This window comes from Bradyrhizobium sp. KZN70725 (assembly GCF_055264925.1).
Genome location: NZ_JBUYWT010000009.1, coordinates 1 through 54,345 on the forward strand (window position 1 = coordinate 1; position 54,345 = coordinate 54,345).

The 54,345-nt window shown below is 65.5% G+C and carries 58 protein-coding genes; 23 read left to right on the forward strand and 35 right to left on the reverse strand.

What is annotated here, in order from left to right; all coding sequences use genetic code 11:
• The first annotated feature begins 197 nt into the window (after positions 1–197).
• Positions 198–650 (forward strand): DUF992 domain-containing protein, encoded by a 453-nt coding sequence (locus tag ACZBJS_RS10770; RefSeq protein WP_463438702.1) that lies wholly within the window; start codon positions 198–200, stop codon positions 648–650.
• 664 nt (positions 651–1,314) lie between these two features.
• Here the strand turns inward: ACZBJS_RS10770 and ACZBJS_RS10775 are convergent.
• Positions 1,315–1,554 (reverse strand): YdeI/OmpD-associated family protein, encoded by a 240-nt coding sequence (locus tag ACZBJS_RS10775; RefSeq protein ID WP_316394257.1) that lies wholly within the window; start codon positions 1,552–1,554, stop codon positions 1,315–1,317.
• 20 nt (positions 1,555–1,574) lie between these two features.
• Positions 1,575–1,988: an SRPBCC family protein gene (locus ACZBJS_RS10780; protein ID WP_076825494.1), complete on the reverse strand. Its 414-nt coding sequence runs from the start codon at positions 1,986–1,988 to the stop codon at positions 1,575–1,577.
• A gap of 232 nt (positions 1,989–2,220) precedes the next feature.
• Between ACZBJS_RS10780 and ACZBJS_RS10785 the strand changes: the two genes are divergently transcribed.
• Positions 2,221–2,526, forward strand: a complete 306-nt coding sequence (locus ACZBJS_RS10785; RefSeq protein ID WP_057016599.1) for a hypothetical protein — start codon at positions 2,221–2,223, stop codon at positions 2,524–2,526.
• A gap of 16 nt (positions 2,527–2,542) precedes the next feature.
• Here the strand turns inward: ACZBJS_RS10785 and ACZBJS_RS10790 are convergent, their stop codons facing one another.
• The 3 genes from ACZBJS_RS10790 to ACZBJS_RS10800 form a co-directional block, all read right to left on the reverse strand.
• Complete coding sequence (locus tag ACZBJS_RS10790; RefSeq protein WP_316394255.1) at positions 2,543–3,178, reverse strand: 2-dehydro-3-deoxy-6-phosphogalactonate aldolase; 636 nt, start codon at positions 3,176–3,178, stop codon at positions 2,543–2,545.
• Between the two features lie 11 nt (positions 3,179–3,189).
• Positions 3,190–4,104: a 2-dehydro-3-deoxygalactonokinase gene (locus tag ACZBJS_RS10795; RefSeq protein ID WP_463438722.1), complete on the reverse strand. Its 915-nt coding sequence runs from the start codon at positions 4,102–4,104 to the stop codon at positions 3,190–3,192.
• A gap of 140 nt (positions 4,105–4,244) precedes the next feature.
• Positions 4,245–4,460: a hypothetical protein gene (locus tag ACZBJS_RS10800; RefSeq protein ID WP_026192800.1), complete on the reverse strand. Its 216-nt coding sequence runs from the start codon at positions 4,458–4,460 to the stop codon at positions 4,245–4,247.
• A gap of 208 nt (positions 4,461–4,668) precedes the next feature.
• On the opposite strand from ACZBJS_RS10800, the gene ACZBJS_RS10805 reads away from it, so the two are divergent.
• A complete protein-coding gene (locus ACZBJS_RS10805) occupies positions 4,669–4,845 on the forward strand; it encodes a hypothetical protein (protein WP_166205288.1) in 177 nt (58 codons plus the stop codon).
• Positions 4,846–4,860: 15 nt separating this feature from the next.
• Here ACZBJS_RS10805 and ACZBJS_RS10810 read toward each other — a convergent pair whose 3' ends face one another.
• Both ACZBJS_RS10810 and ACZBJS_RS10815 read right to left on the reverse strand, forming a co-directional pair.
• Positions 4,861–5,136, reverse strand: coding sequence for a hypothetical protein (locus tag ACZBJS_RS10810; RefSeq protein ID WP_050384538.1), 276 nt, complete (start codon positions 5,134–5,136; stop codon positions 4,861–4,863).
• A gap of 140 nt (positions 5,137–5,276) precedes the next feature.
• Entirely contained in the window at positions 5,277–5,453 is a 177-nt protein-coding gene (locus ACZBJS_RS10815; RefSeq protein WP_162832424.1) for a hypothetical protein, read from the reverse strand.
• A gap of 188 nt (positions 5,454–5,641) precedes the next feature.
• On the opposite strand from ACZBJS_RS10815, the gene ACZBJS_RS10820 reads away from it, so the two are divergent.
• Complete coding sequence (locus ACZBJS_RS10820) at positions 5,642–5,866, forward strand: hypothetical protein (protein WP_057016542.1); 225 nt, start codon at positions 5,642–5,644, stop codon at positions 5,864–5,866.
• Between the two features lie 208 nt (positions 5,867–6,074).
• Positions 6,075–6,431 carry a DUF6481 family protein gene (locus ACZBJS_RS10825; protein ID WP_057016541.1) on the forward strand — a complete coding sequence of 119 codons (357 nt, stop codon included), beginning with the start codon at positions 6,075–6,077 and terminating at the stop codon, positions 6,429–6,431.
• A 56-nt stretch (positions 6,432–6,487) separates the two neighbouring features.
• Here the strand turns inward: ACZBJS_RS10825 and ACZBJS_RS10830 are convergent, their stop codons facing one another.
• Entirely contained in the window at positions 6,488–6,721 is a 234-nt protein-coding gene (locus ACZBJS_RS10830) for a pentapeptide MXKDX repeat protein (protein ID WP_092083897.1), read from the reverse strand.
• Between the two features lie 361 nt (positions 6,722–7,082).
• Between ACZBJS_RS10830 and dctP the strand changes: the two genes are divergently transcribed.
• The 3 genes from dctP to ACZBJS_RS10845 are packed head-to-tail and all read left to right on the forward strand — an operon-like array spanning position 7,083 to position 10,011.
• Positions 7,083–8,105, forward strand: coding sequence for a TRAP transporter substrate-binding protein DctP (gene dctP, locus ACZBJS_RS10835; RefSeq protein ID WP_316394250.1), 1,023 nt, complete (start codon positions 7,083–7,085; stop codon positions 8,103–8,105).
• Positions 8,102–8,656 (forward strand): TRAP transporter small permease, encoded by a 555-nt coding sequence (locus tag ACZBJS_RS10840; protein WP_194295317.1) that lies wholly within the window; start codon positions 8,102–8,104, stop codon positions 8,654–8,656. Before dctP ends, ACZBJS_RS10840 begins: the two co-directional genes overlap by 4 nt.
• Entirely contained in the window at positions 8,653–10,011 is a 1,359-nt protein-coding gene (locus ACZBJS_RS10845; protein WP_168858563.1) for a TRAP transporter large permease, read from the forward strand. Before ACZBJS_RS10840 ends, ACZBJS_RS10845 begins: the two co-directional genes overlap by 4 nt.
• Positions 10,012–10,049: 38 nt before the next feature.
• On the opposite strand, the gene ACZBJS_RS10850 is transcribed toward ACZBJS_RS10845, so the two are convergent.
• The gene (locus tag ACZBJS_RS10850) at positions 10,050–10,187 is read right to left on the reverse strand and encodes a hypothetical protein (RefSeq protein ID WP_156436145.1); all 138 of its coding nucleotides are present in this window, start codon (positions 10,185–10,187) and stop codon (positions 10,050–10,052) included.
• A gap of 306 nt (positions 10,188–10,493) precedes the next feature.
• Entirely contained in the window at positions 10,494–11,342 is an 849-nt protein-coding gene (locus ACZBJS_RS10855) for an SMP-30/gluconolactonase/LRE family protein (RefSeq protein ID WP_316394244.1), read from the reverse strand.
• A gap of 299 nt (positions 11,343–11,641) precedes the next feature.
• Here ACZBJS_RS10855 and ACZBJS_RS10860 point away from each other — a divergent pair, with 299 nt between their 5' ends.
• Positions 11,642–13,861 (forward strand): lytic transglycosylase domain-containing protein, encoded by a 2,220-nt coding sequence (locus ACZBJS_RS10860; protein ID WP_076825481.1) that lies wholly within the window; start codon positions 11,642–11,644, stop codon positions 13,859–13,861.
• A 48-nt stretch (positions 13,862–13,909) separates the two neighbouring features.
• On the opposite strand, the gene ACZBJS_RS10865 is transcribed toward ACZBJS_RS10860, so the two are convergent.
• The 13 genes from ACZBJS_RS10865 to eno form a co-directional block, all read right to left on the reverse strand.
• Positions 13,910–14,878, reverse strand: a complete 969-nt coding sequence (locus ACZBJS_RS10865) for a tripartite tricarboxylate transporter substrate binding protein BugD (protein ID WP_456856009.1) — start codon at positions 14,876–14,878, stop codon at positions 13,910–13,912.
• 79 nt (positions 14,879–14,957) lie between these two features.
• On the reverse strand, positions 14,958–16,199 hold the full coding sequence (locus ACZBJS_RS10870; protein ID WP_463438703.1) for a threonine synthase: 1,242 nt from the start codon (positions 16,197–16,199) through the stop codon (positions 14,958–14,960).
• 179 nt (positions 16,200–16,378) lie between these two features.
• Entirely contained in the window at positions 16,379–17,800 is a 1,422-nt protein-coding gene (lpdA, locus tag ACZBJS_RS10875; protein ID WP_456856007.1) for a dihydrolipoyl dehydrogenase, read from the reverse strand.
• A gap of 17 nt (positions 17,801–17,817) precedes the next feature.
• Positions 17,818–18,060, reverse strand: a complete 243-nt coding sequence (locus ACZBJS_RS10880; protein WP_057016535.1) for a hypothetical protein — start codon at positions 18,058–18,060, stop codon at positions 17,818–17,820.
• Positions 18,061–18,237, reverse strand: coding sequence for a hypothetical protein (locus ACZBJS_RS10885; protein WP_456856005.1), 177 nt, complete (start codon positions 18,235–18,237; stop codon positions 18,061–18,063). It abuts the gene before it with no gap.
• 12 nt (positions 18,238–18,249) lie between these two features.
• On the reverse strand, positions 18,250–19,620 hold the full coding sequence (locus tag ACZBJS_RS10890) for a pyruvate dehydrogenase complex dihydrolipoamide acetyltransferase (RefSeq protein ID WP_463438704.1): 1,371 nt from the start codon (positions 19,618–19,620) through the stop codon (positions 18,250–18,252).
• Positions 19,621–19,622: 2 nt separating this feature from the next.
• A complete protein-coding gene (locus tag ACZBJS_RS10895; RefSeq protein WP_018271806.1) occupies positions 19,623–19,928 on the reverse strand; it encodes a DUF5076 domain-containing protein in 306 nt (101 codons plus the stop codon).
• A gap of 5 nt (positions 19,929–19,933) precedes the next feature.
• Positions 19,934–21,328 (reverse strand): pyruvate dehydrogenase complex E1 component subunit beta, encoded by a 1,395-nt coding sequence (locus ACZBJS_RS10900; RefSeq protein ID WP_076825471.1) that lies wholly within the window; start codon positions 21,326–21,328, stop codon positions 19,934–19,936.
• A gap of 45 nt (positions 21,329–21,373) precedes the next feature.
• The gene (gene pdhA, locus ACZBJS_RS10905) at positions 21,374–22,393 is read right to left on the reverse strand and encodes a pyruvate dehydrogenase (acetyl-transferring) E1 component subunit alpha (RefSeq protein WP_229159414.1); all 1,020 of its coding nucleotides are present in this window, start codon (positions 22,391–22,393) and stop codon (positions 21,374–21,376) included.
• Positions 22,394–22,559: 166 nt separating this feature from the next.
• Positions 22,560–22,871, reverse strand: a complete 312-nt coding sequence (locus ACZBJS_RS10910) for an FtsB family cell division protein (RefSeq protein ID WP_028334062.1) — start codon at positions 22,869–22,871, stop codon at positions 22,560–22,562.
• A 139-nt stretch (positions 22,872–23,010) separates the two neighbouring features.
• Complete coding sequence (locus ACZBJS_RS10915; protein ID WP_463438705.1) at positions 23,011–23,562, reverse strand: NADPH-dependent FMN reductase; 552 nt, start codon at positions 23,560–23,562, stop codon at positions 23,011–23,013.
• 168 nt (positions 23,563–23,730) lie between these two features.
• Positions 23,731–24,867, reverse strand: a complete 1,137-nt coding sequence (locus ACZBJS_RS10920) for a zinc-binding dehydrogenase (protein ID WP_463438706.1) — start codon at positions 24,865–24,867, stop codon at positions 23,731–23,733.
• 47 nt (positions 24,868–24,914) lie between these two features.
• Positions 24,915–26,198 carry a phosphopyruvate hydratase gene (gene eno / locus ACZBJS_RS10925; RefSeq protein ID WP_076825508.1) on the reverse strand — a complete coding sequence of 428 codons (1,284 nt, stop codon included), beginning with the start codon at positions 26,196–26,198 and terminating at the stop codon, positions 24,915–24,917.
• A gap of 174 nt (positions 26,199–26,372) precedes the next feature.
• Here eno and ACZBJS_RS10930 point away from each other — a divergent pair, with 174 nt between their 5' ends.
• Together ACZBJS_RS10930 and queF are read left to right on the forward strand one after the other, a co-directional pair.
• Positions 26,373–27,356 carry a Vgb family protein gene (locus tag ACZBJS_RS10930; RefSeq protein WP_463438707.1) on the forward strand — a complete coding sequence of 328 codons (984 nt, stop codon included), beginning with the start codon at positions 26,373–26,375 and terminating at the stop codon, positions 27,354–27,356.
• Between the two features lie 69 nt (positions 27,357–27,425).
• The gene (queF, locus tag ACZBJS_RS10935) at positions 27,426–27,887 is read left to right on the forward strand and encodes a preQ(1) synthase (RefSeq protein ID WP_141342685.1); all 462 of its coding nucleotides are present in this window, start codon (positions 27,426–27,428) and stop codon (positions 27,885–27,887) included.
• Positions 27,888–27,896: 9 nt separating this feature from the next.
• Here queF and glsA read toward each other — a convergent pair whose 3' ends face one another.
• The 3 genes from glsA to kdsA form a co-directional block, all read right to left on the reverse strand.
• Positions 27,897–29,744, reverse strand: coding sequence for a glutaminase A (glsA, locus tag ACZBJS_RS10940; protein WP_463438723.1), 1,848 nt, complete (start codon positions 29,742–29,744; stop codon positions 27,897–27,899).
• Between the two features lie 165 nt (positions 29,745–29,909).
• Entirely contained in the window at positions 29,910–31,103 is a 1,194-nt protein-coding gene (locus tag ACZBJS_RS10945; protein ID WP_463438708.1) for an MFS transporter, read from the reverse strand.
• Positions 31,104–31,118: 15 nt separating this feature from the next.
• The gene (gene kdsA / locus ACZBJS_RS10950; protein ID WP_076825457.1) at positions 31,119–31,976 is read right to left on the reverse strand and encodes a 3-deoxy-8-phosphooctulonate synthase; all 858 of its coding nucleotides are present in this window, start codon (positions 31,974–31,976) and stop codon (positions 31,119–31,121) included.
• A gap of 165 nt (positions 31,977–32,141) precedes the next feature.
• Here kdsA and ACZBJS_RS10955 point away from each other — a divergent pair, with 165 nt between their 5' ends.
• The gene (locus ACZBJS_RS10955) at positions 32,142–32,477 is read left to right on the forward strand and encodes a PAAR domain-containing protein (RefSeq protein WP_057016529.1); all 336 of its coding nucleotides are present in this window, start codon (positions 32,142–32,144) and stop codon (positions 32,475–32,477) included.
• 182 nt (positions 32,478–32,659) lie between these two features.
• On the opposite strand, the gene ACZBJS_RS10960 is transcribed toward ACZBJS_RS10955, so the two are convergent.
• Positions 32,660–32,986: an NIPSNAP family protein gene (locus tag ACZBJS_RS10960; RefSeq protein ID WP_018271819.1), complete on the reverse strand. Its 327-nt coding sequence runs from the start codon at positions 32,984–32,986 to the stop codon at positions 32,660–32,662.
• A 168-nt stretch (positions 32,987–33,154) separates the two neighbouring features.
• Between ACZBJS_RS10960 and ACZBJS_RS10965 the strand changes: the two genes are divergently transcribed.
• The 3 genes from ACZBJS_RS10965 to ACZBJS_RS10975 all read left to right on the forward strand — a co-directional run bounded on the left by ACZBJS_RS10965 (position 33,155) and on the right by ACZBJS_RS10975 (position 36,085).
• A complete protein-coding gene (locus ACZBJS_RS10965) occupies positions 33,155–33,829 on the forward strand; it encodes a response regulator (protein ID WP_316394226.1) in 675 nt (224 codons plus the stop codon).
• Entirely contained in the window at positions 33,826–35,205 is a 1,380-nt protein-coding gene (locus tag ACZBJS_RS10970) for a sensor histidine kinase (RefSeq protein ID WP_076825451.1), read from the forward strand. Before ACZBJS_RS10965 ends, ACZBJS_RS10970 begins: the two co-directional genes overlap by 4 nt.
• 217 nt (positions 35,206–35,422) lie before the next feature.
• The gene (locus ACZBJS_RS10975; protein ID WP_057016525.1) at positions 35,423–36,085 is read left to right on the forward strand and encodes a class I SAM-dependent methyltransferase; all 663 of its coding nucleotides are present in this window, start codon (positions 35,423–35,425) and stop codon (positions 36,083–36,085) included.
• 23 nt (positions 36,086–36,108) lie between these two features.
• On the opposite strand, the gene ACZBJS_RS10980 is transcribed toward ACZBJS_RS10975, so the two are convergent.
• Positions 36,109–37,740: a CTP synthase gene (locus ACZBJS_RS10980; RefSeq protein WP_057016524.1), complete on the reverse strand. Its 1,632-nt coding sequence runs from the start codon at positions 37,738–37,740 to the stop codon at positions 36,109–36,111.
• Positions 37,741–37,906: 166 nt separating this feature from the next.
• Complete coding sequence (gene secG / locus ACZBJS_RS10985) at positions 37,907–38,296, reverse strand: preprotein translocase subunit SecG (RefSeq protein ID WP_028334048.1); 390 nt, start codon at positions 38,294–38,296, stop codon at positions 37,907–37,909.
• Positions 38,297–38,499: 203 nt separating this feature from the next.
• Between secG and ACZBJS_RS10990 the strand changes: the two genes are divergently transcribed.
• Both ACZBJS_RS10990 and ACZBJS_RS10995 read left to right on the forward strand, forming a co-directional pair.
• Positions 38,500–39,066 (forward strand): helix-turn-helix domain-containing protein, encoded by a 567-nt coding sequence (locus tag ACZBJS_RS10990; RefSeq protein ID WP_076825450.1) that lies wholly within the window; start codon positions 38,500–38,502, stop codon positions 39,064–39,066.
• A 3-nt stretch (positions 39,067–39,069) separates the two neighbouring features.
• Positions 39,070–39,600, forward strand: a complete 531-nt coding sequence (locus tag ACZBJS_RS10995; protein ID WP_076825448.1) for a GNAT family N-acetyltransferase — start codon at positions 39,070–39,072, stop codon at positions 39,598–39,600.
• Between the two features lie 224 nt (positions 39,601–39,824).
• On the opposite strand, the gene tpiA is transcribed toward ACZBJS_RS10995, so the two are convergent.
• Positions 39,825–40,577: a triose-phosphate isomerase gene (tpiA, locus tag ACZBJS_RS11000; protein WP_076825446.1), complete on the reverse strand. Its 753-nt coding sequence runs from the start codon at positions 40,575–40,577 to the stop codon at positions 39,825–39,827.
• A 241-nt stretch (positions 40,578–40,818) separates the two neighbouring features.
• Between tpiA and ACZBJS_RS11005 the strand changes: the two genes are divergently transcribed.
• The 5 genes from ACZBJS_RS11005 to ACZBJS_RS11025 all read left to right on the forward strand — a co-directional run bounded on the left by ACZBJS_RS11005 (position 40,819) and on the right by ACZBJS_RS11025 (position 48,054).
• Entirely contained in the window at positions 40,819–42,720 is a 1,902-nt protein-coding gene (locus ACZBJS_RS11005; protein WP_463438709.1) for a peptidylprolyl isomerase, read from the forward strand.
• Between the two features lie 70 nt (positions 42,721–42,790).
• A complete protein-coding gene (trpD, locus tag ACZBJS_RS11010; protein WP_076825443.1) occupies positions 42,791–43,804 on the forward strand; it encodes an anthranilate phosphoribosyltransferase in 1,014 nt (337 codons plus the stop codon).
• A gap of 15 nt (positions 43,805–43,819) precedes the next feature.
• Entirely contained in the window at positions 43,820–44,641 is an 822-nt protein-coding gene (gene trpC / locus ACZBJS_RS11015; RefSeq protein ID WP_076825441.1) for an indole-3-glycerol phosphate synthase TrpC, read from the forward strand.
• A gap of 4 nt (positions 44,642–44,645) precedes the next feature.
• Entirely contained in the window at positions 44,646–45,173 is a 528-nt protein-coding gene (gene moaC, locus ACZBJS_RS11020) for a cyclic pyranopterin monophosphate synthase MoaC (protein WP_050384518.1), read from the forward strand.
• A 148-nt stretch (positions 45,174–45,321) separates the two neighbouring features.
• Positions 45,322–48,054: a bifunctional diguanylate cyclase/phosphodiesterase gene (locus ACZBJS_RS11025; RefSeq protein ID WP_076825439.1), complete on the forward strand. Its 2,733-nt coding sequence runs from the start codon at positions 45,322–45,324 to the stop codon at positions 48,052–48,054.
• A gap of 189 nt (positions 48,055–48,243) precedes the next feature.
• Here the strand turns inward: ACZBJS_RS11025 and ACZBJS_RS11030 are convergent, their stop codons facing one another.
• Together ACZBJS_RS11030 and ACZBJS_RS11035 are read right to left on the reverse strand one after the other, a co-directional pair.
• Entirely contained in the window at positions 48,244–49,602 is a 1,359-nt protein-coding gene (locus tag ACZBJS_RS11030) for a S41 family peptidase (protein ID WP_076825437.1), read from the reverse strand.
• Between the two features lie 153 nt (positions 49,603–49,755).
• Entirely contained in the window at positions 49,756–50,949 is a 1,194-nt protein-coding gene (locus ACZBJS_RS11035) for an NADH:flavin oxidoreductase/NADH oxidase (RefSeq protein WP_463438710.1), read from the reverse strand.
• Between the two features lie 234 nt (positions 50,950–51,183).
• Here ACZBJS_RS11035 and ACZBJS_RS11040 point away from each other — a divergent pair, with 234 nt between their 5' ends.
• Positions 51,184–51,588, forward strand: coding sequence for a hypothetical protein (locus ACZBJS_RS11040; RefSeq protein ID WP_076825434.1), 405 nt, complete (start codon positions 51,184–51,186; stop codon positions 51,586–51,588).
• A gap of 54 nt (positions 51,589–51,642) precedes the next feature.
• On the opposite strand, the gene ACZBJS_RS11045 is transcribed toward ACZBJS_RS11040, so the two are convergent.
• The 3 genes from ACZBJS_RS11045 to ACZBJS_RS11055 all read right to left on the reverse strand — a co-directional run bounded on the left by ACZBJS_RS11045 (position 51,643) and on the right by ACZBJS_RS11055 (position 54,192).
• Positions 51,643–51,792: a hypothetical protein gene (locus ACZBJS_RS11045; RefSeq protein ID WP_018271828.1), complete on the reverse strand. Its 150-nt coding sequence runs from the start codon at positions 51,790–51,792 to the stop codon at positions 51,643–51,645.
• A gap of 415 nt (positions 51,793–52,207) precedes the next feature.
• Positions 52,208–53,119 (reverse strand): amino acid ABC transporter substrate-binding protein, encoded by a 912-nt coding sequence (locus tag ACZBJS_RS11050; protein ID WP_076825432.1) that lies wholly within the window; start codon positions 53,117–53,119, stop codon positions 52,208–52,210.
• 137 nt (positions 53,120–53,256) lie between these two features.
• Complete coding sequence (locus tag ACZBJS_RS11055) at positions 53,257–54,192, reverse strand: DUF3280 domain-containing protein (protein ID WP_463438711.1); 936 nt, start codon at positions 54,190–54,192, stop codon at positions 53,257–53,259.
• Positions 54,193–54,345 lie beyond the last annotated feature (153 nt).

Here is a 54,345-nt window from a genome sequence, read left to right on the forward strand (position 1 = left end):
CTCGCTGGTTCCTCTCCCTCGGCGATCCATCTCGGCCTCCTCGACCACGTTGAATCTCCCTTAATATGCGATTCTCAACCCTCCAGATCGCGGCTTTCTGACTCAGTAAGACTAAGGCTCTCTTAACCACAAGCGAAGGCCGCACGCGGGGTCATGGGCCGATTGCGCGCCGATCCGCGTTATCCAGCACCATGCGTGTGACAAGCCGTCCGATCGCCTCTGCTCTGTGTGGTGCGGCGGTTCTCGCTGCGCCGCTCGCAGCCGCCAATGCGCAGCAGGTGCAGGCCGGAACGCTTGAGTGTCGTGGCGGACCCGATACCGGGTTCGTGGTGGGTCCGGTGACCAACCTCAATTGCGTGCTGCACGTCGATAGCACGCCGGACAGTCGTTATGTCGCGGCCATCCGCAACCTCGGCGTTTTGATCGGAGATCAAGAAGTCGCCATGACCTGGAAGGTGATGGCGCCCGTGCCGTGGCTTGGAAGCGACGATCTCGCCGGCGGCTACGCCCATGCCGACGGCGCCGGCGTCAACGTTCTCGCCGGCGGCACGAATACGCCGATCACGCTGCATCCGTTGAACGAGCGGAACGTCCCCTCAACGCCGCCCCTGAAAATCGAGAACCTCGAGATTCGGCCGGTGGACCGCTGACCCTGAGCGCAGCCAGGCGATGGCCGGCGCGGCCGCCGGAATGCACAACGCCGTCCGCTTGAAATAGATGCGGACGGCGCTGGCCCTAGCCCCAGGAAGGTGATGCAAAATCCTGACAGCTCCAAGTCTGCACACTTTGTGCCAGCGGCGCATGTCCCAAATTGGCTATCACGCGGCATGGCCCAAATGGGCCATTTGGAAACACAGAAACAAAGATAGGTTAGGCATCGAGGCGCCGGCGACGGTGCCTCACGACCAAAGTGTTTACTTGGCCTCAGCGTGGCCCACGCGCTGAGGCCTTTCTTTTTTGATGTTCGCCGTGTGCCGTGAAATCACTCGCCGTTTTTATCATTCAGCGCACGAAACGATTCCGTAGTTCTCCGTGCGTGAACAAAGTTCCGGCGGCGATTGAGGGACTGATCGCTTTCCGTTCGTGCGATTGCAGGTTCCACTTGCCGTGAGCGCCGGCAGCGCGCTTCGCAATTTCTTAATCCAAGAATGTTTTGCTAGAGGATTGTGAGTGCGCGCATCGGTCGTCGATATTTTTCAGGACCGCGATGGACGATTCCCAGATCGTCCTTTTTGTTCGATGAGGATTCGCACGACCAAAACATCACGCGAGCGATGCGAACGCACCGCGCGCAGCGGTCACGCCGCGAGAGTCTCACTTTGGTTTGCTCGGCCGATGCGCCATTCCCATATACACCCCACCGGCCTTCAATTCCGCCAGCATCTGGTCGATCCGCTTGCGCTGTGTTGCAGTTCGCACGCTGCGGCCGATCCAGTGCAGATAGTCGTTGCGCTGATACGGCGGGCGCGTCTTGAACGCCTGCATCAGTCCGGCAGCATCGAGCTTGCGGCGGATGCTCGCCGGCATCGCCGCGCGCGGTCGCTTCAACGTCACGCCGCTCTCAAGTCGCCGGATCAGGACCGCCGCTTGGCTTCGACGTAACGCTTGAAGTTATCCAGGATCGCCTGCCAACCGCCGCGCTGCTGCTCGACCGAATGGGTATCCTCGCTGTCGAAGCTGACCTGCACCTTGACGCCGCCGCTCTCCGGCGTGAATGCGACCTGCGCGCTGCGATCGCCGAACGAATATTCGAGCAGACGGGGCTCCTCGACCCTGGTGTAGGTGCCGGCGAAATCGAACCCCATGCTGCCGTCCTTGGCTTCCATTCGCGACGAGAAGGCGCCGCCGGTGCGCAGGTCGACGGTCGCGGCGGTCGTGTGCCAATCGTCGGAAGCCGCGTTCCACTGCTTGATGTCGTCAGGCGTCGTATAGGCGCGCCAGACATCCGCGATCGGCGCGGCAACGGTCGTTTCGACGGCAATCCTCATATCAATTCCCTCGTTGCGATGGGGTGAAGCTGACGCGCCTCCCGGGCGGCGCCGGACCGCAGCCATTCTATTAGGGCCATTGATGCCTTCGTCAAATGGCAATGCCCGGGCCACCGGGAGCATGAGAATATCCGAGATGCCATTCGACCAACCAAATGGTGCGCGGTCGTCACAAGAATTTCGTCAGGAATGACCGTGTATGGAAGACGGTCCAATGCCCGGAGAGCGCATCATGCGGAACCTGAACACCGTCCTGAGCAAGCTGAACGACCGCCTGCTGCGGCTGGAGGGCGAATTGTTCGTGCTGCGATCGATCGCGCGCGCCGCCCTCACCGCCGGCGACGAGTCCGCCGTCCGCACCCGCAAGCTGCTCGAAGGCGCAAGGCTCGCGCTGTCAGACGAAGCCGAACGGCCGCTGGACGCCGCGACCGGGAAATACGTCGCGGCCGCGATCGCCATGGTCGAAGAGCTGCTTGAGAATCCCCGCGAGGCGGCCCCGCTGTTCAGGGTGATCGACGGCGGCAGGCGGGACGATTAGCGCGCTTGCGCCGAGCCTAGCCGGTACCCTGCACGGCCTTGTCATAGGCCTCGATCGTCAGCCTTGCCCTGACCGCAATATCCGCGGCCGTCATGCCCGGCTTGTAAAGGCTGCTGCCGAGACCGAAGGCGCGAATGCCTGCCTTCACATACTCGGCGAAATTCTGGTCCGAGACGCCGCCGACCGCGGCGATCATCACGTCCGGCGGCAGCACGGCGCGGATCGCGGTGATGCCGGCGGCGCCGAGCACGCTGGCCGGAAAGAATTTCAGGCTAGATGCCCCCGCGCGCGCGGCGAGCAGCGCTTCCGTCGGCGAGAACACGCCGGGCATCGTGATCATCGCGTGGTCCCTTGCACGCGCCAGCACCTCGACATCGACATTCGGCGACACCATGAGGCGGCCGCCGACGTCGTGCAGGCGATCGACGTCGGCTGCAGTCAGCACCGTGCCCGCGCCGATCAGAACATCGGCCGGAGCGCGCTTCGCCGCGATCTCGATCGAGCGGAACGGCTCTGGCGAGTTCAGCGGAATCTCGATCGCGGTCATGCCGGCGTCGAGCAACGCGCCGACGATGCCCAGCACCTCGTCCGGCTTGACGCCGCGCAGGATCGCGACCAGCGGCCGATTCATCGGCGGAAACGGAATACTCATGCGTTGATCCCTCAGTTCTTCCAGATCGCCGCCGCCGCGCCGGCGAGGCCACGGCGAACCGCCTCCTCCGCATCCATAACATTGAGCGGAATCGAAAGGCATTCGAGCGCCATCTGATAGAGCCGCTGCAACCGGCCCGAGGCAAGCAGCGTAACCGGCGCTCCCTGCTCCCGCTCCGCAAGGCCCGCCGCGAGTTCGACGCCGATCAACGTGCCCGAGATCGTCTCGCGCGCGGCCTGTGCGTTGCCGCCGAACAGCAGCTGCCGCGATCGCACGCGAAACAGCAGATTGGCCGCTAGCGCCGGCGCCGCGAATGCCGCCGCGACCGCCGCGCGGAACGCATCGCCGTCAACCGCTTCCTCGGCGCCGGCGACGGCGTGCGACAGGATGGTGTCGCGCGCGACCGCGCTGAACTGCTCTCCGGTCATGAAGGTCGCAAAGCGTTCGACCGTTCCGCCGCGGACCCTCACCCATTTGGAATGCGTTCCCGGCATGCAGACGAGCGCCTCGCCCGGCGCGTTCAAGCCGAGCGCCCCCAGCAGCTGGGTCTCCTCGCCGCGCATGACGTCCGGCGCGGCGGCATCACGCTGCGCGATCCCGGGCAGGATACGGATATCGCGCGCCTGCCCGCTGACCACGACAGCGCCCTTGAGGATGTCCGACAGATGCGCCGGCGTATCGATATAGCCGGCCTCGACCCAGCCCTGCCGCGCGCCCGCCATGCCGCAGATCACGACCGGCAGGTCGGCCGGCACACCCAACGCATCGAGATGCGATTGCAGCACGGCCGCAAAGCCGGTCCTGGCTGCCGCGGTCATGCCTTCATCGCTGCGGCGCTCACCGAGCACCTTGCCACCGGCGCCCGTCAGCCAGAGCCGGAAGCTGCTGGTGCCCCAATCGACCGCGACATAGGAAAGCCCGCTCATCGCGCCCTGTTCCACGCTCTCAGTGTCCCGCGCGCCGACGGCGCCGCTGCCAGACGCGATAAAGGCGATCATCGCGCCACGCAAGGCGGCTCGGTGGCATGACGCCACGAGGCCTCGCTGGCATCGGACGCGCGGATCGATTACCGCGCGCCCTTCAGCGTGCAGGAGGTCGTGCAGGTCGTCACGTTGCCGCGGTCACATTTGATGCAGGCGTTGACGCACTGATCCATGACCTTGGGATTGTACTGACTGTAAAGATTGGCCGCACAGCTGTTGGTCGATCCCGTAACCTCCGGGTCGGACCAGCAACCGGACAGTAAAAATGCTGCGGCACTCAAAATGGCGACCTTGCGCATAAGGCCTCCTGCCACGCCGTATCCGAGTAACGTTGCAAGTAACCTTGATGGGTTAGGTTAAATTCCGGTTTCAATTGCGGCCTTATTCGGAAGCAGTATTGCTTATCCACCGGACATTTCCCCAAGGTCCGGGCCCACACCGGCAAGGCCGTCAGGCGACCCCGCCTGGCGGCTTTGTTGCCCAGCAATGCACAAGGAAACCAACAAGATGGCCCGAAAGCCGCGGTGGTCGTTCAAGGAGGACCGACGACTGATGGAACTGGCACGCTCCTCGAAGTCGCTGGAGGAGGTCGTCAAGGCGACCGGCCGCTCGCCGGAGCGGATCAAGAAGATGGCGATGCGCCTCGGCCTGTCGATCAAGCCGCGCAGTACCACCAAGAAATGACTTGAAATACGGCCGCTAGAGTTCTGGCGGACAATCGTCCTTCGCCCGCACCGGGATCGCCTTGACCTCGCCTTCCGGCTTGGCCTCAGCCTCGCGTTCCGCCTCGGTCCCCCTGGTGCAGGTGGTCAGCACGAAAGCAACCCGGCTGCATTGCCATTCCGGCCCGAGCGCCGCATTGGACACCGGCTCTGGCGACGCCAGTGTCAGGGATAGATACGCCACCAAAACGGCACCCGCCGCGCCTGCGGCAGCCAGCGCCGCGCCCTTTCCGGACCACAGCTTGGACATCATGGCCTTGGTTCCCGCCGATCTCCAGGAGTCGAGGCAGCCCGCCTGTCCGCGTGCGATCGGAATCACAACCGGGATCAAACAGTTCAGCCCGAGTCTTTGGGGTTGATGTGGGATCGATATTGCACTGCCGCAAGACGGGGTCAGCGCGCCGGCTCGATCACATTACAGTTGGTCCGGCCCGACATCAGGCAGTCCTGCATCTTGCTCGCCGCCGTCAGGTCATGCGCGAGCCAGAGGCCGACCGCGAGCATGACCGCCGCGACCAGCAGTCCGATCAGCGCGCCCCTTCTGCTGCCTCCGTCGTCGGATTCGCTCATGCCCGCTTCGGTTCCCGGTTGCCATGGTCCGCATCATGACCCTTTGCATGGTTGCGTGGGATCAATTCTGCAACAGTCGCACAACGAAATGCACGGCCGCGGCCGTCGGCACCGCAATTCCGTTGCGCGCCAGGGGCGACTCGCGAAAGACTACTCGCTGAAGTGGAGCGCGTGTGCGGGGCGTGCCGATGAGCGAACAAGAAGCGACGACGTATGACTATCAGCGTTACAGGCAGTTGCTCTCGGAGGCTGTCGATGAGAGCAGCAGGCAGCGGCTGATCAGCCTACTGATCGTCGAAAGGGCGCGCGACAGGCTGGAAGCCCAGCGCGCCTCGGACCGGAGCGCGATGACCGCCGAGACGGTCGCCAAAGTCCTGGGTAACGGACGACGCGAGCACCTCCAGCGCGGCTGAACTTTTCAACAGCCCTTGTTCAACAGCCCTTGGTGACCAGCCACTCACCACGCGTCCGCGGGGCGAACGATGGCTGCTTGACGCTGGCTCATATCTCCCTTGCTCCACAGCCCTCCGTTCACCACTGGCAATTTCGTCGCCATTCACTTATTGAAACGCCGAACCAACCCCATCCATCACCCGAACAGAAAGCAGCAAGGCTTCCTCTATGAGTGGCTTCAAGGAACCGGGTTTTGCCGACCGCCAGAAAGCGGCCCTGCAGGCGCGGCAAAACCTCCTCAACAAGTTTCGCGCCCAGCCGGGAGCTGACGATCCCGCTGTGAAGGCACGTGCCGAGGAGCGCGCGGCGATCGCCGAACGCCGCACCAAGGCCAAGGAAGCCCGCGAGGCCGAAAAGGCCGAGCAGAAGCGCCGCGAGGAAGAGGCCGCCGCCGCCGAGGCCGCCCGCATTGCCCGCGAGAAGGAAGAGGAAGCCGCCCGCGAGGAGGCGCTGCTCGCCGAGCAGAAGGCCAAGCGCGATGCCCGCTACGCGGCACGCAAGGAGCGCGGCAAGAAGAAGCGCTAAGGCGCAACCAGGCCCGCCAGAGCGGCGGGCCTGCGGATAGCGGGCGATGACGGCAGTCAGTTCTTCTTCATGCCGTCGTCTTTCTTCATCATCGCGCCGCCGTCCTTCTTCATGGCGTCGTCCTTCTTCATCATGCCACCGTCCTTCTTCATGGCATCCTTGGACATCGAGTCTTCCTTTTTCATCGCGTCATCCTTGCCCATCTTGTCCTGAGCGAAGGCGGCGGGCGCCAGCGCCAGGCTGAACGAGAGCAGCGCGGCGGAAAGGCCGAGGCGGGTCTTGGTGGTCATGGTGATGATCCCTTGTGTGGTCGAATGTGAGCGCGACGACTTGCCGCTCTCTACTCGACGCACTTGCGCCGGCCGTCGTTACCTCCAATAACGAATTCTTGAAGCAGCACGGCTGCGGTCGCCCGGCGGCTGGTCGCGCGACGGTTGCGTGACGACGCGGCGTCACCGCGCATCAGTGTGCATCGCAACAACGGCAAGGCTTGAACGTCAGGACTTGAACGTCAGGACTTGCAGCCGCGTATCGGCTCGCACTATCAGGGCGCCTCGAACTATCAGACTAGAGAATATTCACGCGAAGACCGGCTAAACTAAAGCTCCGCGCCGGCCTAACAGCCACTCAAGAAGCTCTCAGGGGAGAACAATGCTTACACGCCGCCACGTCCTCGCTTCCGCCCTCGCCGCACCCGCCGTCCTGCGGATGGGCATCGGGACCGCGCATGCCGCGACCACGCTGAAGATCTCGCACCAGTTCCCCGGCGGCACCATCGACAAGGGCGACTTCCGCGACCGGCTGTGCAGGATGTTCGCGGCCGAGGTCGCCAAGCGCTCGGGCGGCGATTTGACCGCCGAGGTCTATCCGAACTCGTCGCTGATCAAGACCAACGCGCAGTTCTCGGCGATGCGCAAGGGCGCGCTCGACCTCAGCCTGTATCCGATGCCCTATGCCGGCGGCGAATTGCCGGAGACCAATATCGGCCTGATGCCGGGCCTCGTCACCACCTACGACCAGGGCCTGCGCTGGAAGAAGGAGCCGGTCGGCAAGGCCTTGAGCGACTTCCTCGCCGACAAGGGCATTCTGCTGATCTCCTGGGTCTGGCAGGCCGGCGGCGTCGCCAGCCGCTCCAGGGCGATCGTGGCGCCTGAAGATGCCAAGGGCCTCAAGGTGCGCGGCGGCTCGCGCGAGATGGACATGGTGCTGCAGACCGCCGGCGCCGCCGTGCTCTCGGTGCCGTCCAACGAGCTCTACGCCGCGATGCAGACCGGCGCCTGCGACGCCGGCATCACCTCCTCCACCAGCCTGATCTCGTTCCGCCTCGAGGAGGTCGCGAAGTCGCTGACCTCGGGCGCCGGCGCCTCCTACTGGTTCATGCTGGAGCCGTTGATGATGTCGAAGGCGATCTTCGACAAGCTGCCGAAAAACCAGCAGGACATCATCCTTGCCGTCGGCACCGAGCTCGAGGCGTTTGGCCGCAAGGGGGCGCAGGACGACGATACCGAAGTCGCCAAGGTCTATGAGAAGGCCGGCGCCAAGGTCAGCGCGCTCGATGCAACCATTGTCGGCAAGTGGCGCGACATCGCGCGCGACACCGCGTGGAAGGACTATGGCGCCAAGACCGCCACCGCCGCCAACCTGCTGAAGCTCGCTAGCGACGTCGCCGCATGATCCATGGTCCGGTCGCGGATCAGGCCGAAACCGCAAGCATCGCCGCGGGCAACACGCCCGTGGCCGTGCTTGGGCGCGCGCTGTCCATCTGCAACAACATCATCGTGGTGTTCGCCGCGCTCGCTCTGGTCGCGGCCTGCGTGATCCTGAGCTACAGCGTGCTCGGCCGCGCCCTGTTCCACAGCCCGAACTACTGGCAGGACGAGGCGGCCGTCTTCCTCCTGGTCGGCGCCACCTTCATGACCTCGGCCTATGTGCAGAGCCAGCGCGGCCATGTCAGCATCGAGGCGTTCGTCGGGCTGCTCTCGGCGCGCGCCAACGCCATCCGGCTGTGGCTGGTCGACGTCGCGAGCTTCGCGTTCTGCGCCTTCTTCGCCTGGAAATCCTGGACCCTGGCGCATGAAGCCTATGTCGACGGCCAGGTGTCCAACTCGATGTGGTCGCCGCCGCTCGCCATCCCCTACGTGCTGATGGCGCTGGGCATGACGCTGCTCTGCGTGCAAATCCTCCTGCAAATCATCATTCCGCTGACGGGTGGCGCGCGCCGATGACCGTGTTTGGTATTGGTATCTCCTACGGACTTGCCACCCTGTTTGCGATGTTCTCCGGTATGCCGATCGCGTTCGCGCTCGGTGCCGTCGCGGTCGTGTTCATGGCGATCTTCATGCCGGCGGCCTCGCTCGATACGGTGACGCAGAACGTCTACGAGGAGATGGCCTCGATCACGCTGCTGTCGATCCCGCTGTTCATCCTGAAGGGCGCGGCGATCGGCAAATCGCGAGCCGGCCAGGACCTCTATTCGGCGCTGCACGCCTGGCTGCACCGCGTGCCCGGCGGCCTCGGCGTCGCCAACGTGTTCGCCTGCGCCCTGTTCGCGGCGATGGCCGGCTCCTCGCCGGCGACCTGCTCGGCGATCGGTTCGGCCGGCATCCCGGAGATGCGCAAGCGCGGCTATTCAGGCGGCTTTGCCGCGGGGATCATCGCCGCCGGCGGCACGCTCGGCATCCTGCTGCCGCCCTCGATCACGATGATCCTGTTCGCCGTCGCAGCCGAGAAATCGCTGGGACGGCTGTTTCTCGCCGGCATCGGCCCCGGCCTGCTGCTGGTGACGCTGTTCGGTTTCTACGCCGTGTTCCGCTTCCGCAAGGAATACGCCATGGCCCGCGCCGTCTATGACGCGACCGGCAAGGACGCGGCGATCCTGCAGCATGACGAATTCACCATGGCCGAGCGCTTCAGCGCGCTGCCGCGCGTGATCCCGTTCGTGCTGCTGCTGACCGGCGTGATGATTGCGCTCTATGGCGGCTACGCCACGCCATCGGAAACCGCCGGCCTCGGCGGCCTCCTGGCGCTCGGGCTGATCGCCGTGATCTACAGCGTGTGGACACCCAACGACCTGTCGCCGATCCTGAAATCGACCATCCGCGAGTCCACCATGCTGATGCTGATCATCGGCATGTCACTGCTCTATTCCTATGTGATGAGCTACCTGCACATCTCGCAGTCGGCGGCGGAAGCGATCGTCGCCATGCACCTGCCGCGCTGGGAGCTCTTGTTTGCGATCCTCGTGATGGTGATCGTGCTCGGCTTCTTCCTGCCGCCGGTCTCGATCATCCTGATGACCGCGCCGATCATCCTGCCGCCACTGCGGGCGGCCGAGTTCGATATCATCTGGTTCGGCGTCGTCATGACGATCGTGATGGAGATGGGCCTGATCCATCCGCCGGTCGGCCTCAACATCTTCGTCATCCGCAACGTCGCGCCCGACATCCCCTTGAGCGAGGTGATCTGGGGCACGCTGCCATTCGTGCTGCTGATGATGTTCGCAGTGCTGTTGCTCTGCTTCTTTCCGGAGATATCGACCTGGCTGCCGAATCTGATCATGGGGCCGGACGGCGGGCGCTAGACCGCTTGCGCGCAGCGAGGACGCGGCAGACCGTAGTTTCAGGCAGCCTCCTGCTCGCGTTCCGCGAGCGCCCTCTCGATCCGGCGGACCAGCACCGCCGTCGGACGCCCCTCGCGCTGCAGCCGGCGGAGCTCGTTCCACAGCCTGATGATTTCGCGGTCTCGCTCGGCGTCCATGGCAGCACTCCCCCGGAGCGCGTCAATATGAACGAAACAAGAACGAAACTCAAGGCCGCGAGATGGCTTCAAGCCACCGTCGCCGGTGCAGGAACCAGAGCGACGCGACGCGATTGGTTCCTTCATGAAAATGGCCAAGGCAATTCGCAGGCAGGCGCAGACCGCGGAGCGAGTTGCATTGACGACGGCCGACGCACTTGTCGCCAACCAGATGCGCTCCCTCGCCCGCGCCTTCAGGAGAGTCAGGCCGATATCCTGAAGAGGAAAGAGAAGAAAAAGAAGAACTGAGACGCGCCTGCGGTCGGGTCAGGGATAGCCGTCACCCGGCGTGTCGACCTCGATCACATCGATCCGCGACGCGGACCTGCCCTTGCGTAGCTCCTCGTAGGACGTCTCCGCGCTCAGGCAGAACAGCGTCCTGCGGTCCGCGCCTCCGAGCGCGCAGGCAAGCGCGCGGCGGCCGGACACCGTGATGCGCTTACGCTCCACACCGGTGCGATCGATCCGGACAAAAGCATCTTCCGTGAAGGACGCGACCCAGGTCGCCCCGTCGGCATCGAGGCAGATGCCGTCGGGATCGTTGATGCTGCCGAACCGCCCGCGCAGGCTCAGGCCGCCGTCCGGCGCGATGTCGTATTCGGCGAGACCGGCGCCATCCATTTCGGCAACGACGAGTCGGCGACGGTCGGAGGAGACGGCAATGCCGTTGGGAAACCGCAAGCCTTCAGCAACGACGCGCGCACTGCCGTCGGGCCTCACGAGGATGATCCGGCCGACCGCACCGCGGCGCTCCGGCGGCGGCAGGTTGAAGCCGAGATCGCCGACATAGGCGCGTCCCTGCCCGTCGATGATCATGTCGTCGATCGTGCCGGTCGCGACCTCGGAGAGATCGGCATAGATTGACAGCGCTCCATCGGAAAATCGCAGCAGCCGCTTCCTGAACATCGTCAGCACGACGATGTCCCCATCAGGCAGCACGCCGAGACCACACGGCGTGTCGTCGGTCAGCGCAGCATGCTCCTGCAACTCGCCCGACGAGCTGATGCTCAGAAGCGCCCGCGCCATGCAATCGACGAACCAGAGCCGCCCGCGATGCCATCGCGGGCCTTCGAAATAGCGGCCGCCGTCGAGGATCGTTCTGAGGCGAGCCGTCATGACGCACCGGCTCGAGAAAAGTGATGTGGCAGTGACATCGGCAGCCCCCACGTGCGCTCGCGACGACGATACAACTCACGCGGAACCGGTCAAAGCACGGTGCTGCCCGCCATTTTCGTCCGTGAAAACCCCGGTTCCCGCGGGTTCCACACGCCATATTCCATATTTTGCCGCGTTTTCCCTGTTGAGTTGCAGCTGCATTAAGACTCGAGAATCGAGGGTAGTGATAATCTGCGGCGGTTGTGCCGCCGTATGACGCGTTCTGTAGTGCCTCATGGTTTCTCAGGGGGGACCAGGGAATGAACCGTTGCCTACGTCCGCTGGCGTGCTTCGCCACCGCCGCCGCGCTCGCGCTGCTTCCGGTCCAGGCGACCGCCAAGCCGCATCACCAGCACCAGGCCAAGAGCGGCCACGGGGACAAGAAGGCGCATGGCGGCAAGGCCGCGCGCGAGAGTGCCTCCGGCAAGCGGCGGCACGCCAGACACGGCGCCGACAAACGTAAATCCGCGAAGGCCAAATCCGATCCTTCCAAATCCGCTGAGAAGGCGCCCGAGCCGGAGAAACCCGCCGAGCCGCAATTGTTGGGCGATCTCGCCACGATCAGGGACGCGATCCTCGCCGCGCGCAGAGGCAAGACCAGCGACGCGACCGATATCCAGGCCAGGATCACCGACCCGGTCGGGCGAAAACTCGTCGAGTGGTATCTGCTGCGCCACTCGGAATCGAGCGCGCCGTTCAGCCGTTATGCGGCATTCGTGACGGCCAATCCGGATTGGCCTAGCGTCACGCTGTTGCGCAAGCGCGCCGAAGCGCGGATCTGGCAGGAGCGCAGCGATCCGGCCACGGTGCACGGCTTCACCCTCGATCAGCCGATCAGCGCCAAGGGCAAGTTCGCGCTCGCCCGCACGCTGCTGGCCGAAGGCGACCGCGACGGCGCCACCCGGCTGGTGCGCGACGCCTGGCGCTCGGAGGAGCTGTCCGATCGCTCCGAGAGCGACGCCTATGATGCGTTCAAGGACCTGCTGACGCGCGACGACCATCGCGCGCGCATGGACAAGCTGATCGGCGCCAAGGATCTCGCCGGCGCGAGGCGCGCGGCGCAGCGGCTCGGCAGCGACGATCTGGCGATCGTGAAAGCCTGCAGCGCGGTCCGCGGACAATCCAGCAAGGCAGAGGACACGCTCAACGATGTGCCGGCCGATGCCCGCCGCGATCTCGGTTACACGCTGTGCCGAATTCAGTGGCTGCTTGCGAAGAACAAGGTCGACGAAGCCGCGCGCGTGACGATCGCGGCTGAGCCCGAGACGATGGCGCAGCAGGACACCGACCAGTGGTGGCGCGAGCGCCGCATCCTCTCCCGCAAGCTGCTCGACCAGGGCGAGTACCAGGCGGCCTATGACGTGATCCGGCCCGCGGCGGCGCCGGACAATCCTTATTACCGCTCCGACATGCACTTCATGCGCGGCTGGATCGCGCTGCGTTATCTCAACGACGCCAAGACCGCCGCGGCGCACTTCGCGCATATCGACGAGGGCCAGACCAACCCGACCGTGCTGGCGCGCGCCGCCTATTGGCGCGGCCGCGCCGCCGAGGCACTCGGAAATTCCGCGGCGATGCGGGCCGACTACCAGGCCGCCGCGCGCTACCCGACGGCCTATTACGGTCAGCTCGCGCTGGCCAAGCTCGGCCGTGATGGTGGCGTCGAGCTGCGCGCGCCCTCGCCGGCTGCCAGCGCCGGCAGCATGGCGACCGACGAGCGGGTCCGCGCCGCCGATATGCTCTATGCGATCGGCGAGCCCGACGTCGTGCTCTATTTCGCCGCCGACCTCGCCGAGGAAAGCACCGATGTCGGGATGCTCGAAGCGCTCGGCGAGCTGACCGGCCGCCGCAACGATGCCCGCGCCATGCTGCAGATCGGCAAGATCGCGCTCGCGCGCGGCTTTGCCTTCGACCATTACGCCTTCCCGGTGATCGGCATTCCCAAGCACACGCCGATCGCGCCCGATATCGGGCGCAGCATGACCTACTCGATCGCGCGTACCGAAAGCGCGTTCGACCAGCGCGACAAGTCGGCAGCCAACGCCGTCGGCTTGATGCAGGTGACGCCGGAAGCCGGCCGTGACACCGCCAAGCGCTTCGGCGTCAGCTATGACTGGAGCCGGATGGTGTCCGATCCCGTCTACAACACCCAGATGGGCGCAGCCGAGCTCAGCGCGTTGCTGTCGGAATATCGCAACTGCCACATCATGACCTTTGCCGGCTACAACGCCGGTCGCGGCCGCGTCCGCGACTGGGTCAAGGCCTATGGCGACCCGCGCGATCCCAAGGTCGATCCGGTCGACTGGGTGGAGCGGATCCCGATCTCCGAGACGCGCAACTACGTGCAGCGCGTGATGGAGAATTTCGCGGTCTACCAGGCGCGGTTCGAGGATGCCGGCACGGCGGTGGCCAAGAACGGCGAGCGCGTCGTGACACAGGAGAGCAACGCGGCGCCGGCTGAGGCAATGCCGTCGCAATAACGTCGTCCCGGCCTAGCGCGCAATTGCGCGCGGCCGGGATGACAAGTTTCAATCCACCTTCACGTTGGCGGCCTTGATCATCGGCCACCATTTGGCGATTTCCGCCTTCTGCCAGGCACCGAGCGCATCCGGCGTGAGCTGATCCTTCGGCGGCATCTGCAAGCCCAAATTCTCGAGCTGCTTCTGCACGGCCGGATCGGCCATCGCCTGGACCGCAGCGGCGTTGAGCTTGGCCACGATCTCCTTCGGGGTACCCTTCGGCACCCAGAGGCCGGACCACAGCGTCATGTGGAAGCCCGGCAGGCCGGCCTCGTCGACCGTCGGAACGTCAGGCGCATTCGCGACCCGCTTGGAATCGGTGACCGCATAGGCGCGGATATTGCCGGCACGGACCTGGTTGATCGAGTTCGAGGTCTGGTCGACGATGATGTCGATCTGGCCGGCGACGAGGTCGTTCAGCGCTGGGCCGGTGCCGCGATACGGTACATATTGCAGCTTGATGCCGGAGACGTTCTCGAAATAGAGCCCGGCGATATGGCTGCCGCTGCCGGCGCCGGCGGTGCCCGCGGTCGGCGGCGCCGGCCGCGACTTCAGCCACTCCAGCAACTCCTTCAGCGATTTCGCCGGCACGGCGTTCTTGCTGACGATGATCATCGGGTTGCTCGGCAGCAGCACCACCGGCTCGAGATCGGTGACGAGGTCGTAGCCGAGCTTGTAGATCGCGCCGTTGGCGACATGGGTGCCGAGATGACCGAACGAGATGGTATAGCCGTCGGGCGCCGAGCGCACCGCGCGGCCAACGCCGATCGAGCCGCCCGCTCCAGTCACGTTCTCGATCAGCAGCACCTCACCGAGCGACTGCTTCATTCGTTCGCCGAGGATGCGCGCCATCGCATCCGAGGGGCCGCCGGCAGCAAACGGCACCACGATGGTGATCGGGTGCGCGGGATAGGTTTCCGCGGAAACGGTCCCCGTCAACGCGAACATCGCCAATACGGCCAGAACCAGCTTCCGCATCACGCTCTCCCTCAATTTTCTTGTTTCCAATTATTTTTGAAGGGCCACCTTTCGACAAGATGGCCCTTCGGATGAGGCGTCAGAACTGCGAGAAGTCGATCGGCTTGTGCCGGTCGAGCGTGCGGGTGATCGGCGGCAGGGGGTATTTCAGGCCGCTGGCGCAGTTGAACAGCATCACGCGGTCGGTCTTGCTGACACGGCCGTCGGCGAGGCTCTCCTTGTAGGCGGCATAGGTCGCGGCGCCCTCGGGGCACAGCAGCAGCCCCTCCTCGCGCGCGACCTCATTGAGGGCGGCGCTGATCTTGTCGTCATCGACGGCGATCGCAAAGCCCTTGCTCTCGCGCACCGCGCGCAGGATGAGGAAGTCGCCGATCGCCTGCGGCACGCGGATGCCCGAGGCGATGGTGTGGGCGTCCTCCCAGCGCGCGGCGTGCTCGGTGCCGGCCGCATAGGCCCGCACCATCGGCGCGCAGCCGGAGGCCTGCACCGCGACCATGCGCGGGCGCTTGCTTCCGATGAAGCCGATCTTCTCGAGCTCGTCGAACGCCTTCCACATGCCGATCAGGCCGGTGCCGCCGCCGGTCGGGTAGAAGATCACGTCGGGCACGTCCCAGCCGAGCTGCTCGGCAAGTTCAAGCCCCATCGTCTTCTTGCCCTCGATCCGGTACGGCTCCTTCAGGGTCGAGGTATCGAACCAGCCGACCTTCGCCTTGCCCTCGCCGACGATCTTGCCGCAGTCATCGATATAGCCGTTGACGCGATAGACGGTGGCGCCCTGCAGCTCGATCTCGCTGACATTCACCTCCGGCGTATCGGCCGGGCAGAAGATCGTGGTCTTGATGCCGCAGGAGGTCGCATAGGCCGCCAGCGCCGCGCCGGCATTGCCGTTGGTCGGCATCGCCATGTGCTTGATGCCGAGCGCCTTGCCCATCGACACCGCCATCACCAGGCCGCGTGCCTTGAACGAGCCGGTCGGCAGCCGGCCTTCATCTTTCACAATGATCTCGCCGCCGCCAAGCTTGGCGCCGAGCCGCGGCAGCCGGATCAGCGGTGTCGTGACCTCGCCGAGGCTGACGATATCTTTGCATTTGCGCACCGGCAGCAGCTCGCGGTAGCGCCACAAATCGGCGGGACGCTGCGCCAGGGCGTCCTTCGTCAGCGCCTTCTTCACCCCGGCAAGGTCATAGCGCACCAGCAGCGGCTTGCCGGCCTTGGAGAGGTTGTGCACCTGGTCGGCGGGATAATGATCGCCCTCCATCGCGCATTCGAGATGGATGACGAAAGTCGGGCGTTCGATGGTGAGGTTGTCGTTGTCTTTCACGAGATGCGCTCTTTCTTTTTTCTTTGCGAATTCGTTTTGTCGGACCCGTCACCCTGAGGAGGCCGCGCAGCGGCCGTCTCGAAGGGCGACGAGCCCCGCTGCTCGCTCCGGGCCGTGCATCCTTCGGGATGCGCTCCGCGCTCCTCAGGATGACGGGACCGTGGCCGCCGTCCGCGGCCTCAGATATTCAGCACGCGCCCATAGGCGTCGAGCACCGCTTCCTTCATCATCTCCGACAAGGTCGGATGCGGGAACACGGTGTGCATCAGTTCCTCTTCCGTGGTCTCCAGATTCATCGCCACGACGTAGCCCTGGATCAGCTCGGTGACCTCGGCGCCGATCATGTGGGCGCCGAGCAGCTGGCCGGTCTTCTTATCGAAGATCACCTTGACGAGGCCCTGGTCCTCGCCGAGCGCGATCGCCTTGCCGTTGCCGACGAACGGGAAGCGGCCGACCCGGATCTCGCGGCCGTCTTCCTTGGCCTTGGCCTCGGTGAGGCCGACGGAGGCGACCTGCGGGTTGCAGTAGGTGCAGCCCGGGATCATCAGCTTGTCCATCGGATGCGGATGCAGGCCCTTGATCGCCTCGATGCAGATCACGCCCTCATGCTCGGCCTTGTGCGCGAGCATCGGCGGTCCCGCGACGTCGCCGATCGCATAGATGCCGGGAACGTTGGTCTTGCCGAGGCCGTCGATCACGATGCAGCCGCGATCGGTTTTGACGCCAAGCTTCTCCAGCCCGAGATTCTCGATATTGCCGACCACGCCGACCGCCGAAATCACGCGCTCGAACTCCACCGCTTGCGGCTTCTCCTTGCCGTCGTCGATGGTCGCAACCACGCTGTCGGCCTTCTTCTCGAGCTTTGTCACCTTGGTCGAGGTGAGTATCTTGATCCCCATCTTCTCAAACCGCTTGCGGGCGAGCCCTGCGATTTCCGCATCCTCGACCGGGAGAATCTGCGGCAGCACCTCGACCACGGTGACGTCGGCGCCCATGGTGTGGAAGAACGAGGCGAACTCGATGCCGATCGCGCCGGAGCCGACCACCAGCAGCGATTTGGGCATCCGCTCCGGCACCATCGCCTCGAAATAGGTCCAGATCAGCTTCTTGTCGGGCTCGAGCCCGGGCAGCACGCGCGGCCGCGCGCCGGTCGCCACGATGATGTGCTTGGCCTGATAGGTGCCCTCCCCGCTGGCGCCCTTCGGCGCCTCGACCGCCGACTTCTTCACCGTGATCTTGCCGGGCGCGTCGATCGTGGCGTCGCCCCAGATCACCGTGACCTTGTTCTTCTTCATCAGGAAGCCGACGCCGTCATTGAGGCGCTTCGAGACGCCGCGCGAGCGCTGCACCACCGCCTTCGGATCGAACGAGACGTTGTCGGCCGACAGCCCGTAATCCTTGGCGTGCTGCATGTAGTGATAGATCTCGGCGGAGCGCAGCAGCGCCTTGGTCGGGATGCAGCCCCAGTTCAGGCAGATGCCGCCGAGATAGGATTTCTCGACAATCGCGGTCTTGAGGCCGAGCTGCGCGGCGCGGATCGCGGTCACGTAGCCGCCGGGGCCGGAGCCGATGATGATGACGTCAAAGGATGTGTCGGCCATGGCGGCTCCCGTTCAACTCAACGTGTGACGCCGCGGGCGCGGCTTCTTGCAATCAATGACCTGACCAGCCATTCGAGTCCGATCACCAGGGCCATGATGGCCAGGGCCGTCAGCACGATCGGCTGGGCGATGTTCCGCGCCAGCTGCTCGCCGGCGAAGAACGCGGAGTGTAGAAAATCCAATCCGACCGGATTGAGCACCAGTGCGGCCGACAGCAACAGCGAGATCCAGGGCCAGCGCGTGCGAGCCATGCTGGCCATTCATCCGTACTCCCGCCATACCGCACCGAGGAACGCGGACCACGCCAGCGCCAGCACCGCGGCGCCGATCATCATGATCCTGAACTGGATCGTCGATATCAGGTCGCGGTTGACCGCGACGAGCAACGCGACGGCGATAGCGGCGAGCAGGACGTACGGACCGACGATCGCGTACATGGCGGATGCCCGTCACACCATCATCATCACAGGGTTTTCGATCAGCTGCTTGAAGGCACCGATCAGCTCGGCGCCGAGCGCGCCGTCGATCGCACGGTGATCGCACGACAGCGTCACGCTCATCATGTGCGCGATCTCGATCTTGCCGCCGCGCACCACCGGACGTTCCTCCGAGGTGCCAACCGCGAGGATCGAGGCATGCGGCGGGTTGATCACGGCGGTGAAGTGGTTGATGCCGTACATGCCGAGGTTGGAGACCGCGGTGGTGCCGCCCTGATATTCCTCCGGCTTCAGCTTGCGGGCGCGGGCGCGGGCGGCGAAATCCTTCATCTCGTTGGAGATGGTCGAGAGTGTCTTGGTCTCGGCCTTGCGGATGATCGGCGTGATCAGGCCGCCCGGCATCGCCACCGCGACGCCGACGTCGGAATGCTCGTGCTTGAGCATGCCGCCTTCGGTCCAGCTGACGTTGCAGTTCGGAATCTTCTGCAGCGCGACCGCCATCGCCTTGATGACGAAGTCGTTGACCGAGATCTTGTAGAGCGGCTTCTTCTCCTTGTCCTTCGGCGCTGCGGCGTTGATCTCCTCGCGCGCGGCGAGCAGCTTGCCGATGTCGCAGTCGATGGTGAGGTAGAAGTGCGGGACGTTCTGCACCGAGGCGGTGAGACGCTGCGCGATGGTGCGGCGCATGCCGTCATGCGGCACCACCTCGTAGGAGCCCGGCTCGAACAGCGCGAGGATCTGCTTGTCCGACATTGACGGCGCGATGCTCGGTCCCGCGGCGGGCGCTGCCGCCGGCGCCTTCAGGCCCTTGCCGGACTTGGCCTCGTCGACGTCGCGCGCGATGACCCGGCCATGCGGGCCGGTGCCGGTGATGCGGGTAAGATCGATGCCGGCTTCCTTTGCCAGCCGGCGCGCCAGGGGCGATGAGAACACCCGGGCGTGGCCGTTAGCCTGCGCGGCCGGTGCAGCAGCCTGAGGCGCCGCTGCCGGCGCTGGCGCTGCGGCCGGCTTCGGCGCAGGCGCCGCCGCCGGTGCGGGAGCCGCCGCCGGCGCGGCCTGGGCGGCGGGCTTCGGCGCCTCGGCGGGTTTCGCGACAGGTGCGGCGCCCGCTCCGGCGCTGGCCGCCGCCTTCACATCCTCGCCGTCGCCGGCCATGACCGCGATGACGTCGTTGACCGGCACGTCCTGGGTGCCCTCGGGCACCAGGATCCTGGCGATCGTGCCTTCGTCGACCGCCTCGACTTCCATCGTCGCCTTGTCGGTCTCGATCTCCGCGATCACGTCGCCGGACTTGACCTTGTCGCCCTCTTTCTTGAGCCACTTGGCGAGGTTGCCCTTTTCCATCGTCGGCGACAGCGCGGGCATGAGAATATTGATCGGCATTGTCAGTGACCTTGTTGCGACCGCGGTTTGGTTTGGCCCATGTCGGTCGGCCGGGCGATTTCGGCTTCGAACATCTCGACGATGCGCGCGAGCGCCTCGTCCTCGGTGTATTCACTCTCGCGCGCATAGGCGCGCGCCGCGTGGCGGGCGATGTCGACCAGCATGAGCCCCCACATGTCCGGCTCCTCGAAAGCGCGCTGGAACGCGATCGACAGGCCGCCATCGACGACGAAGGCGCGCAGCACCTCGATGGCGTCGTCGCGGCCCATCACGTCAGGCGGCAGCGGCTGCTCCTTGGGACCGGCCATCGGCGTTACCGGTAGGATACGGCCTTGGCGGCGGCGACCACCTCGGCGACGGAGGGCAGAGCGAGCTTTTCGAGGTTGGCGGCATAGGGCATCGGCACGTCCTTGCCGGAGACGCGCGCCACCGGCGCGTCGAGATAGTCGAAGGCATGCTCCATGATGCGCGCGGCGACCTCAGAGCCGACGCCGCTCTGCTGCCAGCCCTCCTCGACCGTCACCGCGCGGCCGGTCTTCTTCACCGAGTTGATGATGGTCTCGGTATCCATCGGACGGATGGTGCGGAGATCGACGACCTCGGCCTCGATACCTTCCTTGGCGAGTTCGTCGGCAGCCTTCAGCGCGTAGGACATGCCCATCGCCCAGGAGACGATGGTGACGTCCTTGCCGGCGCGGGCAATCCGCGCCTTGCCGATCGGCACCACGAAATCAGCCAGCTTCGGCACCTCGCCGGTGTGGCCGTACAGCACCTCGTTCTCGAGGAAGATCACCGGATTGGGATCGCGGATCGCGGCCTTGAGCAGGCCCTTGTAATCGGCGGCCGAATACGGCGCGATCACCTTGAGGCCCGGGATCTGCGAGTACCACGCCGCGTAGTCCTGGCTGTGCTGCGCGGCGACACGCGCGGCGGCGCCGTTCGGGCCGCGGAACACGATCGAGCATCCCATCTGGCCGCCGGACATATAGAGCGTCTTGGCGGCGGAGTTGATGATCTGGTCGATCGCCTGCATGGCGAAGTTGAAGGTCATGAACTCGACGATCGGCTTCAGGCCCGCCATCGCCGCGCCGACGCCGACGCCGGCAAAGCCGTGCTCGGTGATCGGCGTGTCGATCACGCGGCGGGCGCCGAATTCCTGCAACAGGCCCTGCGTCACCTTGTAGGCGCCCTGATATTCCGCGACCTCCTCGCCCATGATGAAGACATCGCCGTCGCGGCGCATCTCCTCGGCCATCGCATCGCGCAGCGCCTCGCGAATGGTCTGCGTGACCATCTCGGTCCCCGCAGGGATTTCCGGATCAGGCAGTGACTCGGTCGCGGGCGCGGCTGGTGCCTTCGCCGCGGGCTGCGGCGTTTCCGCCTTGGCTTCGGCAGGCGCGGCTTCGGCGGCCTTCGGCTGCGGCGCTGGAGCCGCCGGCGCCTTGGCGAGGTCGGCGGCGCTTTCGCCGTCGACGAGAATGGTGGCGATCGGCGTGTTCACCGCAACGTCCGCGGTGCCTTCCGGAATCAGGATCTTGCCGAGCGTGCCCTCGTCGGTTGCCTCGACCTCCATCGTCGCCTTGTCGGTCTCGATCTCGGCGATGACGTCACCGGACTTGATGGTCTCGCCTTCCTTTTTCAGCCATTTGGCGAGGTTGCCCTTCTCCATGGTGGGCGACAGCGCAGGCATCAGCACTTGAATGGGCATATCGGCTCCCGAAATCGGTCTTGAAATTCGTCTGCGCGGGTGGGGTCAGCGGTAGATGTCGGTGTAGAGCTCGGCCGGATCCGGCTCCGGATCGTGCTGCGCGAAGTCGGCGGCCTCGTTGACGATCTCGCGCACCTGGGCGTCGATCGCCTTCAGGTCCTGCTCGCTGGCGCCCGAGGCCAGCAAGCGGTTGCGCACCTGCTCGATCGGGTCCTGGTCGTGACGCACCTTCTCGACCTCCTCGCGCGTGCGGTACTTGGCCGGATCGGACATCGAGTGGCCGCGGTAGCGGTAGGTCTGCATCTCGAGAATCATCGGACCGTTGCCGCCGCGGCACCAGGCCACGGCCTCATCGGCGGCGGCCTTGACGGCGCGCACGTCCATGCCGTCGACCTGCTTGCCCGGAATGTTGAAGGAGGCGCCGCGCTTGGAGAAATCCTGCTGGGCCGATGCGCGCGACACCGAGGTGCCCATCGCATAGCGATTGTTTTCGATCACGTAGATCACCGGCAGCTTCCACAGCTCCGCCATGTTGAAGCTCTCATAGACCTGGCCCTGGTTGGCCGCGCCGTCGCCGAAATAGGTCACGCTGACGTTATCGTTGCCGCGATAGCGGTTGGCGAACGCAAGGCCGGTGCCGAGCGAGACCTGCGCGCCCACGATCCCGTGACCGCCGTAGAAATGCTTCTCCTTGCTGAACATGTGCATGGAGCCGCCCTTGCCGCGGGAATAGCCGCCGCGGCGTCCGGTCAATTCGGCCATCACGCCTCTGGCTTCCATGTCGCAGGCCAGCATGTGGCCGTGGTCCCGGTAGCCGGTTATGACCTCGTCGCCCGGCTTCAGCGCCATCTGCATGCCGACCACGACCGCTTCCTGGCCGATATAGAGATGGCAGAAGCCGCCGATCGCACCCATGCCGTAGAGCTGACCGGCCTTCTCCTCGAAGCGCCGGATCAGGAGCATGTCCCGCAGTGCCTTGAGCTCCTGCTCCTTGGTGAATTCGGGGGGAGAGCCGGCCTTCTCCTGCCCTGATTCTTTTGCGACGCTTTTCTTGGGTGCGGCCATGGCAATTCCGGGTGAGAGAAGTCGGAGAACCCTCTCTAACCCAACTCAAATCGCCTTGGAAGGATTGCGTTCGCCCGATGGAATTTTGCTATGCCGCACTGCAGCGCAGCGCGACATTTTTGTGATAGCGCGCGAGTGATTTTGAAATTTGAGAACGCGTCGTCAGTTACTTGTTGATCCGAACGAGGTCACGCGGGTTGGCGTAGTCGAGCTGGAAGCGCGCACGCTCGTCCAGCATGTCGGGATCGACCCGGTCCGACCGCAGCAGCGACACCCGCTGCTCGCCCTCGGCCCGCTCCTTCTTCAGCCGCGCCAGCTCGGAGGTCAGCGCGATGATCTCCTGATCGAGCTCCTGCCGCGCGTTCAAGCCGTATTTGCCGGTGTAGGCGTTGACGCCGAAATAGCCGACCATCAGCGCCGCCAGCGTATAGAGGGCGAGCCCGGTCAGAATCGATTTGAGGCGTGTGCGGGAAACCATGGCCGCGAGCATGCGGCCATGGGGTTAACGAACGCTGAACCAGAGCGTTTTCGAGCGAAGTGGATGCCGGTTCGCGTGAAGACAACGCGTCAAAGCAAGTTCAGAGCCCGTTCCGATTCGATCGGAACGGGACTCTTGCTCAGCGGTTCTGCCTTTCGATAAAGGCCGCGAAGGCGTCGAGATACTGCTGCAGCACACCCTTGAGCGACTCCTTGGTCAGTTCGCCGTTGTCGTCGAAGGCATCGCCGACGCCGTTGAGATAGGCTTCCGGCTGACCGAGGATCGGGCCGGAAATGCCGGGCAGGATGTTCTGCAGGTGCTTCACCGCGCTGACGCCGCCGAGCGGTCCGGGCGAATTGCCGATGATGCCGACCGGCTTGCCGATGAACGAGCTTTTGCCGTAGGGCCGCGAGGCGACGTCGATGGCGTTCTTCAGCACGCCCGGGATCGAGCGGTTGTATTCGGGGGTCACGAACAGCACGCCGTTCGACTTCTGCAGCTTCTCGCGGAAGGCAAGCCAGTCCGCCGGCGGCGCGGCCTCGAGGTCCTGGTTGAAGAAGGAAATTTCCTGAAGCGTCGTCACATCGAGCTTCAGCGACGCCGGTGCAAGCTTGGCCAGCGCATTGGCGATCTTGAGCGAGAAGCTCTGTTTGCGGATGCTGCCGACGATGGTGACGATGTTATAGGCCATAGCAAATTCCCCTCGGATTGCGCGTGAAACTGGTGCCCCTCACCTACCGGCGCACCAAGAAAGATGCAAGTGCATGGATCGTCCAATTCCGGAAACGCAGCGTTTCGCGGAATTGGTCTATGCAAAGCAAAAGGCCGCCCCATCGGGACGGCCCCTGCGTTTCGATCCTCAGCCCTTGTTCGGGTTGATCAGGAATTTCTCGCCGGTCGCGCGCTTGTTGTAGACGGCGATGTTGTCGAGTTGCAGGGTCTCCTGCAACGAGACCACCTTGGTGTAGTGACTGGCGAAAGTCGTCTTCAGTTCGGCCACCACGCGCTGGCGCAGCTTGTTGCCGGCCTCCGGACCGATCTTCATCAGGAATGGGAACAGCAGCCAGCCGCCGACGCCCCAGGCCATGCCGAAGCCGCGCGGCAATTCGATCGAGCGGGTGTCGAGGCTGCCATAGACATAGACCTGCTTGTGCACATTCGAGCCGTAGCGGCTGTAGGCCTTGGCGGTCTTGTTGATCGCGGTCTCCATCGCGACCAGGATCTGGCCCGCGAGCTTGCCGCCGCCGATCGCATCGAAGGCGATGGTGGCGCCGGTTTCGACCAGCGCGCCGGTGAGCTTGTCCATGAAATCGGGCGCGGAGGAATCGACGACATGTTTGGCGCCGATCTTGTGCAGGATGTCGGCCTGCTCCTTGTTGCGCACGATGTTGACGAGGCCGATGCCGTCCTTGAGACAGATCTTGTTGAGCATCTGGCCGAGATTGGACGCTGCCGCGGTGTGCACCAGCGCCTTGTGCCCCTCGCGCCGCATCGTCTCGGTCATGCCGAGCGCGGTCAGCGGATTGACGAAGCAGGACGCGCCTTCCGCCGGCGTGGTGCCGTCGGGCAGCGGCAGGCATTCGTTGACGCGCAACGTCCGGTATTGCGCATACATCGCGCCACCGATCATCGCGACCGTCCGGCCCATCAGCGCTTTCGCCGCATCCGATGAACCGGTCCTGATCACGACGCCGGCGCCTTCATTGCCGACCGGCATGGACTCGTCGAGTCGTGCCGCGAGGCCCAGCAACGCAGCTTCCGGCACGCGCGCGGTCACCACTGGCAATTCCTTGCTGCCGGAGACCTTGGCGGCCGACATGTCGGCCGGGCCGATCAACAGACCGAGATCGGACGGATTGATCGGGGTCGCCTCGACCCGGACCACGACCTCGTCGGGGCCGGGCTCGGGGGTCGGGACATTGACCAGCGATATCTCGAGCTCGCCATTCTTCTTGAGCAGCGAACGCAGCTGCAGACCGCTCTTGCCGTCGTTCATCCCGACCTCCCTTTTGAGTTTTGTTGGATCCCGTTCAAGCTGGGGCGCTACGCCAAGGCCTTCAAGGCCGCCCTGCCCGCGTATTTCGCCTGGGTGCCGAGCTGCTGCTCGATGCGGAGCAGCTGATTGTATTTGGCGGTGCGGTCGGAGCGCGCCAGCGAGCCGGTCTTGATCTGCCCGCAATTGGTGGCGACCGCGAGATCGGCGATCGTGGAGTCCTCGGTCTCGCCGGAGCGGTGCGACATCACGGCGGTGTAGCCGGCCTTGTAGGCCATCTCGATCGCCGCAAGCGTCTCGGTCAGCGTGCCGATCTGGTTGACCTTGACCAGGATCGAATTGGCGCGGCCGTTCTTGATGCCGTCGGCAAGCCGGGTGACGTTGGTGACGAACAGATCGTCGCCGACCAGCTGGCACTTCTTGCCGATCGCATCCGTCAGTTCCTTCCAGCCGTCCATGTCGTCCTCCGACATACCGTCCTCGATGGTGACGATCGGATAGCGGCTGACGAGATCGGCGAGATACTTCACCTGCTCGGAGCGCGAGCGGGTCTTGTTCTCGCCGCCATAGACGTAGGAGCCTTCCTTGAAGAATTCGGTCGAGGCGCAGTCGAGGCCGAGCACGACGTCGTCGCCCGCCTTGTAGCCGGCCTTGCCGATCGCATTCATCACGAACTCGAGCGCGGCGTCGGCCGACGGCAGGTTCGGCGCGAAGCCGCCCTCGTCGCCGACATTGGTGTTGTGGCCGGCCTTCTTCAGTTCGCCGCGCAGCGTGTGGAAAATTTCCGAACCGCAACGTAGCGCCTCGGCGAACGACGTGGCGCCGACCGGCAGGATCATGAATTCCTGGAAGTCGATCGGGTTGTCGGCATGCACGCCGCCATTGATGATGTTCATCATCGGCACCGGGAGCGTCCGCGCCGAGGTGCCGCCGACATAACGATACAGCGGCATGTCGAAGGATTCGGCGGCGGCCTTGGCGCAGGCCAGCGAGACGCCGAGGATGGCGTTGGCCCCGAGCCGGCTCTTGTTCGGCGTCCCGTCGAGCTCGATCATGATCTGGTCGATCGCGACCTGCTCCTCGACCGCCTGGTCGCTGAGCGCCTCGAAGATCTCACCGTTGATGGCGGCGACCGCCTTCTCGACGCCCTTGCCGAGATAGCGCGCCTTGTTGCCGTCGCGCAGTTCCACCGCCTCATGCGCGCCGGTGGAGGCGCCCGACGGCACCGCCGCGCGACCGATTGACCCATCCTCCAGCACCACATCGACCTCGACCGTGGGGTTGCCGCGGCTATCAAGGATTTCGCGGCCGATGATGTCGACGATGTCAGTCATGACGTGCTCTTTCTCGATATGGGGTTGGCTGATGCGCCGCGTCATACACGGCGCGCAAGCAAATGTGAACGGCCCGCCCGCCCGGCCCGTCTGACGGTGCAATGTGGTGGGTTTATGCTGTCGGGGATTACCTTCGCGTGCTGGCCCATTGTTTCACGAAGCCGGGATAACGCAATGAACCGTCGCCAGTTTCTCGCCTCCACCACTGCCGCGATTTTGACCACGAGAGCGCAGGCGCAGGATGCCCAGACGCCGTCCCGGGTGAAATATTTCAACGTCGACGCCGGGACCGGCCTGCACGATGTCACGCCGGCGCCCGATGGCACCGTCTGGTTCACGGGCCAGCGCAGCGGTGCGCTGGGCCGGCTCAATCCGCGCGACAGTGCGTTCAAGCTGGTCAGCCTCGGCAAGGGTGCGGCCCCGCACGGCGTCACGATCGGCCCCGACGGCGCGCCATGGGTAACCGAGGGCGGGCAGAATGCGATCGCCCGCGTCGACCCCGGCGACCACAAGGTGACGCTGTTCCGCCTGCCTGAGAAAGCCGCTGACGCCAATCTCAATACCGGCGTGTTCGACAAGCGCGGCGTCTACTGGTTCACCGGCCAGTCCGGCTTCTACGGCCGGCTCGATCCGAAATCCGGTGAGATGAAGGTGTTCGAGGCACCGCGCGGCGTCGGCCCCTACGGCATCACCGTGACCCCAAACGGCGACATCTGGTACGCCTCGCTTGCCGGCAGCTATATCGCACGGATTGACCCTGCGACCGGCAACGCCAGCGTGGTCCAACCGCCGACGCCGAAACAGGGCGCGCGACGGGTGTGGTCGGATTCGCGGGGGCGGATCTGGGTCAGCGAATGGAACAGCGGCAACGTGTCGGTGCACGATCCCGCCGACGGGACGTGGAGGGCCTGGAAGCTGCCCGGCAGCAATCCACGGACCTATGCCGTCTATGTCGACGACAAGGACAAGGTCTGGCTCACCGATTTCTCGGCCAACGCGATCATGCGCTTCGATCCGGTGGGCGCGACCTTCAACGCCTTTCCGAGCGACCGCGCCGGCGCGAATGTCCGGCAACTCGATGGCCGGCCCGGCGAGGTCTGGGGCTGTGAATCCGGCCAAGACCGCTTGGTCCTGATCCAGACTGCCGCGCCCGCGTAGCACCCTGCCCCCGCACGCGGACGGTTGACGAACCGCCCGCTTCCGTTCATTTCGGCCGCTCCCACAAGGATGAGGCCCATGGCGAAGAAAACCCTGCAACTCGGCCGTGCCGTCGCGTGGCCGGATAGCCCGGACAAGGCGGTGCTCGACCGCGTCCCCAATCCGCAGGCCGGCACGGATTATCTGGTGCGCTTCGCTATCCCGGAATTCACCTCGGTCTGCCCGATCACCGGCCAGCCGGACTTCGCCCATCTGGTGCTCGACTTTGTGCCGGGCCGGTGGCTCCTGGAATCTAAGTCGCTGAAACTCTATGCGGCAAGCTTCCGCAATCACGGCGCCTTCCACGAGGATTGCACCGTCATGATCGGGAAGCGTATCGTCGGGGAAATCAAGCCGAAATGGCTGCGGATCGGCGGTTACTGGTATCCGCGCGGCGGCATCCCGATCGACGTTTTCTTCCAGACCGGCCGGCTGCCGAAGGGCGTCTGGGTTCCCGATCAGGGCGTCGCGCCCTATCGCGGGCGCGGGTGATCCGGCGTCTCAATAGGCGCTCAGCAGATCGACCTTGGCATTGGCGAGGATCAGGCGGCGCGCCAGCAGTGCGGAAAGATTGCGCATGATCTTCATCGAAATCTGCGGGTGGAGCTGACGATAGTCGGCAAAGCTGTCGATCGGTAGCTCGAGGCATTTGACCGGGGTGTCCGCCCAGACGTCGGCGCTGCGGTGGCTCTCGATGATCGCCATCTCGCCGAACTCCATGCCCGGCCCGAGCGAGGCAAGCCGCACGCCGCTCGGCAGCTTCACGCTCACCATCCCGCTTTGCAGGAAGAACAACGAATTGGCCGGCTCGCCGGCCACGACGATGCGCTGGCCGGCGTCGTAGCGGCGCGGCGTCGAGAGTTCGGCGAGCGCAGCGATCTCCTCGGGCGCGAGATCGGCCAACAGCGCCTGCTCGCCGAGATGGGCGGTCTCCTTGGTCTCGGTGAAGCCGCCATAGCGGTAGATCAGTTGATCCTCGGCCCATTCAACGGCGTCGTCGAGCAGCGGAAAATGCCGCAACCGCTTCGGCTCTTCGATCTGCGCGCGGATCGTGGCCCAGACCGGCGACGTCGTCTCGACACCGGAGATGATCGTGGTGACACCGGAATTTCCGAGCGTGGCGATTTTCTCAGCCAGCAGCTGGGCGCCGGCTGCCGTGATGTCGGGCACGCGGTGGAAATCTAGGATCAGCAGCGGCGCGCCGGGCGGCTCGCTGGACAGCCGGCGAGTGACGTAGTCGATCGACGCGAAGTTGAGCGCCCCCACCAGCTCGATGACGCGGGTGTCGCTGTGGCGGTCATCGAGGATCTGCTGTTCGTGCGGCTGGCGGCTGCGGCGGGAGGTGATGCCGAAGATGTCGTAGTCGGCGATGATGCAGGTGCGGACGTCGCCGCTGCGGTTGAGCATATGCAGATCAAATCGCGCCGACAGCGCCTCACAAACCTTCAGGCCTCGCACGCTGTTGAAGTGCCCATCGAGCAGCGGCGAAAAGGTGCCGAGCCCCAATTGCGACGGGAGCGCTGCGACGATGCCGCCGCCGACCCCACTCTTGGCGGGCATTCCGACGCGATAGATCCACTCGCCGGCATAGTCGTACATGCCCGAGCTCGTCATCACCGACAGCGTGCGCGCGACGACATGCGGCGTCACCACCTGGACGCCGACCGGATTGACGCCGCGATTGGCGAGCGTTGCGGCCATCACCGCGAGGTCGCGCGCGGTGACGAGAATTGCGCATTGCCGGAAATAGATATCGAGCACGGCATCGACGCCGTCCTGTAGCACGAGGTAGTTGCGCAGCAGCCAGGCGATCGCGCGATTGCGGTTGCCGGTCGCCGTCTCCGACGCATGGACCGCGTCGTCGACGTCGAGTTCGCGGCCGGCAAACTGGCCGAGCTTGTCCCGGATGCGCTCGAATGCGGCGCGGCCATCGACCTCGTGGATCAGCCCGGAGCAGGCAATCGCGCCGGCGTTGACCATCGGATTGAACGGCTTGTTGTCGTTGGTCAGCCGGATCGAGTTGAATGCCTCACCGCTCGGCTCGACGCCGATCGCCGACGCGACGCGCGCTTCGCCGACGAGATCGAGGGCCAGCGCAAACACGAACGCCTTCGAAACGGACTGGATGGTGAAAGGAGCGGCGCTGTCGCCGACTTCGTAGACATGGCCATCGATGGTGACGAGGCTGATGCCGAAATGCGCCGGGTTGGCCCGTTTCAGCTCCGGAATGTAGTCGGCGAGCGCGCCGGAATTGTCCGATTTGAATTCTTGGTGGCAGGAGGCCAGAAAACGCTGAAGTGGAGGCTCGGTGCCATATCCCGTTGTCCTGACGTCCGCATTCCCTCGAATAGGCCAGCCAGTCTGGACGTCCACGCTCTCACCTCAAATGGCGAGAAATAAGCAATCCTCATGCCATGCCCGGTCGTCCGAACGCTGCCGCGAATGCGTCATCCTGACGCTGCACCCCGCTTCCCTGCATGTTGTGTCTGCCACCGCCGGTGGGCCCGTGGACGCCTAGGTTGTCTGCGCATCGGCGGGCCTGGTCTGCCGCAGAAACCGCGCGCAGATAAAGCCGAGCACGACCATCACGGCGGCGGCTGACACCAACGTCGCGGTCTTGCCGACGTGTTGCAGGCCGAAGCCATAGGCGATCGGGCCGACGGTCTGGCCCATGAAAAAGAAGAACGAGTGCAGCGACAGCGCGGTGGCGCGCGCCTCGACCGACAGCTCGCTGGCGAACACCTGCAGGCAGCCGTGGATCATGTAGAAGCCGAGGCCCATCACCAGGAGGCCCGCCATCTGCAGCTTCCAGTGCGGCCCGAAGGCGACCCCGACCAGTTGAATCGCAACCAGTGTCGCGCCAACGATCATCATCCCCCTCACCCCGATCCACGGCAGCAGGCGCGATACCGTCAGCGTGTAGAGCAATCCGCCGATCGCAAATCCCGCGATCACGATGCCGGCGATCGACAGCGAGGTCTCGCCGAGCTCGAACAGGAACGAGGCGATGAAGGGAAACAGCCCGAGCACGCAGCAGCCTTCGATGAAGACTGCCGAATAGCAGATGCGGGCGTTCGGATTGGTGAAGATGGTGCGATAGCCGTGGCGCAGCGCCTTCAGGCTGGTGCGCGGCGGACGGTTCAGCGCAGCGCCGCGGAAGCCGGCTGCAACCGCCAGCGCGACGATAATCACGAGGCCCCCGAGCACCGCGAGCACGCCGCGCCAGCCGAGGAAGTCGCCGATCAGGCCGGATGCCGTCGCACCGAGCAGATTGCCGGTCATCGAGCCCGCCAGGGTTCGCCCGATCGCGAGCTGCCGCTTGTCCGGGCCAACCAGATCGCTGGTCAGCGACAGCGCCACCGGAAACACGCCGCCCGAGCCGATGCCGGCGAGGATGCGGGTCACGAACAGCATCGGAAACGAGGTCGAGAGCGCGCCGAGGATGTTGGCAACGCCGAGCAGTCCGAGGCAGATCGTCATCAGCCGCGCCTTGCCGAACAAATCGGCAGCGGCGCCGATCGCCGGCTGCACCGCGGCAAAGGTGAAGGCGAACACCGCGGCGAAGCTCGCGGCGGTCGCTATGCTGACGCCGAAGTCATCAGCGACATGCGGCAGCACCGGATCAAGCGCACGCACCGACAGGCTCGCCGCGAAGGTCGCCAGCGTGATCACGTTGAGGGCCGGCGGCATGCCGCTGGTTGCGGTCATGTCGTTGTCCGCCGGTCAGGCCGCCGTCTTCGCGAGCGCGTCGAACTGCATCAGCCGCTTGACGAGGGCCTCGAAGTCGCGGAGCGGCACCATGTTGGGGCCGTCCGACGGCGCATGATCCGGATCGGGATGAGTCTCGATGAACACGCCGGCGACGCCGACCGCGACCGCGGCCCGCGCCAGCACCGGCACGAATTCACGCTCGCCGCCCGACGAGGTGCCCTTGCCGCCCGGCTGCTGCACCGAATGGGTGGCGTCGAAGATCACAGGCGCGCCGGTGGTGCGCGACAAGATCGGCAGCGCGCGCATGTCCGAGACCAGCGTGTTGTAGCCGAACGATGCACCGCGCTCGGTGACCAGCACGTTGGCGTTGCCGGCGCCGGTGATCTTGCTGACCACATTGGCCATGTCCCACGGTGCCAGGAACTGGCCCTTCTTGACATTGACGACCTTGCCGGTCGCGGCCGCAGCCAGCAACAGATCGGTCTGCCGGCACAGGAAGGCCGGAATCTGCAGCACGTCGACCGCCTGCGCCACGTCGGCGCACTGGGTCGCCTCATGCACGTCGGTCAGCACCGGCAGCCCGAGCGAAGACCGGATCTCGGCGAAGATCGGCAGCGCCTGCGCCAATCCGATGCCGCGCGCCGCGGTCGCGCTGGTGCGGTTCGCCTTGTCGAACGAGGTCTTGTACACCAGACCGACCTTGAGCCGGACCGCGATCTCCTTCAGCGCGGACGCCACCTCAAGCGCATGCGCGCGGCTCTCGAGCTGGCACGGACCGGCGATGATCGAAATCGGCAAGGCATTGCCGAATTTGGCCGATCCGACGGCAACGATCGGCGCGGCGGCTTGCGCGGAAACCTGATTGGTCAAAATGCTGCATCCTTTTGCCGGCGACCATGCAGTCCCGCGCGGGACGGATCAAGCCATCCCGCACGATGAGGGGGTTGCGCTGACGCCGTGGGTGCGCCGTGCTAACACAATCCCGCCCAAACAGCGCCTATAAACTGGCGCGGAACAGATTCCCATGAGGAAGCCATGCGCATCCCGCTGATGATCGGAGCCGTCGCCGCCCTGTCGGCGATGTCGGGCCTCGCCTATGGCCAGACCAGCACCCAGCCCGGGGTCGTCACCAGCGGAGCCACCGGCGTCACCGTCAATGGCAAGCCGGCGGCGCGCAGCGGCGATACCACCAGCAATGGCGGCCCGCTCGTCGAGGGCGTGCCCAACGTCCTGATCAACGGCAAGCCGGCGGTGGTCATGGGCGATCGCACGCATTGCGGCGGCAAGACGACCTCCGGCAGCCACGGCGTCTTCATCAACGGCAAGCCGATGGTGACCCAGGGCGATCAGACCTCGGGCTGCCCGCAATAGCGTCGCTGCAACTTTCCCTCCCCAAGGGACCGAGAAAAGATGCCTCCCCGTCATTGCGAGGAGCTCGCGACAAAATTGCGAAGCAATTTTGCGCTGAAGCGACGCAGCAATCGATCGCTCCGCATATGTGGTGCCAATGGATTGCTTCGCTTGCAATGACGGGAACATGGCCGCAGCGGGCGTCACTTGACCGACGAAAACGCCGTCGGCACCAGAAGCTGGTTGACGATGTTGAGGACGATCTGGCCGTCCTCCTCGGTCTTGGCGCGCGCGGTGATCCACTCCGGATCGGTCTGGAACGCGGTCCACTTCTTCTCGCGCTCGGCGAGCGATTCCCAGGCCAGCAGATAGGTCAGCTCCTGGTTGGATTCCCCGACCAGCGTCGTGAAGAAGCCGGCCTGCCTGATGCCATGCTTGTCCCAGAGCTTCAGCGTGATGGTCTCGAAGCGCTTGAGCAGCGCCGGCAGCCGTCCCGGCAGGCAGCGATAGACGCGGGTCTCGTAGATCATTGGCAGTCCTCCCAGATTGGTGTGCGGGCGGTTATAGCCAGCGCCTTCCGGACTGTCTTGAGGGGGTGACAACATGGCACCCCTGCTCGCGACGGGCGGCCATTTCCGCAATGTTGTTGCAATGTTACTTGCCCTAAAACCTGCCTTCAGGAGTTGGACCACAAGGACATGCGGATACTGCTGGTTGAGGACGAGGCCGAAATGGCGGCGGCGCTGTCGCAGGCGCTGAAGGGCTACGACATGGTGGTCGACCACGTGCCGAACCTTGCCGAGGCCGAGGAAGCGATCTGTGCCGACGTGCATGGCGCGGTCCTGCTCGACCGCCAGCTTCCGGACGGCGACGGCCTCACGCTGATCCCGAAGCTGCGCGCCAAGGCCGACGGCGTGCCGATCATCGTGCTGACCGCGCGCGGCGATCTCACCGACCGCATCACGGGCCTCGACAGCGGCGCCGACGACTATCTGGCCAAGCCGTTCGCGGTCGAGGAGCTGATGGCGCGGCTGCGCGCCGTGCTGCGCCGCCCCGCCGGCCTGCAGCTCGAGATCATCAGGGCCGGCCGCGTGGCGTTCGATTGCGGCCATCGCGAGGCCAGTGTCGACGGCTGCCCACTTGAGCTGCCGCGGCGCGAGCTGCTGGTGCTGGAGACGCTGCTGCGCCGCATGGGCCGCACCGTGCTGCGCGCGACGCTGGAGGAAGCCGTCTACAATTTCGAGGACGAGATCCAGTCCAACGCGCTCGATGCGCACGTCTCGCGTCTCAGGCGCAAGCTTGCCGACGCCAACGCCGGCGTCGAGATCCACAGCATCCGCGGCGTCGGCTATCTCTTGAAGCAAACGTCATGAGCGAACAGGCCGAGCACTATTGCCTGCGCTCGCAACTGAGCTGGCGGCTGGTGACGCTCCAGGCGCTGCTGCTTGCCATGCTGATCGTTTGCCTGATCAGCGCGTTGTGTGCCACCGGCTTCCTGATCGTTCCACGCGATGAGGATCATGTGATTTCCATCGTGCAGGGCGCGGTCGCACGCGACGGCAAGGGCGAGTTGATTTTGCGCCCGACGGCCGAACTGCAAAAGCTTCGTGACGACACGCCCGACCTCTGGTTCCTGGTGCGCGACCGGCATGGCCGTTCGCTGACGGAAGGCGCGGTGCCGCCGGAATTTGCCAGGATCGGTGACGCACTCGACCAGATCAGCCAGGCGCGGCTCGGCTGGCAGATGTTCGAGGATGATCCGCGCAAGCCGCCGGCGCGGCTGAAGCGCGTCAATTCCGACGCCGGCCCCGTGCAGGTGCTCACAGCGACGCAAGGGCCAATGTCGAGCGTCAAGACCGCGCTCGCCACGACGCTGGCATTCCTCGCCATTGCCCTGCCCGGCCTTTTCCTGATGGCATGCGCCACCTTCATCGCGACGCCGATGGTGGTGAAGCGCGCCTTCGCCGGTCTCGATACCACCGCCGACGAAGCGCGCCGGATCGATTTCCGCCAGCGCGGCAGCCGACTGTCGGCGGACCATCTGCCGCTCGAGGTAGCGCCGCTGGTGACCGCCATCAACGATGCGCTGAAACGGCTCGACGACGGCTATTCCCGGCACCAGCGATTCGTCGCCGACGCGGCGCATGAATTGCGCACGCCGATCGCGATCCTCAACACGCGGCTGGAGTCGCTGCCGCCAGGTCCGGAGAAAACCCGCCTGCTCGAGGATTCGGCGCGGCTTGCGACATTGGCCGAGCAACTGCTCGACATCCAGCGCTTCGACCAGTGCCGCAATCCGTTCGTCCGCGTTGATCTCGTCGCGGTCGCCCGCAATGTCGCGGCCGACCTCGCGCCGCTCGCGATCGCGGCCGGCTACGAGCTGTCGCTCGATACCGCAACCGATCGCGTCGAGATCTTGGGCGATCGCGCCGCGCTGGAGCGCGCGCTCACCAATCTGGTGCAGAACGCCATCCAGCATGGCGGCCGCCGCGGCACCATCACCATCCATGTCGGCAGCGCCGCGACCATCGACGTATCGGATGAAGGCGACGGCATTCCCCAGGACCAGCGCACCCGGATATTCGATCCGTTCTATCGGCTCGCGCCGCTCGACCGCGGCGCCGGCCTCGGCCTCAACATGGTGCGCGAGATCGCAAGGCTGCACGGCGGTCACGTCTCCGTGCTCGACGGCCCGAAGGGCGGCGCGTGCTTCCGCCTCACATTACCGCCGGCGCCGTTCGCGTCGTGACTGCCAAAGCGATTTCGAGCGAAGCCTGTCCCGCACTCGATGCGGGATGGGCACCGGTTCGCGTGAAGGAAACGCGTCAAAACTAGGGTCGAGAGCCCCGTTCCGATTCAATCGGAACGGCGCTCTCGCGCAATGTTCTCGCAATGCAGCTCCCGCAAACAAGGCGTCACGCTTCGCATCTGAGTCGAAGCGCCGCGACACTTTGCTGGGAATCCCAATGTCACATGATCTGCTGTCTTTCTTCACGGCGTGGATGGCGGCCCCCGGCCGCGTCGGCGCCATCGCGCCGTCGGGCGCCGCGCTCGCCGAACTGATCACGCGCGACATCAGCGCCGACACCGGCCCGGTGCTCGAGCTCGGTCCGGGCACGGGCGCGTTCACCTATCAGCTGTTGAAGCGCGGCGTGCGCCAGCAGGATCTTACGCTGATCGAATACGGCTCGGATTTCATGCGGCTGTTGCAGCTGCGCTTTCCCGGCGCGCGCGTGCTGTGGATGGACGCAGCGCGCCTCGCCTCGGAGCGGCTCTACGATGGCGCGCCGGTCGGCGCCGTCGTCAGCGGACTGCCGCTGCTCAACATGTCGCCGCGCAAGGTCATCTCGATCGTCGGCGGCGCGTTCAGCTATCTACGTCCCGGCGGCGCGTTCTATCAATTCACCTACGGCATGCGCTGTCCGGTGCCGCGGCCGATCCTCGACCGGCTCGGCCTGCGCGCCACGCTGGTCGATCGCGCCATCCTCAACGTGCCGCCGGCCGCGGTCTACCGGCTGACGCGACGCCCGCAATACAAGCTGATGACGCGCGACGGCACGCCGGCGGCTGGTGCAAACGTTTCACCGATCAAGAAGGAACGCCGGACCAGCGAGGACTGCGCCGTGTAGCGGCGCAGCTGACGGCCGCTCAGTTAAACCAGCCGGCTCTGCTTGGCTGCCGCCTCGATGAACGACGCGAAGAGGGGATGCGGTTCAAAGGGCCGCGATTTCAGCTCGGGATGGAACTGGACGCCGATGAACCAGGGATGGTCCTCGTACTCCACGATCTCCGGCAGCACGCCATCGGGCGACATGCCGGAGAAGCGCAGGCCGTGCTGCTCGAGGCGGTCCTTGTAGGCGGTGTTGACCTCGTAGCGATGGCGGTGCCGCTCGGAGATCTCGGTCGCGCCGCCATAGACCTGCGAGACGCGGCTGCCGCGGTTGAGCGCCGCGGGATAGGCCCCGAGCCGCATCGTGCCGCCGAGATCGCCGCTCTGCGAGCGCTTCTCGAGCTCGTTGCCGCGCAGCCATTCCGTCATCAGGCCGACCAGCGGCTCCTTGGTCGGGCCGAACTCGGTCGAGTTGGCGTCCTCGATGCCGACCAGATTGCGCGCCGCCTCGATCACCGCCATCTGCATGCCGAAGCAGATGCCGAAATACGGCACGTCACGCTCGCGCGCGAACTGCGCCGCGCGGATCTTGCCCTCGGCGCCGCGCTGGCCGAAGCCGCCGGGCACCAGGATGCCGTTGACGTGCTCGAGGAACGGCGCCGGGTCCTCGTTCTCGAACACCTCGCTCTCGATCCAATCGAGATTGACCTTCACCTTGTTGGCGATGCCACCGTGCGACAGCGCCTCGATCAGCGATTTGTAGGCGTCCTTCATGCCGGTGTATTTGCCGACGATGGCGATCGTCACCGCACCTTCCGGATTGCGGACGCGCTCGTTGATGACGTGCCAGCTCTGCAGCGCCGGCGGAATCTTCGCGGTGATGCCGAACGCGGCCAGCACCTCATCGTCGAGGCCGGCGGCGTGATAGGCCTCCGGCACGGCGTAAATGTTGTCGACGTCGCGCGCCTCGATCACGGCGCTCTCGCGCACGTTGCAGAACAGGCCGAGCTTGCGCCGCTCCTCCTTGGGAATTTCGCGATCGGTGCGGCACAGCAGGATGTCCGGCTGGATGCCGATCGAGCGCAGCTCCTTCACCGAGTGCTGCGTCGGCTTTGTCTTGAGTTCGCCGGCACTTGGAATGTACGGCAGAAGCGTCAGGTGAATGTAGACCGCGTGATCGCGCGGCAGCTCGTTCTTGAGCTGGCGGATCGCCTCGAAGAACGGCAGGCCCTCGATGTCGCCGACGGTACCGCCGATCTCGACCAGCACGAAATCGAACTCGTCGTTACCCGACAGCACGAATTCCTTGATCGCATTGGTGACGTGCGGAACCACCTGGATGGTGGCGCCGAGATAATCGCCGCGGCGCTCCTTGGTGATGATGTCCTGGTAGATTCGCCCGGTCGTGATGTTGTCGGCCTTGGTGGCCGGACGACCGGTGAAGCGCTCGTAATGGCCGAGATCGAGATCGGTCTCGGCGCCGTCGTCGGTCACGAACACTTCGCCGTGCTGATACGGCGACATCGTTCCGGGATCGAGGTTGAGATAGGGATCGAGCTTGCGAAGGCGGACTTTGTAGCCCCTGGCCTGCAGCAGAGCGCCGAGCGCCGCTGAAGCCAGACCCTTGCCGAGCGAGGAGACCACGCCGCCGGTGATGAATATGTACCGCGCCATGGGACTTTACCTTTAATCCGACTCCGGCGATTCGCAAAACGAATCGGCTGTTCCCGGCAAACAATTCGCGGGCTGTGGGTTGCATCAAACTGGAAGCGATTTCAGAGCATTGATGGGGGTTTCTGATGCAGGATGCCAGCGGGGCATCCTGCATGGCCACCCCGCTTTATTGCGACCGTGGCGCCTGCGGGCCGCTCGGGGCCTGCTGCCCCTGCTGCTCGTCGGCCTTCTTCAGCGAATCGAGGATGCCGCCCGAGGTCGGCGCGTTCATCGGCGTGCCGCCGGCCGGCTGCGTCTGCGCCGGCGCGCCGGTGCCGACGATCGAGCTCGGCTTGCGGTCGTAGCCTGCGTACCAGGACAGGAACAGGCTGGTGATGAAGAAGCCCACCGCGAGGATCGCCGTAGTCCGCGTCAGCAAATTGGCGGTGCCGCGGCTCGACATGAAGCCGGCGCCGCCACCCATGCCAAGGCCACCGCCTTCGGATTTCTGCAACAGCACGGCGCCGATCATGACGGCGACAATCATGAGGTGGACAATGATAACGACAGTCTGCATCGCAAGCCTTCGTCACAAGCCGCCAAGCGGCCAGACAAACGGCGCTATCGGCTCTACGGTTTTCGTGAAGTCGCGCCCTGTTACACGATTGCACCGGGCATTGTCACCCCCGAGATAGTCGCACTGTCGACGATCACAAGCGGCGCCGATGGCGGCCCGGCCGGGCCTTGCCGGGAACCGGCAATTTCTACTATAGTAGACAAATGGATACTTTAGTAGAAGATCTGAGCCAGCGCCTGGCGCAGCGGATCAGGCTCGAGCGCGATGGCCGGGGCTGGTCGCTGGCCGACCTCGCCGAACGCGCTGGCGTCTCGAAGGCGACGATCAGCAAGATCGAGCGCGCCGAGGTCAGCCCGACCGCGGTCGTGCTGGTGCGCCTCGCCTCGGCTTTCGATCTCACCCTGGCCGGCCTGATGTTGCGCGCCGAAGGCCAGGGCGAACGGCTGTCGCGCGCCGCCGCGCAACCGGTCTGGCGCGATCCGGAAACCGGCTATCTACGCCGCCAGGTGTTCAGCCGTCCCGACCATCCGGTCGAACTGGTGCGGGTCGAGCTGCCGCCGAAGCAGACCGTGACCCTGCCCGCCTCCTCCTACGCGCATATCCGCCAACTGGTCTGGGTGCTCAGCGGCAGCCTCGTCATCACCGAAGGCGGCGCACGCCATTTGCTCGGCGCCGGTGATTGCCTCGGATTCGGCCCGCCGGCAGAGACGACCTTCGCCAACGAGACCAACGCCTCCTGCACCTATGTGGTCGCCCTGGCCCGGAGCTGATGCATGCCGCAGTTTTCGATCAAGCCACTCGCCGATGAGCCCGGGATTCGCAGCGCGCTCAGCGAATTGTTGATCGAGACCGTCGCCAGCGGCGGCTCGGTGAGCTTCATGCATCCGCTGTCGCCGGACGACGCCGATGCATTCTGGCAGGACTCGCTCGGCGCCGCCGCGCGCGGCGAGCGCATCGTGCTCGGCGCATTCACCGACAATGATCTGATCGGCACCGTGACGCTTCTGCTCAAGCTGCCGCCCAACCAGCCGCATCGGGCGGAAATTGCAAAGATGATGACACGCGTCGCCCATCGCCATCGCGGCGTCGCGACGGAATTGATGCGCACGGCCGAGCAGCTTGCGATCGCGCACGGCCGCACGCTGCTGGTGCTCGACACCGCCGCAGAGGATGGCGCTGCGCCACTCTATGAAAGACTGGGATTTCAGCTCACCGGCCTCATCCCGGACTACGCGCTGAAGCCGAATGGCGGCCTCACCGGCACGATGATCTACTGGAAGCGGATCGGCGCGGCGGCGGCCTGAATCCGTAGCCAAGCAGAGATGCCGATGGCAACTGTCTGCGCAACACTGCCCATCCCGTCACCCTGAGGAGCGCCAACGGGTCCGCGCAAAGCGCGGCCCGATGACAGGCTCCGCGCGTCTCGAAGGGTCGACAGCCACCAGCTGGGCCGTCGATCCTTCGAGACGGCCGCGTTGCGGCCTACTTCATGATGACGGTGTGAGAGCTCGGTGCGAAAGGGGCAGCCCTAACACCCCGCAGCGATCGCCAAAAAGTCCGACGCCTTGAGGCTGGCGCCGCCGACCAGGGCGCCGTTGACATTGGCGACGGCCATCAGCTCGACCGCATTCGACGGCTTGACCGAGCCGCCGTAGAGGATCCTGATCCTGTTTCCCTCGCCCTTGAAGCGATCGGTGAGCTGACCTCGGATAAACCTGTGAACTTCCTCGACATCCTTGGCCGTCGGGGTCAGGCCGGTGCCGATCGCCCAGACCGGCTCATAGGCCACCACCAGGTTGGCCGCGGTCGAGCCGTCGGGCAGCGAGCCCGCAAGCTGGGTGCCGCAGACATCGAGCGTCTTGCCGGCGTCGCGCTGCTCGCGTGTCTCGCCGATGCAGACGATCGCGGTCAGCCCGGCGCGCCAGGCGGCCTCCGCCTTCTGCCGAATCAAGGCGTCGGTCTCGCCGTGGTCGGCGCGCCGCTCGGAATGGCCGACGATGATCGCGACCGCGCCGAGGTCTTTGAACATCTCCGCCGAGAGATCGCCGGTGTGGGCGCCCGATGCCTTGGGATGGCAATCCTGGGCGCCGACCGCGACCTTCGAGCCGCGCGCCTTGTCAGCGAACGCCCCGACCAATGTCGCGGGCGGACAGACCAGGAGATCAGCCTTCCCGGCGACATCTCCGGCGCCCGCCAGCATCGCGTCGAACTCGGCAAAAGAGGATTTCAGGCCGTTCATTTTCCAGTTGCCGGCGATCAGCGGCCGGATGGCGTCGGTCATGTCGGATTTCCCATCGTTCGAGCGTGTCCCTGCGCTACCAGAGCCGGGCGGCGACTTCCAGAGCGCGGCTTCGCGCACACCGTGCGACGCTTCCGCCCGCGCGGCCAAGGTTGCGGGGGCGCTTCGGCCACTTTATGATGGGTTTTCAACCCGGTGACGCCCTGCTGCGGGACAAAAGCCTCGACTTTCGGCTCCCCATTGGGCACGACCCGGTTCCCCTCCTGTAAAACAAGTTGGACCCATGCTTCGAGGAATGCGGAAAGCCTCATCAAACTGGCTCGGCAAGACGATTATGGCCGTGGTGATGGGCGTTTTGATCGTCAGTTTCGGAATTTGGGGCATTGCCGACATTTTCAAGGGGTTTGGCCAGTCGACCTTCGCCAAGGTGGGCGGGACCGAGATTTCGGCCGAGCAGTTCCGCCAGATCTATACCGACCGCCTGCAGCAGCTAGGCCGCCAGTTCGGCCGCCCGCTGACGCCGGACCAGGCGCGCGCCTTCGGCATTGACCGCCAGGTGCTGCAGCAGACGCTTGCGGAAGCCGCGATGGACGAGGAAGCACGCCGCATGGGCCTCAATTTGTCCGACGCCGAGGTGCTGCGCGCGATCTACAACGATCCGAACTTCAAGGGCCTCAACAACCAGTTCGACCCGCAGCGTTTCCAGGCCGTGATCCGCAACTATGGCTATACCGAAGGTCGCTACATCGCCGAGCAGCGCCGCGTTGGCCTCAGGCGCCAGATCGCCGGCACTATCTCGTCCGGGATCGAGCCGCCGAAATCTCTGGTCGAGGCGCTGACCCGGTTCCAGAACGAGCAGCGTTCGATCGACTACATCACGCTCGGCGCCGCGCAGGCCGGAACCATCGATCCGCCCTCGCCCGAGGCGCTCGCCGCCTATTTCGAGGACCACAAGGCCCAGTTCCGCGCGCCCGAATACCGCAAGATCTCCTTCGTCGCCATCACGCCGGAGGAAATCGGCAAGTGGGAAACGGTGTCGGACGAGGACGCCAGGAAGATCTTCGAGGAGCGCAAGGACCGGCTCAGCACGCCGGAGAAGCGCGAGGTCTCGCAGATCGTGTTTCCGGACGCCGGCGAGGCGCAGGCCGCGCGCGGGCGGATCGCGTCGGGCGCGTCGTTCGACGACATCGCCAAGGAGCGCAACCTCAATCTGGCCGACGTCAATCTCGGCCTGGTCGCGAAGTCGGCGATCCTCGACCCTGCCGTCGCCGATGCCGCCTTCTCCCTGCCCGCAGGCGAAGTCAGCCAGCCGGTGCAGGGCCGCTTCGGTGTCGCGCTGGTCAAGGTCGGCAAGGTCGAGCCCGGCGCGACCCCGAGCTATGAGAGCCTCGCCCAGCAGGTGAAGAACGAGATCGCCTCCGAGCGCGCCCGCACCAAGGTCGCCGACCTGCGCGACAAGATGGAAGACGAGCGCGGCGGCGGCGCCAGCGTCGTCGAAGCCGCACAGAAACTGAAGCTGACGCCCGTCACCATCGACGCGGTCGATCGCTCCGGACGGCTGCCGAACGGCCAGGTCGCGACCAACATCCCGCGCGGCCTCGACGTGGTGTCGCAGGCCTTCAACAGCGACGTTGGCGTCGACAACGACCCGATCCAGTTCAACGGCGGCTATGTCTGGTACGACGTGCTCGGCATCACGCCGTCGCGCGAGCGCAGCCTCGACGAGGTTCGCGATCAGGTCGAGGCCAAGTGGCGCGAAGACCAGATCTCCACCAAGCTGCGTGCCAAGGCGACCGAGATCGTCCAGAAGCTCGACAGCGGCGCCAAGCTCGCCGACGAAGCCGCCGCTGCCGGCGTCAAGGTCGAAACCGCGGCGAATTTCAACCGCGAGGCCTCGCTGCCTGCCGTGCCGGCCGGCGTGATTGCGGCGGCATTCCGGACCGCCAAGGACGGCGATGGACAGACCTCCGTCGCCGGCGGCAGCCAGTGGGTGGTCTTCCGCGTCACCAACGTGACGGTGCCGCCGGTCGACTTCGCGTCGGACGCGGCCAAGCAGCTCACCGAGGCGCTGCGGCGGTCGCTGAGCGACGAGCAGGTCGCGCAATATGTCACGAAGATCGAGTCCGATATCGGTGTGACCATCAACCAGGCAGCCTTCGCACAGGTGACAGGCGCAAATAATTGAGCATGATCGGGACAGCGCGACGACGCGCTGCGCGGCGATCAAGCTCCAACAACAGACCCTGAGCCAGCGAATGGACGACCTGAAATCGATCATCGGAAAAGTCGCCACCGGCGCCACGCTGACGCGTGAAGAGGCGGCGTCCGCCTTCGACAGCATGATGTCGGGCGAAGCCACGCCCTCGCAGATGGGCGGGCTATTGATGGCACTGCGGGTGCGCGGCGAGACCGTCGAGGAGATCACCGGCGCCGTCACCGCGATGCGCGGCAAGATGCTGCCGGTCACGGCGCCGGCGGAGGCCGTCGACATCGTCGGCACCGGCGGCGACGGCTCCGGCTCGGTCAACGTCTCGACCTGCGCGGCCTTCATCGTGGCCGGCGCTGGCGTGCCCGTGGCGAAGCACGGCAACCGCGCATTGTCGTCGCGCTCGGGCGCCGCCGACGTGCTGGCCTCGCTCGGCGTCAAGCTCGATTTGACGCCCGCACAAGTCGGGCGCTGCGTCAAGGAAGCCGGCATCGGCTTCATGTTCGCGCCCGCGCATCATCCGGCGATGAAGAATGTCGGTCCGACCCGGGTCGAGCTCGCTACCCGCACCATTTTCAACCTGCTCGGGCCGCTATCGAACCCGGCCGGCGTCAAGCGGCAGATGGTCGGCGTGTTCTCGCGGCAATGGGTGCAGCCGCTGGCGCAGGTGCTGAAGAACCTCGGTTCGGACAAGGTATGGGTCGTGCATGGCTCCGATGGCCTCGACGAGATCACCCTCACCGGCCCGACCTTCGTTGCGACGCTCGAGAACGGCGAGATCAGGACATCAGAGGTCACGCCCGAGGATGCCGGCCTTGGCCGCGTCGGCGGCGAGGCGCTGAAGGGCGGTGACGCCGATGCAAATGCGATCGCGCTCTCCAGCGTGCTGCAGGGCAAGCCGAGCGCCTATCGCGACGTCGCCCTGCTCAACGCCGCCGCCGCGCTGATCGTGGCCGGCCGCGCCAAGGACCTCAAGGAAGGCGTCGCGATCGGTGCCCAGTCGCTCGACAGCGGCGCTGCCGCCGCGCGGCTGAAGCATCTGGTCGCGGTTTCGAACGGTTAAGCAAGGCGCTAAGCGATGTCGGACATCCTGACCAAGATCGAGGCCTACAAGCGCGAGGAGATCGCCGCCGCGAAGCGCGCCCATCCGCTCGCCGAGATCGAGGCGGAGGCCAGATCGGCCTCGGCTCCTCGCGGCTTCGTCCGCGCCCTCAAGGACAAGCATACGCGCGGCGACTACGCGCTAATCGCGGAAGTGAAGAAGGCCTCGCCCTCGAAAGGATTGATCCGGGCCGACTTCGATCCGCCCGTGCTCGCAAAGGCCTACGAGGCCGGCGGCGCGGCGTGCCTGTCGGTGCTGACCGACGCGCCCTCGTTCCAGGGCCATCTCGACTTCATGGTTGCGGCCCGCGCGGCGACCAGCCTGCCGGTGCTGCGCAAGGATTTCATGTTCGACACCTACCAGGTGGCGGAGGCGCGCGCCCATGGCGCCGACTGCATCCTGATCATCATGGCCGCGCTCGACGACGCGGCGGCCAGGGAGATCGAGGACGCCGCGCTCGGCTACGGCATGGACGTACTGGTCGAGATTCACGACCGCGCCGAGCTTGACCGTGCCTTGAAACTTCGCTCGCCGATGATCGGCGTCAACAACCGCAATCTGCGCACCTTCGAGACCACGCTCGCGACCAGCGAGGCGCTGGCACCGCTGATCCCGCCCGACCGCCTGATGGTCGGCGAGAGCGGCATCTTCACGCCTGGCGATCTCGCCCGGCTCGAACGGGTCGGGATGTCGACTTTCCTGGTCGGTGAAAGCCTGATGCGCCAGCAGGACGTCACCGCGGCGACCCGCGCCTTGCTGACGCGGCAGGCCGCCCCGCGCGCCACCGCAACGCGCTGACGCAATGGCGCGGAACAGCAAGGGCAAGACCAAGGCCGAGCCTTCCGGCTCCGGCACCGCCCTCACCCATATCGACGCCAAGGGCGAGGCTCGGATGGTCGACGTCTCGGCCAAGCCCGCGACCGAGCGGACCGCGGTCGCCGAAGGCCGCGTCGTGATGAGCAAGGCGACGCTGGCGCTGATCGAAACCGGCCAGGCCAAGAAGGGCGACGTGCTGGCGACGGCGCGGATCGCCGGCATCATGGCGGCGAAGCGGACCTCGGAATTGATCCCGCTCTGCCATCCGCTGGCGCTGACCAAGGTCACGATCGACATCACACCCGACCGCAAGCTGCCCGGCTGCATCGTCCGCGCCAGCGTCAAGGTGACGGGGCCGACCGGCGTCGAGATGGAGGCGCTGACCGCAGTCTCGGTCGCATGCCTGACGATCTACGACATGGTCAAGGCGGTCGACCGCGGCATCCGCATCGAGGGCATCCACCTCGTCGAGAAGATCGGCGGCAAATCGGGGCACTATCGCGCCGGCGCGTGATCGCCGGTACGCACTGTCGCCAATGCCCGCAAGGTTTCATTAACCAATCTCGCTAACCCGCGCTCCATTTCGATTGGATACGACTTTCGCGGGCCGGGGGTGCACGAGACCTACTTCCGGGTGAAACACCTGGAAGCGATTGCGGCAAATGACTCCAAACGGCAGCGCCACGTTCAACATCAAATCGGTGATCGGCAGCGGTCCGATCCGCTGGCTGATCCTCGGCGGCGCCGTGCTGATGGCCGCGATCGCGATCGGCGCTACGCTGATGGCGGAGAATTTCCGCGATCGCGCCCTGCACAACAGCGAGCGTGAGCTCGAGAACACCGTACTGCTGCTGGCGCGGCATTTCGACCAGCAGCTCGACGATCTCGAAGTCGTCCAGCGCGACCTGATCACGTTCATGCGCGACAATGCAATCGCGACGCCGGAGAACTACAGGCGCCGGATGTCGGCCGCCGACATCCATGCGATGCTCAAATCCAAGATGGACGCGCTGTCCAATGTCGGCAGCCTCAACGTGTTCGACGCCGACGGCGTTCTGATCAACAGCTCGGGCGCCTGGCCGCTGCCGCAGGCAAGCATTGCCGACCGCCCCTACTTCCAGATCTTCAAGTCGAGCCCCTATTCGCCCGACATGCAGGTCGCGCCGGTGGTGAGCCGCATCACCGGAAACTGGACCACCGTTATCGTCCGCAAGGTCACCGGTCCGCACGGGGAATTCCTCGGCGTGGTCGGCCGCGGCATCGAGCCGGCGGCCTTCGAGAAGTTCTTCTCCACCGTGGCGCTCGGCGACGGCGCCGCGATCTCGATGCATCATCGCGACGGCACGCTGCTGGCACGCTATCCCCATGTCGAAGAGCTGATCGGGAGGAATTTCCGCAACGGTCCAGTCAATCAGCAGCAGGTTTTCGAGCTGCCGCAGAGCACGACGCGGCTCGCCAGCCCGGTCGACGGCAAGGACCGCCTGGTGTCGTCGCGGGCACTGACCAAATTCCCGATCGTCGTCGTCGCGACGAGCACCACCGAGGCGGCGCTCGCCAACTGGCGCGAGCAGATCGGCATCCTGATCGCGGTGACCAGCATCTCGGTGCTGGCGATCGCGATCCTGCTGACGCTGGTGGTGCGCAAGCTGGTGCAGCAGCATCGCGCCCAGCAGCAGCGCCTGACGCTGGAGAAGCTGCGGCTCGACACCGCCGTCAACAACATGACGCAGGGCCTGTTGCTGTTCGACGCCGCGCAGTGCCTGGTGATCTGCAACAGGCGCTATATCGAGATGTACGGGTTGTCGGCCGACATCATCAAGCCCGGCTGCAGCTTCCGCGACGTCATCGTGCATCGTCACCGGACCGGCTCGTTCCAGGGCGACGTCGAGCGCTACGTCAATCTCGTGCTGCGCGACGTCGACATCCGCAACACCATGGTGATCACGACGCCCGACGGGCGCTCGATCCAGGTCGTCAACGAGCCGCTGGCCGACGGCGGCTGGCTTGCGACCCATGAGGACGTCACCGAGCGCCGCCGCGCCGAAGAGCGCATCACGCATCTCGCCCACTACGATGCGCTCACCGACCTGCCGAACCGCGCGCTGTTCCACGAGGAGATCAGGCGCGAGCTGCCGCATGTCACGCCCGACAGCCAGCTTGCGGTGCTCTATATCGACATCGACGAATTCAAGGGCGTCAACGACTCGCTCGGCCATATGGTCGGCGACGAGCTTCTCAAGTCCGTGGCGCGGACGCTGAGCGGCGTGATCGGCGACGGCGATTTCGTCGCTCGCCTCGGCGGCGACGAGTTCGCGATCGTGCAGACCGGGGTGAAGAGCGAGGCCGAGGTCGCCGACCTCGTCGCGCGCATCTACGAGGTGATCCGCGCGCCCTATCAATGCCTCGGCCACCAGGTCACGACCGACGCCAGCATCGGCATCGCACTGGCGCCGAAGGACGGCACCGATCTCGACCAGATCATGAAGAACGCCGATCTTGCGATGTATGCGGCGAAGTCGGCCGGCCGGCGCGTCTTCCGCTTCTTCGAGCCGGCGATGGATGCCGACGCCCGCGCCCGCCGCGAGCTCGAGATGGAGTTGCGGCAGACGATCGCCGCCGGCAGCGGGCTCGAAGTGCATTACCAGCCCTGCGTCGACCTGCGCAGCAACGAGATCACCGGCTGCGAGGCGCTGGTGCGCTGGCGTCATCCACAGCGCGGCATGATCTCGCCGGCCGAATTCGTGCCGATTGCGGAAGAGACCGGCCTGATCAACCAGCTCGGCGAGTGGGTACTGATGACGGCCTGCAAGGAAGCCGTGAACTGGCCCGACCACGTCAGGCTCGCCGTCAACGTCTCGCCGGTGCAGTTCCGCAGCGGCACGCTGGCGCTCAAGGTGATCGCGGCGCTTGCATCGTCGGGGCTGTCAGCGAGCCGGCTCGAGCTCGAGATCACCGAGGCGGTGCTGATCCGCGACGACGAGAGCGCGTTGGCCGCGCTGCACCAGCTGCGCGCCATCGGGATCAGGATCGCGCTCGACGATTTCGGCACCGGCTATTCGTCGCTGAGCTACCTGAAGCGATTCCCGTTCGACAAGATCAAGATCGACCGCTGCTTCGTCACCGACATCGCCGATCCGCAAGGCTCGGCCGGCATCGTCGAGGCCGTCGTCAACATCGCCGCCGAGCGCAGCATGACGACGACGGCGGAAGGCGTCGAGACTGCGCAGCAACAGCAATTGCTGCGCGAGCTCGGCTGCTCGGAGATGCAGGGCTATCTGTTCAGCCCGCCAAAGCCCGCTGCCCAGATCCGCGAGCTGCTGGCCGGGCATCGCCGCGGCCCCGCTGCGGGCGCGAGCACGGCGCGGCGACGCAAGCCGGTCGCCGGCGCGGCGTAAGGCTGCTCGGAAGTCGGAGCCCGAGGGACGCGCCCGCACGATTTCGGAATTTTGGAAATTTACCCTGTAATTGCCCGACGTGTCAAATTGCCTGGTCGAGCGCCAGCCCCCACCGGCTCCTTTGCATGGGGTTGTTTTCGATATTTTGGCAGCTGCGTAGCCCGGATGGAGCTATCCGGGCTACAGGTTCTAGTTCGGCACCGGCCGCTTCTGCGCGGCCTTGGTGTCGGCGTTCTTGGCATCGGCGTTGACGGTGACGCCGCGCAGCTGGTTGAACGCCGCGGCCAGCGCCTTGTCGTTCTTCTCGTCCGGCGGGACGTAGGATTGCGAGCCGGTCTGCTCGGCGCCCTCGGCGGAGAGATGGCCGCGCATCGAGGCCTCGCCCTTGATCTCCGAGCGGGTCTTGAATTCGTCCGGCACGTCCTGCAGCACCTCGATGTCGGGCTTGATGCCGAGTGCCTGGATCGAATGGCCCGACGGCGTGAAATAGCGCGCCGTGGTCAGCGCCAGCGCGCCATTGCCGGTGCCGAGCGGAATGATGGTCTGCACCGAGCCCTTGCCGAACGAGCGGGTGCCGATCAGGGTCGCGCGCTTGTGGTCATGCAGCGCGCCGGCGACGATCTCGGAGGCCGAGGCCGAACCGCCGTTGATCAAGACGACGAGCGGCTTGCCCTTGGTCATGTCGCCGCCATGCGCGGTGAAGCGCTGGGTTTCCTCGGGATTGCGGCCGCGGGTCGAGACCACCTCGCCGCGCTGCATCAAGGTCGAGGTCACCGAGACCGCCTGGTCGAGCAGGCCGCCGGGATTGTTGCGGAGGTCGACGACGTAGCCTGTGAGCTTGTCCTGCGGGATCTGCTTCTGGATATCGCCGATCGCCTTGCGCAGACCCTCGGTGGTCTGCTCGTTGAACGAGGTGATCCTGATATAGCCGATGTCGCCGCCCTCGACGTGATACTTCACCGGGCGGACGCGGATGATCTCGCGCATAATCGAGACCTCGATCGGCTTGTCGGCGTCCTTGCGGATGATCTTCAGCCGGATCGAGCTGTTGGGGGCGCCCTTCATCTTGTTGACGGCCTGGTCGAGCGTCATGCCCTGGATCTGGTCGTCGTCGATCGACGTGATCACGTCGCCCGACATGATGCCGGCGCGCGAGGCCGGCGTGTCGTCGATCGGCGCCACCACCTTGACGAAGCCGTCCTCCATGGTGACCTCGATGCCGAGCCCGCCGAACTCGCCATGCGTGGTCTCCTGCATCTCCGCCCAGCCCTTCTCGTTCATGTAGCGGGAGTGCGGATCGAGCGAGGAGATCATGCCGTTGATCGCGCCCTCGACGAGCTTGGCGTCCTCGGGCTTCTCGACGTAGTCGGTCTTGACCTTCTCGAACACCTCGCCGAACAGATTGAGCTGCGAATAGGTGTTGCTGTTGTCGGAATGCGCGGCGGCGTTGGCGACGGCGAACAGATGCGCGCCCTGCGGCGAGGCCACGAGCAAGGTGAGACACGCGCCCGCCACCGTCCCGAGCAAGAAGCCAACATGTTTGCGCATTATCCGTGATCCCTTCGCTAACGGCCGGCAACGTTTCGCAACATTCGGCCCCACCCCGACGCGGGGCACCACACAACGGCTTTTTGGTCGGATCAAGGCCGCCTTGTCACCGGACCATTACGGTCCTGTCACGGTGCCCGGATCGGCCTCTTGTCAGCCCCCTGCCAGCCTTTCGTCGGCCTTTGGCCCAGTCTCCCGCAACCCGTTCTGCCAGGTCGACGGCTGGGTGCCGAATCCGCGCTTGGCCCGCGTGCCCAGCCAGTAGCCGAACTGCGGAGGAACATTGCGGAACGGCCCCTCGACGCCGAGCTTGAGCGCGGCGTCCATCGGCCAGTTCGGGTTATTGAGGATTTCCCGGCCGACCGCGATCAAATCTGCTTGTTTATCACGCAGGATTTGTTCGGCCTGGTCTCCATGGATGATCAGGCCGACCGCCATGGTCATGATATCGGCATGGGCGCGGACATATTCCGCGAGCGGCACCTGATAGTTGTATTTGATCTCCTTGCCCAGGATCGGCGCCATCTCGCTGATTCCGCCCGATGAGCAATCGATCACGTCGACCCCCTTCGCTTTCAGGATCCTGGCGAGCCGCGCGCTCTGCTCCGGGCCCCAGCCGGCGTTGTCCTCGACCGACAGCCGCACGAACAGCGGCTTGTGATCCGGCCAGTGCGCCCGCACCGCCTCGGTGACCTCGATCAGGAAGCGCATCCGGTTGGCTTCCGAGCCGCCATATTCGTCGCTGCGCTGGTTGGAGCGCCCGGAGAGGAATTCGTGCACGAGATAGCCATGGGCGCCGTGCAGTTCCAGCACCTCGAACCCTGCCGCATGGGCGCGTCGTGCCGCCTGCCCCCAGGCTGCGACGAGGTCCTTCACCTCGCGCGTATCCAGCGCGCGCGGCACCGGCCAGCGCTCGCTATGGGCGATCGCGCTCGGCGCCACCGGCGTCCAGGCATCCCAGTCCTCGATCTCGGCGGTGCGTTCGAGCGGACGATCCCCCTCCCAGGGCCGGCTTGCGCGCGCCTTGCGGCCGGAATGACCGAGCTGGATGCCGGCGACCGCGTTCTGCTGCTTGATGAAGCCGACGAGGCGACTGAGCGGCGCGATGAACTTGTCGTCCCAGATGCCGAGATCGCCGATCGTGCCGCAGCCGCGCCGCTCGACCTTGGTCGATTCGACGATCACGAGACCGGCGCCGCCGGCGGCGAACTTGCCGGCATTCATCAGATGCCAGTCGGTCGGAAAGCCCTTCTCGGCGGAATATTGGTGCATCGGCGGCACCACGATGCGGTTCTTCAGCGTGACGCCGCGGATGGTCATTGGCGAAAACAGCAGCATGTCGGACATCGCTTCCTCATTATGCGTCGTTACCCGGCGTGCCGGGACCGATCTTGTGTTTGGCGCGGACGATATACGCGCCGCGCGATGGCCGATAGAGGCGCGGTGCGACCACTCAAACGGATCGCTGTAGCCGGCCGCGGCACGTTCGCGATGCTTGTTCCCTCGCGGCGATTTTTCGCGCGCATAGGAAATGATGATCGCGATACGTGTTGTCCCCGGCAACCCAGAGGAGGGACACTCATGAGAACCCGCACAATCGCACTGCTCATCGCCGGTGCCATGGCAACCAGCCCGATACTGGCGCAACACGCGGTTGCCCAGAACCTGCAAAACGAGGCCGACAAGGGTGCCAAGACCCGCAACTCCGGTGAATCCGGCTATGTCGGCGATCAGGACAGGCCCGGCGCGGCCGCAACGCCTCCGGGGCGCCCCGACACGGCCGCCGGTTCCCCAAACGCCACGACGTCCCCGAGCGCTCAAAGTTCCGGAACCGGAATCGCCGGCGCGCCGGGCAACAAGAGCGGGCCGCCCGCCAAGCAAGGCACGGTCGGCTCGAACTCGCAGAACCTGCATGTCCAGGAACAGGATTCGTCGAACATCAAGGGACAACCAGGCAACAAGAGCGGCCCACCCGCAAAGCGCTAGGCTACGCGCCATGCTGACCAGGCGGCCGTGAACCGGGATCGAGTCGCTCAGATACTATTGGGCGGCCTTCCGGCTCGCAGAGAGGTCGGTTGGGCAATTTGCGCCGCATTCAATCGACTTCTTCTGGTCGGCAACGCGCCATACCAGCAACGCGACCAGGACAATGATGGTGACGGTGAGCTTGGCCAATGCATCGTGGTTCAATGTCGGCTCCGCAGAACAATCGGCATAACGGAAAAAATTAGCTGCAAACGGAATGTGACCCCGGCACCCTTTGGGGCCGAAGGCCGACGCTGGAGACGTCCACCAGGCCCGCATTCGATTCGGGCCGGCCGACGTCATGATGGTACGGTCCTGGCGCGGTCTGCAAGCTTCTCAGTCTGCATGGCAGCATGGCACGGCCGGCCGCAGCCTGTTGGAACATTGTCATCGATGTGCGGTTCAGTGGTTGTCCTCTGATTCATTGCCCCAGAGGCACACACCACCTCCTGCGGCCCCAGCCGTCACGCTGGGGCCATAAATCATTGGAGGTGCACCCGGACTGCCGCTCGGCGCGGGGGTGAGCGCAGCGGCTTCCGAGAACCACAATCGATTTGCGCTGGCACACCCGCAAGTGACGCTACTTGCCGACCTCGTACACGTCGGGATCGAAGCTCGAACTCGGATGGGCGAACGCGTGGCGCAGCGCCGGCGACATCGGGACGTTGTAATTGATACCTTTCGGCGGGGTCGGCGCTTCCAGCCACTTCCTGTACATGACCTCGATCTCGGGGCTCTTGTAGAGTTCCGCCGTGGCGCGGTCGGCGAGCACCTTGAACGGGGTGTCCTCCCTGCGCAGCATGATGCCGAACGGCTCTGCCTTCGAGAACGCCTCCTCGCTGATCATGTAGAGCGAAGGCTGCTTCGACCGCGCGATCGCAACCGCAAGCTGGACATCGTCGAGCGCGTAGGCCTGGGCGCGATCGGTCTCCAGCATCAAAAACGCCTCGGCCTGGTCCTTGGCCGGGAGAACGTTGATGCCGAGCTTGCGTTCGGTGTTGACCTTGATGAGCTGCGTGAGGTTCACCGAGCCCGCAACGGCGGTGACGGACTTGCCCTTGAGGTCGTCGATCGTGTTGATGCCAGCGGATTTCTTGGCGGCAAACCGTGTCGCGCTGAGAAAGTGCGTGTTGGTGAAGGTCACCTGCTTCTGGCGGTCCGCGCTGTTGGTGGTCGCCGAGCAATGCAGATCGATCGTGCCGTTGACCATCAGCGGAATGCGGTTCGACGAGGTCACCGGGAGGTAGTCGACGGCGATGTCAGATACGCCGAGCTCCTTCTTCACGGCATCGACGATCTTCAGGCAGATGTCGAGCGCAAAGCCGATCGGCCGCTGATTGTCGTCGAGATAGCTGAAGGGAACGGAAGCCTCCTGAAAGCCGAGCGTGACCTTCTTCGTCTCCTTGATCTTCTGCAGCGTGCCCGACAGCTCCTCGGCCGCCGCGGGGCTTGCGGCGAGCGTGAGGGCGAAGAAGATGGCGGGCAAACGCATCGGCGGCTCCTGTGCGGTGATCAGGCGGCGGTGATAGCGCACGCATGAGCCCGGAGCCAGATGACGGTGTGTCTAGCAGCTATCGCACTTTGCTATGGTCCGCCTGCCAGAGTTGCAGCCGCAGCCGCGAAGCATCCCTAGCGCTGCGCCCCACCTTCGAGCAGGCGATCGCCGACCAGGCGGACCGCGCCACGGGTCCAGGAATAATCGGCGCCCATCCGCAGGCCGCTGTCGCCGCGTGAGACGACCGCGCCGCTGCGGGCGTCGCGCAGCTGGAAGCCGATCGTGTATTCGGTCCGGCTGACCCGCCTGATCACGCCGATCAGCGATTGATCTGCGCCGAGCTGTTGCGCGATCGCGGCCTCGCAGCCGTCGCAGTCGCGCAGCGCACGCGCCTTGACGGGCTCGGCGGTCGCGCCGCCGGTATCGACCAGGCGGTAGCGGCCCGACTGCGCAAGCCGGTCACGCACGCCCTTGGTCACATCGGCGAGGTAGGCCGCATCGGCGTCGGCAAGGCCGGATGCCGGCGCCGCGGAGGTGTCCTCAAGCTCGAACTCGAACACCGCAAGCCCGATCGGCGCAGCCGTGGCGGTCTGTGCCGGCGGCAACACGGCCGCGAGCACGCCGAGCACCTCGCGCGACACGAACATCCGCGCATGGTCCCATGCCTCGTCATTGTCGCCGCGAAACGTGTAGAGCTTTTCGTACAGCACGCGGCTCCCTTCGACATCGACGACCGCCACCTTGGCCCACTGCACCAGCGTGCTCATCTTCTGCACGCCGCCGACCACCTTGATCCGGGCCTCGCCTGCGGACGCCGCTGCTGGCACCAGGCGATAGCGCGGCTCCGCGGCGACGTCGGCGCGCAGCGCGCGCATGAACGCGTCGAGCCGCTTCTGGTGCACGGCGGTCTGGTCGATCACCTCGCCCGAGGTGTCGACGTAGCTGAAATCATCGATGCTGACGCCAAGGTGAGATGCCGGCACCGTGCCGGTCTCGGCGCGCGGCGGACAAGGTCTGGCCAGAAGGCCGGTCAACGCGAGGGCGAGCAAGACGAGGCGCGACTGGTGCATGATTGGGCCTTTCAGCTGCTGGCGCGGGCGGGTCGGTCGCATCCTGGGCCAACTGGCCTCCGCGCCGCAGCGGAGTGCCTCCCGCCCGGTGCCGGGAAAATTTCACGACGATGGTCCGCGCCCGAAGAACGGCTATGGCAGCGCTTCTCGGCG

Bases quoted from the DNA above. Each gene is read 5' to 3' on its own strand.
- ACZBJS_RS10780 (WP_076825494.1), bottom strand. From the start codon at position 1,988: ATGAGGATTGCCGTCGAAACGACCGTTGCCGCGCCGATCGCGGATGTC.
- ACZBJS_RS10785 (WP_057016599.1), top strand. From the start codon at position 2,221: ATGCGGAACCTGAACACCGTCCTGAGCAAGCTGAACGACCGCCTGCTG.
- ACZBJS_RS10790 (WP_316394255.1), bottom strand. From the start codon at position 3,178: ATGAGTATTCCGTTTCCGCCGATGAATCGGCCGCTGGTCGCGATCCTG.
- ACZBJS_RS10795 (WP_463438722.1), bottom strand. From the start codon at position 4,104: ATGAGCGGGCTTTCCTATGTCGCGGTCGATTGGGGCACCAGCAGCTTC.
- ACZBJS_RS10800 (WP_026192800.1), bottom strand. From the start codon at position 4,460: ATGCGCAAGGTCGCCATTTTGAGTGCCGCAGCATTTTTACTGTCCGGT.
- ACZBJS_RS10805 (WP_166205288.1), top strand. From the start codon at position 4,669: ATGGCCCGAAAGCCGCGGTGGTCGTTCAAGGAGGACCGACGACTGATG.
- ACZBJS_RS10810 (WP_050384538.1), bottom strand. From the start codon at position 5,136: ATGATGTCCAAGCTGTGGTCCGGAAAGGGCGCGGCGCTGGCTGCCGCA.
- ACZBJS_RS10815 (WP_162832424.1), bottom strand. From the start codon at position 5,453: ATGAGCGAATCCGACGACGGAGGCAGCAGAAGGGGCGCGCTGATCGGA.
- ACZBJS_RS10820 (WP_057016542.1), top strand. From the start codon at position 5,642: ATGAGCGAACAAGAAGCGACGACGTATGACTATCAGCGTTACAGGCAG.
- ACZBJS_RS10825 (WP_057016541.1), top strand. From the start codon at position 6,075: ATGAGTGGCTTCAAGGAACCGGGTTTTGCCGACCGCCAGAAAGCGGCC.
- ACZBJS_RS10830 (WP_092083897.1), bottom strand. From the start codon at position 6,721: ATGACCACCAAGACCCGCCTCGGCCTTTCCGCCGCGCTGCTCTCGTTC.
- dctP (WP_316394250.1), top strand. From the start codon at position 7,083: ATGCTTACACGCCGCCACGTCCTCGCTTCCGCCCTCGCCGCACCCGCC.
- ACZBJS_RS10840 (WP_194295317.1), top strand. From the start codon at position 8,102: ATGATCCATGGTCCGGTCGCGGATCAGGCCGAAACCGCAAGCATCGCC.
- ACZBJS_RS10845 (WP_168858563.1), top strand. From the start codon at position 8,653: ATGACCGTGTTTGGTATTGGTATCTCCTACGGACTTGCCACCCTGTTT.
- ACZBJS_RS10850 (WP_156436145.1), bottom strand. From the start codon at position 10,187: ATGGACGCCGAGCGAGACCGCGAAATCATCAGGCTGTGGAACGAGCTC.
- ACZBJS_RS10855 (WP_316394244.1), bottom strand. From the start codon at position 11,342: ATGACGGCTCGCCTCAGAACGATCCTCGACGGCGGCCGCTATTTCGAA.
- ACZBJS_RS10860 (WP_076825481.1), top strand. From the start codon at position 11,642: ATGAACCGTTGCCTACGTCCGCTGGCGTGCTTCGCCACCGCCGCCGCG.
- ACZBJS_RS10865 (WP_456856009.1), bottom strand. From the start codon at position 14,878: ATGCGGAAGCTGGTTCTGGCCGTATTGGCGATGTTCGCGTTGACGGGG.
- lpdA (WP_456856007.1), bottom strand. From the start codon at position 17,800: ATGGCCGACACATCCTTTGACGTCATCATCATCGGCTCCGGCCCCGGC.
- ACZBJS_RS10880 (WP_057016535.1), bottom strand. From the start codon at position 18,060: ATGGCCAGCATGGCTCGCACGCGCTGGCCCTGGATCTCGCTGTTGCTG.
- ACZBJS_RS10885 (WP_456856005.1), bottom strand. From the start codon at position 18,237: ATGTACGCGATCGTCGGTCCGTACGTCCTGCTCGCCGCTATCGCCGTC.
- ACZBJS_RS10890 (WP_463438704.1), bottom strand. From the start codon at position 19,620: ATGCCGATCAATATTCTCATGCCCGCGCTGTCGCCGACGATGGAAAAG.
- ACZBJS_RS10895 (WP_018271806.1), bottom strand. From the start codon at position 19,928: ATGGCCGGTCCCAAGGAGCAGCCGCTGCCGCCTGACGTGATGGGCCGC.
- ACZBJS_RS10900 (WP_076825471.1), bottom strand. From the start codon at position 21,328: ATGCCCATTCAAGTGCTGATGCCTGCGCTGTCGCCCACCATGGAGAAG.
- pdhA (WP_229159414.1), bottom strand. From the start codon at position 22,393: ATGGCCGCACCCAAGAAAAGCGTCGCAAAAGAATCAGGGCAGGAGAAG.
- ACZBJS_RS10910 (WP_028334062.1), bottom strand. From the start codon at position 22,871: ATGGTTTCCCGCACACGCCTCAAATCGATTCTGACCGGGCTCGCCCTC.
- ACZBJS_RS10915 (WP_463438705.1), bottom strand. From the start codon at position 23,562: ATGGCCTATAACATCGTCACCATCGTCGGCAGCATCCGCAAACAGAGC.
- ACZBJS_RS10920 (WP_463438706.1), bottom strand. From the start codon at position 24,867: ATGAACGACGGCAAGAGCGGTCTGCAGCTGCGTTCGCTGCTCAAGAAG.
- eno (WP_076825508.1), bottom strand. From the start codon at position 26,198: ATGACTGACATCGTCGACATCATCGGCCGCGAAATCCTTGATAGCCGC.
- ACZBJS_RS10930 (WP_463438707.1), top strand. From the start codon at position 26,373: ATGAACCGTCGCCAGTTTCTCGCCTCCACCACTGCCGCGATTTTGACC.
- queF (WP_141342685.1), top strand. From the start codon at position 27,426: ATGAGGCCCATGGCGAAGAAAACCCTGCAACTCGGCCGTGCCGTCGCG.
- ACZBJS_RS10945 (WP_463438708.1), bottom strand. From the start codon at position 31,103: ATGACCGCAACCAGCGGCATGCCGCCGGCCCTCAACGTGATCACGCTG.
- ACZBJS_RS10955 (WP_057016529.1), top strand. From the start codon at position 32,142: ATGCGCATCCCGCTGATGATCGGAGCCGTCGCCGCCCTGTCGGCGATG.
- ACZBJS_RS10960 (WP_018271819.1), bottom strand. From the start codon at position 32,986: ATGATCTACGAGACCCGCGTCTATCGCTGCCTGCCGGGACGGCTGCCG.
- ACZBJS_RS10965 (WP_316394226.1), top strand. From the start codon at position 33,155: ATGCGGATACTGCTGGTTGAGGACGAGGCCGAAATGGCGGCGGCGCTG.
- ACZBJS_RS10970 (WP_076825451.1), top strand. From the start codon at position 33,826: ATGAGCGAACAGGCCGAGCACTATTGCCTGCGCTCGCAACTGAGCTGG.
- ACZBJS_RS10975 (WP_057016525.1), top strand. From the start codon at position 35,423: ATGTCACATGATCTGCTGTCTTTCTTCACGGCGTGGATGGCGGCCCCC.
- ACZBJS_RS10980 (WP_057016524.1), bottom strand. From the start codon at position 37,740: ATGGCGCGGTACATATTCATCACCGGCGGCGTGGTCTCCTCGCTCGGC.
- secG (WP_028334048.1), bottom strand. From the start codon at position 38,296: ATGCAGACTGTCGTTATCATTGTCCACCTCATGATTGTCGCCGTCATG.
- ACZBJS_RS10990 (WP_076825450.1), top strand. From the start codon at position 38,500: ATGGATACTTTAGTAGAAGATCTGAGCCAGCGCCTGGCGCAGCGGATC.
- ACZBJS_RS10995 (WP_076825448.1), top strand. From the start codon at position 39,070: ATGCCGCAGTTTTCGATCAAGCCACTCGCCGATGAGCCCGGGATTCGC.
- tpiA (WP_076825446.1), bottom strand. From the start codon at position 40,577: ATGACCGACGCCATCCGGCCGCTGATCGCCGGCAACTGGAAAATGAAC.
- ACZBJS_RS11005 (WP_463438709.1), top strand. From the start codon at position 40,819: ATGCTTCGAGGAATGCGGAAAGCCTCATCAAACTGGCTCGGCAAGACG.
- trpD (WP_076825443.1), top strand. From the start codon at position 42,791: ATGGACGACCTGAAATCGATCATCGGAAAAGTCGCCACCGGCGCCACG.
- trpC (WP_076825441.1), top strand. From the start codon at position 43,820: ATGTCGGACATCCTGACCAAGATCGAGGCCTACAAGCGCGAGGAGATC.
- moaC (WP_050384518.1), top strand. From the start codon at position 44,646: ATGGCGCGGAACAGCAAGGGCAAGACCAAGGCCGAGCCTTCCGGCTCC.
- ACZBJS_RS11025 (WP_076825439.1), top strand. From the start codon at position 45,322: ATGACTCCAAACGGCAGCGCCACGTTCAACATCAAATCGGTGATCGGC.
- ACZBJS_RS11030 (WP_076825437.1), bottom strand. From the start codon at position 49,602: ATGCGCAAACATGTTGGCTTCTTGCTCGGGACGGTGGCGGGCGCGTGT.
- ACZBJS_RS11035 (WP_463438710.1), bottom strand. From the start codon at position 50,949: ATGTCCGACATGCTGCTGTTTTCGCCAATGACCATCCGCGGCGTCACG.
- ACZBJS_RS11040 (WP_076825434.1), top strand. From the start codon at position 51,184: ATGAGAACCCGCACAATCGCACTGCTCATCGCCGGTGCCATGGCAACC.
- ACZBJS_RS11050 (WP_076825432.1), bottom strand. From the start codon at position 53,119: ATGCGTTTGCCCGCCATCTTCTTCGCCCTCACGCTCGCCGCAAGCCCC.
- ACZBJS_RS11055 (WP_463438711.1), bottom strand. From the start codon at position 54,192: ATGCACCAGTCGCGCCTCGTCTTGCTCGCCCTCGCGTTGACCGGCCTT.